The 57671-nt window shown below is 59.3% G+C and carries 52 protein-coding genes, 1 other RNA gene and 1 riboswitch (2 of these 54 running past the window's edge); of the genes, 29 read left to right on the top strand and 24 right to left on the bottom strand.

The window, feature by feature from the left end; all coding sequences use genetic code 11:
- On the bottom strand, nt 1–41 hold the beginning of the coding sequence (locus tag MHY13_RS04985; protein ID WP_204611349.1) for a low molecular weight protein-tyrosine-phosphatase. 451 nt of this gene lie to the left of the window's left edge; 41 of the gene's 492 nt are visible here — the first part of the coding sequence; the start codon lies at nt 39–41; its stop codon lies beyond the left edge, outside the window.
- A gap of 95 nt (nt 42–136) precedes the next feature.
- Between MHY13_RS04985 and MHY13_RS04980 the strand changes: the two genes are divergently transcribed.
- The 5 genes from MHY13_RS04980 (at nt 137) to MHY13_RS04960 (ending at nt 5006) form a co-directional block, all read left to right on the top strand.
- Nucleotides 137–1276 carry a Nif3-like dinuclear metal center hexameric protein gene (locus tag MHY13_RS04980; protein WP_239281644.1) on the top strand — a complete coding sequence of 380 codons (1140 nt, stop codon included), beginning with the start codon at nt 137–139 and terminating at the stop codon, nt 1274–1276.
- Complete coding sequence (locus tag MHY13_RS04975) at nt 1277–1993, top strand: zinc ribbon domain-containing protein (protein ID WP_005324390.1); 717 nt, start codon at nt 1277–1279, stop codon at nt 1991–1993. It abuts the gene before it with no gap.
- Nucleotides 1993–3123: a bifunctional RNase H/acid phosphatase gene (locus tag MHY13_RS04970; protein ID WP_239281617.1), complete on the top strand. Its 1131-nt coding sequence runs from the start codon at nt 1993–1995 to the stop codon at nt 3121–3123. The genes MHY13_RS04975 and MHY13_RS04970 overlap by 1 nt, the downstream gene beginning before the upstream one ends.
- Before the next feature lie 15 nt (nt 3124–3138).
- Nucleotides 3139–3586, top strand: an RNA gene (rnpB, locus tag MHY13_RS04965) — RNase P RNA component class A.
- A gap of 25 nt (nt 3587–3611) precedes the next feature.
- Nucleotides 3612–5006, top strand: coding sequence for an RNB domain-containing ribonuclease (locus MHY13_RS04960; protein ID WP_239281615.1), 1395 nt, complete (start codon nt 3612–3614; stop codon nt 5004–5006).
- Between the two features lie 12 nt (nt 5007–5018).
- On the opposite strand, the gene MHY13_RS04955 is transcribed toward MHY13_RS04960, so the two are convergent.
- The gene (locus MHY13_RS04955; protein ID WP_239281613.1) at nt 5019–6293 is read right to left on the bottom strand and encodes a galactokinase family protein; all 1275 of its coding nucleotides are present in this window, start codon (nt 6291–6293) and stop codon (nt 5019–5021) included.
- Nucleotides 6294–6550: 257 nt separating this feature from the next.
- On the opposite strand from MHY13_RS04955, the gene MHY13_RS04950 reads away from it, so the two are divergent.
- A complete protein-coding gene (locus MHY13_RS04950; protein ID WP_204611356.1) occupies nt 6551–6739 on the top strand; it encodes a hypothetical protein in 189 nt (62 codons plus the stop codon).
- Nucleotides 6740–6798: 59 nt separating this feature from the next.
- Here the strand turns inward: MHY13_RS04950 and MHY13_RS04945 are convergent, their stop codons facing one another.
- Nucleotides 6799–8535 (bottom strand): CYTH and CHAD domain-containing protein, encoded by a 1737-nt coding sequence (locus MHY13_RS04945; protein WP_204611357.1) that lies wholly within the window; start codon nt 8533–8535, stop codon nt 6799–6801.
- Nucleotides 8536–8672: 137 nt separating this feature from the next.
- Nucleotides 8673–9731 (bottom strand): DUF2786 domain-containing protein, encoded by a 1059-nt coding sequence (locus MHY13_RS04940; protein WP_239281602.1) that lies wholly within the window; start codon nt 9729–9731, stop codon nt 8673–8675.
- A gap of 192 nt (nt 9732–9923) precedes the next feature.
- Between MHY13_RS04940 and MHY13_RS04935 the strand changes: the two genes are divergently transcribed.
- The 6 genes from MHY13_RS04935 (at nt 9924) to MHY13_RS04910 (ending at nt 16324) form a co-directional block, all read left to right on the top strand.
- Nucleotides 9924–11261, top strand: a complete 1338-nt coding sequence (locus MHY13_RS04935; protein ID WP_150850861.1) for a glutamine synthetase family protein — start codon at nt 9924–9926, stop codon at nt 11259–11261.
- A 7-nt stretch (nt 11262–11268) separates the two neighbouring features.
- Entirely contained in the window at nt 11269–14340 is a 3072-nt protein-coding gene (locus MHY13_RS04930) for a bifunctional [glutamine synthetase] adenylyltransferase/[glutamine synthetase]-adenylyl-L-tyrosine phosphorylase (protein ID WP_239281600.1), read from the top strand.
- Between the two features lie 97 nt (nt 14341–14437).
- Nucleotides 14438–14782: a hypothetical protein gene (locus tag MHY13_RS04925; protein WP_204611362.1), complete on the top strand. Its 345-nt coding sequence runs from the start codon at nt 14438–14440 to the stop codon at nt 14780–14782.
- Between the two features lie 10 nt (nt 14783–14792).
- Nucleotides 14793–15242: a hypothetical protein gene (locus MHY13_RS04920; RefSeq protein WP_239281598.1), complete on the top strand. Its 450-nt coding sequence runs from the start codon at nt 14793–14795 to the stop codon at nt 15240–15242.
- 145 nt (nt 15243–15387) lie between these two features.
- Nucleotides 15388–15606, top strand: a complete 219-nt coding sequence (locus MHY13_RS04915; RefSeq protein ID WP_239281596.1) for a hypothetical protein — start codon at nt 15388–15390, stop codon at nt 15604–15606.
- 10 nt (nt 15607–15616) lie between these two features.
- Nucleotides 15617–16324 (top strand): AAA family ATPase, encoded by a 708-nt coding sequence (locus tag MHY13_RS04910; protein ID WP_239281594.1) that lies wholly within the window; start codon nt 15617–15619, stop codon nt 16322–16324.
- Between the two features lie 14 nt (nt 16325–16338).
- Here the strand turns inward: MHY13_RS04910 and MHY13_RS04905 are convergent, their stop codons facing one another.
- Nucleotides 16339–17646 (bottom strand): nitrate/nitrite transporter, encoded by a 1308-nt coding sequence (locus MHY13_RS04905; RefSeq protein WP_239281584.1) that lies wholly within the window; start codon nt 17644–17646, stop codon nt 16339–16341.
- 38 nt (nt 17647–17684) lie between these two features.
- Between MHY13_RS04905 and thrC the strand changes: the two genes are divergently transcribed.
- From thrC to MHY13_RS04885, 4 genes are read left to right on the top strand one after another with little or no spacing between them, the layout of a single operon-like run.
- The gene (gene thrC, locus MHY13_RS04900; RefSeq protein ID WP_239281582.1) at nt 17685–19127 is read left to right on the top strand and encodes a threonine synthase; all 1443 of its coding nucleotides are present in this window, start codon (nt 17685–17687) and stop codon (nt 19125–19127) included.
- Nucleotides 19128–19130: 3 nt separating this feature from the next.
- Nucleotides 19131–19277, top strand: coding sequence for a hypothetical protein (locus MHY13_RS04895; protein ID WP_239281580.1), 147 nt, complete (start codon nt 19131–19133; stop codon nt 19275–19277).
- Nucleotides 19255–20088, top strand: coding sequence for a trypsin-like serine protease (locus MHY13_RS04890; protein ID WP_239281578.1), 834 nt, complete (start codon nt 19255–19257; stop codon nt 20086–20088). Before MHY13_RS04895 ends, MHY13_RS04890 begins: the two co-directional genes overlap by 23 nt.
- 29 nt (nt 20089–20117) lie before the next feature.
- Nucleotides 20118–20663: an NUDIX domain-containing protein gene (locus tag MHY13_RS04885; protein ID WP_005324414.1), complete on the top strand. Its 546-nt coding sequence runs from the start codon at nt 20118–20120 to the stop codon at nt 20661–20663.
- 2 nt (nt 20664–20665) lie between these two features.
- Here the strand turns inward: MHY13_RS04885 and MHY13_RS04880 are convergent, their stop codons facing one another.
- The 6 genes from MHY13_RS04880 to glnA form a co-directional block, all read right to left on the bottom strand.
- A complete protein-coding gene (locus MHY13_RS04880; protein WP_239281569.1) occupies nt 20666–21040 on the bottom strand; it encodes a hypothetical protein in 375 nt (124 codons plus the stop codon).
- On the bottom strand, nt 21040–21249 hold the full coding sequence (locus MHY13_RS04875; protein ID WP_204608270.1) for a hypothetical protein: 210 nt from the start codon (nt 21247–21249) through the stop codon (nt 21040–21042). The genes MHY13_RS04880 and MHY13_RS04875 overlap by 1 nt, the downstream gene beginning before the upstream one ends.
- 18 nt (nt 21250–21267) lie before the next feature.
- Nucleotides 21268–22239 (bottom strand): TDT family transporter, encoded by a 972-nt coding sequence (locus MHY13_RS04870; protein WP_367398072.1) that lies wholly within the window; start codon nt 22237–22239, stop codon nt 21268–21270.
- 175 nt (nt 22240–22414) lie between these two features.
- Nucleotides 22415–23764: an IS256 family transposase gene (locus MHY13_RS04865; RefSeq protein WP_239281560.1), complete on the bottom strand. Its 1350-nt coding sequence runs from the start codon at nt 23762–23764 to the stop codon at nt 22415–22417.
- Between the two features lie 96 nt (nt 23765–23860).
- Entirely contained in the window at nt 23861–24766 is a 906-nt protein-coding gene (locus MHY13_RS04860) for an Abi family protein (RefSeq protein ID WP_239281558.1), read from the bottom strand.
- Between the two features lie 337 nt (nt 24767–25103).
- Nucleotides 25104–26537: a type I glutamate--ammonia ligase gene (gene glnA / locus MHY13_RS04855; RefSeq protein WP_239234833.1), complete on the bottom strand. Its 1434-nt coding sequence runs from the start codon at nt 26535–26537 to the stop codon at nt 25104–25106.
- A gap of 118 nt (nt 26538–26655) precedes the next feature.
- Between glnA and MHY13_RS04850 the strand changes: the two genes are divergently transcribed.
- Nucleotides 26656–27129, top strand: coding sequence for an RDD family protein (locus tag MHY13_RS04850; protein WP_049377713.1), 474 nt, complete (start codon nt 26656–26658; stop codon nt 27127–27129).
- A 314-nt stretch (nt 27130–27443) separates the two neighbouring features.
- On the opposite strand, the gene MHY13_RS04845 is transcribed toward MHY13_RS04850, so the two are convergent.
- The 7 genes from MHY13_RS04845 to sucB form a co-directional block, all read right to left on the bottom strand.
- Entirely contained in the window at nt 27444–28229 is a 786-nt protein-coding gene (locus MHY13_RS04845; RefSeq protein ID WP_239281556.1) for a DUF4191 domain-containing protein, read from the bottom strand.
- 81 nt (nt 28230–28310) lie between these two features.
- Nucleotides 28311–29375, bottom strand: coding sequence for a lipoyl synthase (lipA, locus tag MHY13_RS04840; RefSeq protein ID WP_005327094.1), 1065 nt, complete (start codon nt 29373–29375; stop codon nt 28311–28313).
- Between the two features lie 127 nt (nt 29376–29502).
- Nucleotides 29503–30306 (bottom strand): lipoyl(octanoyl) transferase LipB, encoded by an 804-nt coding sequence (lipB, locus tag MHY13_RS04835; protein WP_239281554.1) that lies wholly within the window; start codon nt 30304–30306, stop codon nt 29503–29505.
- An 80-nt stretch (nt 30307–30386) separates the two neighbouring features.
- A complete protein-coding gene (gcvH, locus tag MHY13_RS04830) occupies nt 30387–30779 on the bottom strand; it encodes a glycine cleavage system protein GcvH (RefSeq protein WP_005324433.1) in 393 nt (130 codons plus the stop codon).
- Nucleotides 30780–30815: 36 nt separating this feature from the next.
- On the bottom strand, nt 30816–31928 hold the full coding sequence (gcvT, locus tag MHY13_RS04825; RefSeq protein WP_239281552.1) for a glycine cleavage system aminomethyltransferase GcvT: 1113 nt from the start codon (nt 31926–31928) through the stop codon (nt 30816–30818).
- Between the two features lie 2 nt (nt 31929–31930).
- A complete protein-coding gene (gcvP, locus tag MHY13_RS04820) occupies nt 31931–34774 on the bottom strand; it encodes an aminomethyl-transferring glycine dehydrogenase (protein ID WP_239281541.1) in 2844 nt (947 codons plus the stop codon).
- Nucleotides 34775–35067: 293 nt separating this feature from the next.
- Nucleotides 35068–37113, bottom strand: coding sequence for a 2-oxoglutarate dehydrogenase, E2 component, dihydrolipoamide succinyltransferase (sucB, locus tag MHY13_RS04815; RefSeq protein ID WP_239281532.1), 2046 nt, complete (start codon nt 37111–37113; stop codon nt 35068–35070).
- A gap of 125 nt (nt 37114–37238) precedes the next feature.
- On the opposite strand from sucB, the gene MHY13_RS04810 reads away from it, so the two are divergent.
- On the top strand, nt 37239–37649 hold the full coding sequence (locus MHY13_RS04810; RefSeq protein WP_239193570.1) for an oxidoreductase: 411 nt from the start codon (nt 37239–37241) through the stop codon (nt 37647–37649).
- On the opposite strand, the gene thiC is transcribed toward MHY13_RS04810, so the two are convergent.
- The 3 genes from thiC to MHY13_RS04795 form a co-directional block, all read right to left on the bottom strand.
- Nucleotides 37641–39422, bottom strand: coding sequence for a phosphomethylpyrimidine synthase ThiC (gene thiC / locus MHY13_RS04805; protein ID WP_239193572.1), 1782 nt, complete (start codon nt 39420–39422; stop codon nt 37641–37643). The genes MHY13_RS04810 and thiC overlap by 9 nt on opposite strands.
- Nucleotides 39421–39531: riboswitch (TPP riboswitch) on the bottom strand. It overlaps the preceding gene by 2 nt.
- Nucleotides 39532–39847: 316 nt before the next feature.
- Nucleotides 39848–40384, bottom strand: a complete 537-nt coding sequence (locus MHY13_RS04800; RefSeq protein WP_239281530.1) for an isochorismatase family protein — start codon at nt 40382–40384, stop codon at nt 39848–39850.
- Nucleotides 40385–40422: 38 nt separating this feature from the next.
- Nucleotides 40423–41910, bottom strand: coding sequence for a leucyl aminopeptidase (locus MHY13_RS04795; protein WP_239281528.1), 1488 nt, complete (start codon nt 41908–41910; stop codon nt 40423–40425).
- Nucleotides 41911–42013: 103 nt separating this feature from the next.
- Between MHY13_RS04795 and MHY13_RS04790 the strand changes: the two genes are divergently transcribed.
- Nucleotides 42014–43111, top strand: a complete 1098-nt coding sequence (locus MHY13_RS04790; protein ID WP_239281526.1) for a branched-chain amino acid aminotransferase — start codon at nt 42014–42016, stop codon at nt 43109–43111.
- A 7-nt stretch (nt 43112–43118) separates the two neighbouring features.
- On the opposite strand, the gene MHY13_RS04785 is transcribed toward MHY13_RS04790, so the two are convergent.
- Both MHY13_RS04785 and MHY13_RS04780 read right to left on the bottom strand, forming a co-directional pair.
- On the bottom strand, nt 43119–43913 hold the full coding sequence (locus MHY13_RS04785) for a nicotinate-nucleotide--dimethylbenzimidazole phosphoribosyltransferase (RefSeq protein ID WP_239281524.1): 795 nt from the start codon (nt 43911–43913) through the stop codon (nt 43119–43121).
- An 11-nt stretch (nt 43914–43924) separates the two neighbouring features.
- Nucleotides 43925–44617, bottom strand: a complete 693-nt coding sequence (locus MHY13_RS04780; protein ID WP_204608303.1) for a DUF3043 domain-containing protein — start codon at nt 44615–44617, stop codon at nt 43925–43927.
- Nucleotides 44618–44758: 141 nt separating this feature from the next.
- Here MHY13_RS04780 and MHY13_RS04775 point away from each other — a divergent pair, with 141 nt between their 5' ends.
- Complete coding sequence (locus MHY13_RS04775) at nt 44759–45103, top strand: iron-sulfur cluster assembly accessory protein (protein WP_005324455.1); 345 nt, start codon at nt 44759–44761, stop codon at nt 45101–45103.
- A 65-nt stretch (nt 45104–45168) separates the two neighbouring features.
- Here MHY13_RS04775 and asnB read toward each other — a convergent pair whose 3' ends face one another.
- A complete protein-coding gene (gene asnB, locus MHY13_RS04770) occupies nt 45169–47091 on the bottom strand; it encodes an asparagine synthase (glutamine-hydrolyzing) (protein ID WP_239281515.1) in 1923 nt (640 codons plus the stop codon).
- Nucleotides 47092–47481: 390 nt separating this feature from the next.
- Here asnB and MHY13_RS04765 point away from each other — a divergent pair, with 390 nt between their 5' ends.
- The 9 genes from MHY13_RS04765 to MHY13_RS04725 form a co-directional block, all read left to right on the top strand.
- On the top strand, nt 47482–48555 hold the full coding sequence (locus MHY13_RS04765; protein WP_005324460.1) for a cytochrome c oxidase subunit II: 1074 nt from the start codon (nt 47482–47484) through the stop codon (nt 48553–48555).
- Between the two features lie 19 nt (nt 48556–48574).
- Nucleotides 48575–49006 (top strand): cytochrome c oxidase subunit 4, encoded by a 432-nt coding sequence (locus MHY13_RS04760; protein ID WP_005328946.1) that lies wholly within the window; start codon nt 48575–48577, stop codon nt 49004–49006.
- A gap of 572 nt (nt 49007–49578) precedes the next feature.
- The gene (locus tag MHY13_RS04755) at nt 49579–50163 is read left to right on the top strand and encodes a heme-copper oxidase subunit III (protein WP_179386734.1); all 585 of its coding nucleotides are present in this window, start codon (nt 49579–49581) and stop codon (nt 50161–50163) included.
- 53 nt (nt 50164–50216) lie between these two features.
- Nucleotides 50217–51104, top strand: coding sequence for a c-type cytochrome (locus tag MHY13_RS04750; protein WP_005324465.1), 888 nt, complete (start codon nt 50217–50219; stop codon nt 51102–51104).
- The gene (locus tag MHY13_RS04745; RefSeq protein ID WP_204608309.1) at nt 51101–52321 is read left to right on the top strand and encodes a ubiquinol-cytochrome c reductase iron-sulfur subunit; all 1221 of its coding nucleotides are present in this window, start codon (nt 51101–51103) and stop codon (nt 52319–52321) included. The genes MHY13_RS04750 and MHY13_RS04745 overlap by 4 nt, the downstream gene beginning before the upstream one ends.
- Nucleotides 52321–53943, top strand: coding sequence for a cytochrome bc complex cytochrome b subunit (locus MHY13_RS04740; RefSeq protein ID WP_204608311.1), 1623 nt, complete (start codon nt 52321–52323; stop codon nt 53941–53943). The genes MHY13_RS04745 and MHY13_RS04740 overlap by 1 nt, the downstream gene beginning before the upstream one ends.
- Nucleotides 53944–54899: 956 nt before the next feature.
- A complete protein-coding gene (locus tag MHY13_RS04735) occupies nt 54900–55529 on the top strand; it encodes a C40 family peptidase (RefSeq protein ID WP_204608313.1) in 630 nt (209 codons plus the stop codon).
- Nucleotides 55530–55643: 114 nt separating this feature from the next.
- The gene (locus MHY13_RS04730) at nt 55644–56687 is read left to right on the top strand and encodes a C40 family peptidase (protein WP_239281513.1); all 1044 of its coding nucleotides are present in this window, start codon (nt 55644–55646) and stop codon (nt 56685–56687) included.
- On the top strand, nt 56688–57671 hold the 5' portion of the coding sequence (locus MHY13_RS04725; RefSeq protein ID WP_239281511.1) for a glycosyltransferase family 4 protein. It continues 120 nt past the right edge of the window; 984 of the gene's 1104 nt are visible here — the first part of the coding sequence; the start codon lies at nt 56688–56690; its stop codon lies off the right edge, out of view.

Raw genomic sequence — 57671 nt, 5'->3', positions numbered from 1 at the left:
AAAACGAGGTAAAGGCCGGAGCGGGTATCGGATTCGGTCATGCGGAAAACCCCTTCGCGCGAATAGTACTGTGGTGCGGAAGATAGGATATAGCAGTACTAACTATTCCATGAAACGAGCATAAAGGAGCACCTCTATGTCCGCTGTGAGCGTGGGCGATGTCCGCCGCGTACTCGATGAGGCCTATCCGCCGCACCTGGCGGAAAAGTGGGATGCCGTGGGACTTATCTGCGGCGATCCGGCCGCGGAGGTAAAGCGGGTGGCCTTTGCCTTGGACTGCACCCAGGCGGTGGCCGAGCGCGCGGTGGAGCTCGGCGCGGACATGCTCGTGGTCCACCACCCGTTGCTTTTGCGCGGGGTGGAGTCCGTGGCGGCCGATACGCCCAAGGGCAAGGTAGTGCACACGCTGGTCAGCAATGGCGTCGCCCTCTTTGCGGCCCACACCAACGCGGATAAGGCGCGGCCGGGCGTAAACGACAAGCTCGCGGAGTTGGTAGGCATCAACCCCGGCCGGCCCATCGTGCCGGAGCCGCAGGGCGTGGATAAGTGGGGCGTGCACGTGCCGGTTGCCGCGGCCGAGGAGGTAAAGCAGGCGCTTTTCGACGCCGGCGCGGGCCACATCGGTGCCTACTCCCACTGCTCCTTTGATATCGCCGGCACGGGCCAATTCCAGCCGGAGGAGGGCGCTGACCCCACCGAGGGCGAGATCGGTGCGCTGCACCGCGGCGAGGAAATCCGCGTCGAGTTCGTCGCCCCGGCCGCACTTCGCTCCTCTTTGCTGAAGGCCCTGCACACCGCCCACCCTTATGAGGTGCCGGCCTATGACATCACGGAAACGGCCGGCCACCAGGACCTGGACAACGCGCTCGGCCTGGGCCGTGTGGGAGAGCTGCCGCAGGAGATGACCCTGCGCGAGTTCACCCAGCAGGTGGCTAATGCCTTGCCGGAGACCGCCTGGGGCATCCGCGCCGCCGGCGATCCGGACCAGAAGGTGCGCACGGTGGCCGTGTCTTCCGGTTCGGGAGATTCTTTCCTCTCCGCGGCCGCGAAGCTAGGCGTGGACGTGTACGTCACCTCGGATCTGCGCCACCACCCGGTGGATGAGCACCTGCGCGCCGGCGGCCCCGCCGTTATCGATACCGCCCACTGGGCCAGCGAATTTCCGTGGACCGCCCAGGCGCGCGATATCGTAGAGGATGCTTTAGAACTGGATACGGAAATTATTAGCCTGCGCACCGACCCGTGGACTATCTCTGCGCACCCAAAGGAGTCATAAGTGAAACTATCGCAAGAACTACAGCCGGTACTGCTGGAGCTGGCCAACCTGGAACGCTCGCAGGGCCATGGCGCTGAGAAGGAAATCCCGGAACAAGCCGAGTATGACAAGGCCAAAGAGGAGCACAAGCGCCTGCTCGATGCCTCCGGTTCTGCACAGATGGCCGTCGATGACATGGAGACCGAAATCCTGCGCATCCAGGCCGATGAGCGCAAGCTGCGCCAGCGAGAGCGCGATGACAAGCGCCAGCTTGGCGCCGCAGTGGACCCAGAAACCCGCAAGGATCTAGAGCACGATCTCTACGCGGCCAAGTCCCGCATCGCAGACCTCATGAGCGAGCTGCAGGAGGCGCATAACGAGGTGCACGCGCTGCGTTCCAATCTAGACGTCCACGGCGCGCGCGTTTCTGATTCCGAGCGCAAGCTGGAAAAGCTGCGCCGTGCGGCCGAGGCGGCTAAGGAAGCGGCCGCCAATCAAGAAGACCCGGCCGTGCGCATAGGCGAGCTGCGCGATCAACTGCCCGCTGGAGTGCTCAGCGAGTACGATACCCAGCGCGAGGAAAACGGCGTAGGTGCCGCCCAGTTCAAGGCCAACCGCGCCTGCGGCGGCTGCTTCATCGTCTTGCCGCCGGCCGAGCAAAACGCCGTGCGCAATGCCCCGGCCGATGAGCTGCCGCAGTGCGGCGATTGCGGCTCCTACCTGGTGCGCCTGGTCTAATGAAGGTCATCATCTACGCCGATGGCGGATCCCGCGGCAACCCCGGGGTAGCCGGTTCCGGCACCGTTATCTATGACGGCAGCGGGCAGCGCATCCTGCGCGAAATTGTCTACGTGGTAGGCACCAAGTCCACCAATAACGTCGCTGAGTACAACGGCCTGCTGCGCGGCCTTGAAGCCGCCACCGAGATGGGCGCTACCGAGGTGGAATTCCACATGGATTCCAAGTTGGTGGTGGAACAAATCAACGGCCGCTGGAAGATCAAGCACCCTGACATGCAGAAGCTGGCCCTGCGCGCCCGCGAATACATCAACGGCTTTTCCTCTTTCAGCCTGGACTGGGTGCCGCGCGCCAAAAACAAGGTGGCAGACGCCCTGTCTAATGACGCCATGGATGCCGCGGCCGCCGGGCACCCGGAAGGCATCGTTGCCGGTGAAGAAGGCGCCGAGCCAGCCCCAGCCGCGGAGCAGGACACCACCGCGCCGCACCCCACCGATTGGCTGGGGGACCGCGGACCTACCACCCGCTTTATCTTGCTTCGCCACGGGCAGACGGAGATGTCGGCCGCCAAGCAATACTCCGGCCGCGCCAATCCGGGCCTTACCGAGCTTGGCCAAAAGCAGGCGCTCGCCGCTGCGCAGGCGCTTGCCGACGCCGACTTTGACGCCATCGTCTGCTCGCCCCTGCGCCGCTGCCAAGAGACCGCGGCGGCCGTGGCCAATGGCCGCGATATCGAGGTAGAGACGGTCGACGGCCTCATCGAGGTGGACTTCGGTGCGTGGGAAGGCAAGACCGCGGCCGAGGCCCACCAGCGCGATCCGGAACTCCACGAGGAATGGCTGCACGATGCGAGCGTCGCCTGTCCGGGCGGCGAATCGCTGCAGGCGGTCAACCGCCGCGTGCGCACCACCCGCAAGGAGCTCCAAGAGCGCTTCGCAGGCAAGACCGTGTTGGTGGTCAGTCACGTCAACCCAATTAAGTCTTTCATCCGCCAAGCGCTCGATGCCGGCCCTGCCACCTTTGGGCATCTCTTCCTCGACCTGGCTGCCATTTCGCAGGTGGAGTTCTGGGAAGGCGGCTCTATGGTGCACGGATTTAACGATGTGGGCCACCTGGCAGGCCTGCGCTAGAATAAGGAACGCGAATGAGCCGGCCGGGTGATCGCGTCGCTTCATACGGGCAGCCACGTGCTGCCGCGTGGGCGCCGAGGAAAGTCCGGACTCCACAGAGCACGGTGGTTGCTAACGGCAACCCGGGGAAACCCGCGGGCAAGTGCAACAGAAAGTAGACCGCCTCGTGCCTCCACTTGGTTTCGGCCAAGTTGGAGCCACAAGGTAAGGGTGAAACGGTGCGTTAAGAGCGCACCAGCACCGTCAGCGATGGCGGTGGCTGGGTAAACCCCACCGGGAGCAAGGCATCACGGCCCCGCCACGTTGCGGGGCCCGATCAGGCGTTTTAAGGCTGCTCGCTCGAGCCTGAAGGTAGCTGCTGGAACCAACTGGCAACGGTTGGTCTAGATGGATGTTCACCGCGCGGTGCTTCCCAGGGAGTGCCGCGATGAGACAGAATCCGGCTTATAGGCCGACTCATTCGCCCTACTACGTTTATGGTGGTGGGCATGAAGCTCTACGCCGCCCCGCTCGATTTCCGCGCCATTGCCACAGAATTTTCGGTAGCCACCGATTTTCCGGCCGCGGTCACTGCCCAGGCCGCCCGCGCGCAGGACCGATACGCCGACTCGCGCCGCGACGCCCGCGAAATTCCCTTCGTGACCCTGGATCCCGCCGGCTCCCTGGACTTGGATCAGGCAGTCTACATCGAAGAACGCGAGGGCGGATACCGCGTCTTTTATGCCATCGCGGACGTTGCTGCTTTCATCGAGCCCGGCAGCGAGTTAGAGCGCGAATCCTTCCGCCGCGGCCAGACCATCTATCTTCCCGATGAACCCGCGCGCCTGCACCCGCCAGAGCTTTCCGAGGACCGAGCCTCGCTGTTGCCTGGCACCGATAAGCCGGCCGTGTTGTGGACCTTTGACTTGGATGGCAACGGCGAGGTGGAGTCCTTCCACGTCGAGCGCGCGCTCATTTATTCCCAGGCACGCCTGGATTATGAAGGCGCGCACGCGGACCTCGCGGCCGGCAACCTCCACCCATCCATCGCGCTGCTGCCGGTGGTCGGCCGGCTGCGCCAGGAATCTTCCCTGCGCCGCGAGGCCATTTCCTTGCGCCTGCCCTCCCAGCGCGTGGTGGAAAATGACGACGGTACCTTTGAGCTCATCATCGAGCCGCGCTATGAGGTCATGGACTATAACTCCGAAATTTCCCTGTTGGCCGGCATGTGCGCTGGGCGCCTCATGCAGGAAGCTGGTGTGGGCTTCTTGCGCACCCTGCCCGCGGCCGAGCCGGAGCATGAGCGCCAACTTCGCGCCGAGGCTCAGGCCCTAGGCTTTACGCTTGGCGACGCCCCCATTCCCCAATTCCTCCTCACCGTCGACGCTGATTCCCCGCGCGGCATGGCCGTCATGCGCGAAGCCCAAAGCCTTTTGCGCGGAGCCGACTATGCCTGGCTAGGCGAGCAGGAAGCGCAGGTGCACGCCGGTATTGGTGGCTACTATGCCCACGTCACCGCGCCGCTGCGGCGCCTTTCCGATAGGTTCGCCACGGAAGTATGCCTAGCGCTATGCGGCGATTATGAGGTTCCCGAGTGGGTAACAGGCGGCGCCACGGAGATCATCGGTGCGATGCGTTCGACCTCGCAGCTCGCCTCCCAAGTGGATAAGGCCTGCCTGAACCTGACTGAGGCGACCGTGCTGCGACCTTGGCTCGGGACTAATTTTCCGGCCACCGTGGTCCGCGGGGACCCGAAGCGGGACAAGGCACGGATTTTCGTTCCGGAGCCACCCGTCTTCGCCCAATGCGTGGGCGCACCGGAAACCGGCAGTGAAACCACTGTCTCGCTGGTGACGGCGGATACCGATTCACGCGAGGTTCTTTTTGCCTGGCCGGCCGACTAGCCGGCAGGGCTCCTAGCCTTCGCCGCGGGCGGCCTCGCCTGGCTGCAGCTCGACGACGAGCAGTCCGTCTTCAGCCAAGTCAGCTGCAAAATTGTGCGCGCTTTTCGCCGGAACATAAGCGATGACCGCGTTGGAGGTACCGGCATGCGCCGAGCGACCCGCAACGGCACCGCGAACCGTGACCAATTCGGCAAGTTTTTCTGCCGAATCCAAGCCGTAGATATTGGCCAAGGAAGACTGCGACTGCAACAGGATAGGGAAGAGCTCCGCGCCGCGGTGCGAGCGCAGGCAGCGCGCAAACTTTTCTACGCGCTCAGTTTCTTCCTCATAAAAGGCCATCCACTCCGTGGCGGCGCTGATGCTCGGGCGGCCTTCCTCGCCGTAGACCTTGTGCACGGCCTTGAGCCAGTCGAGGACGCGCTGTTGGGCGTCGGGAAGCAGGCGCAGCGAATCGGTGCCAAAGGAGTGGCAGGCATCATCGATAAAGCGCTGGCGCTGGCGGATATCGGCGATGGCCTTTTCCTCCTGCGCGGAAAAATCTTCGGGCACCGCTACCGCAAAGGCGGACATCTCGCGGCCCACCACATGTGGGGCGTGGGTGACAGAACCATCGGCATAGTCCATGATGCACACGCCCTCACCCGTGCTGCGCAGCGCAGCGCTGTGGCGTGCGCGCAGCGGCGGCCGCGCTGCGAAGGTAGAAACGGCCTGGGTGCAGACATCCGCCACCCGGGCCCTCAACGGTGCATCGAGGTCCGCATCCGCGCCCATGAGCGCTAGCGCCACCGCGACGTCCGCAGCGGCATCCGCGCCCAAACCCGTACTTTCTGGAATATCGGAGGCGATGGTGATATCCGCACCGGCCGTTTCCCGGGAGAGCAACTGACGATTAATCATCGTGTGGACAATGCCACCCACACGGGCCGCCAACCCACCTTGTGGTGCCGGCGGAATAACTGGCTGGCCTTCCGCATCCGTGGCGGGCTGTTGCGCCGTTGCCAGTTCTGCAAGCGCCTGCAGACTAATCGAGTCATGGGCAGTCTCGCCCTGAGCTGGGTGGAAATGTACGGCTACCACGCCGTCGGTGCGCGGGCTTACCGACGCTGCAGCGCGCAACTTTCCCACACACATGGCGACAATGCCGCCGAAGTGATCAATATGTTCACCAATGAGGGACCACGTTGCCGGCGCGCTGGCGGTATGCGTTGGAGCGCTGCCCGTGAGTTCGGTATGCGCTCGGGCGGCGCGCTCGGCTACGGGCTCTGCAGGCGTTGACCACAGTGGCATGGGTGCTAAAGCTCCTTTTCCAGGTTCTGGGACCAGTAGTCTTCGTTGCCCCACACACGCGGCGGTGCGTTTAAAGCAACGAACGCCCGCCACCAATGTGCGCGGTGGCGGGGAATACGACATGGAATCGTATAAAAAATGTGCTGCCCCACATTCTAGCGGGCATCAATGGGACAGCGTGGGTAGTGTGGGCACAAACCATATCAGCGGCAGCACTTAGCCGGTGCCGCTGATGCAACAACTGAGAGGATAGTTTCATGAGCGATGCAGACCAGAAGTGGTTCTTTGATCCCACCACTAAGGAAGTCAGCCAAGGCAAGACCTCTGGCTGGGAAAATCGGATGGGCCCGTATGACACCCGCGAAGAGGCAGAAAACGCCATCGGAATTGCCCAAGCCCGCAATGATGCGGCAGATGCCGCAGACGAAGAAGATGACTGGAAGTAACTAACTCCCAGCCATCTCTTTTAAAGCCGTGTTTCCCGGCGCCGACCCGGGGAGCGCGGCTACTTTAGTTTCTTGCGCAGCGGTTTAAACGCGGCCTTGATGTCTTTGAAAGACTCGGCGTAATCATCGAGAGCCTTCAGGCCAATGGTTCGCTCGCGCTGGTAGAGCAGGCCATAGCCAAAGGTATTCTCCCCACGACGGCGAGCGGACTCTGCCAACTCGAGCAGCTTATCGCGCGAGGTCACGGAATCCTGGAAGTCACCGAGCACCGACTGCATCTGCTTGCAGGCCTTGTAGAGGCGCTTGGTCTTGAGGTTGGTGGCAGAACCAGCTGCTTCAGCTGCATAGCGCAGCTTCTTTGCGGCCTTGCGCATATCGTGGAAATAATCCTCGCGCTCGTGCAGGGACAATTCCTGGTTATCCCAGTTCTCCACGGCCTTCTTATGGCGCTTGACCAGCTTGTTATAGGCCTTTTCAAGGTGCTGCGCCATCACGGTGTCCATGTCAGCGGACTTGTCCTTGGACTTCTTTTTCTCTGGCTTCTTTTCGGCCTTGTCCGCAGCAGGCGCGCTGTCCTCGCTGGAATCGGTAGGGGTAGCGGCGTCCCCTTCCACAGAGGACTGCTCCTCCGTCTCCTCCGCTTCGCTAGCTACCGGGGTGGACTCTTGTTGCTTATCGGCCGTTGGTGGATCAGCGAGAAGACGGTCCAGGGATTCCAGCAATTCGAGGTAACGCTCGGAATCCAGGGCTGCGATAACGCGGCGGTGCGCGCGGCGGTAGGCGTTGCCCATATCGTGCGCAATGTGCTCGCGGGTGGAGTCATCCAAGGTGTCAGAATCTTCGGACTCCAGCAGCTTCTGCCAGCGCTCTTCCACAACTTCCGCATCGCGAGCAACGCCCAAAATACCGGCAAGCTCCTTGAGATCGGCTTCAATCTTGTCGATTTCTGGGCCGACAACAATGCCGTGGAAGGTCTGTAGGTGGCTGCGCAGTTCGCGGGTGGCAACACGCATCTGGTGAACCGAGTCCCACTCATCGCGGCGCACGCGAGGGTCATAATCAACTAGCTTGTTGCGGTTGGCTTGGAGTGCGGTGATGACGGCCGCGGCAGGGGAGTCTGGGTCCACATCCGGCGATACCAGGGCTGGAGGCAGCGGTGCGTTGGCGTAGGAATCACCCAGGGCGGACTTCAGCTTGGATGGGGAGGAAGAAACGCGCGCACCGGCACCGATAAGCAAGGAAGTGGCACGGCGAATGAATTGCGTACCTTCCTCAGTGCCAGGAAGCTCACCGGCGAGCTCTACTTCCCACTCGCGCCACGACTGCTGCTGGCCACCTGGAAGGAAGGAAAAGGCGGTGACGTGGTCATCGCAGAATTCTGCTACCGGCTTATTATCGGCATCCGCTAGGACCATCTCGGTGCGCTTGTTGTCTACCTGCGCAATCGGGGTGAGTTCGTTGTGGCGGATAATGGAGCGAACCTGGTGGAGAAGTTCCTCAGGTACTTCGTAGCGGCCATCTACAGGTTCTCCCAGCTCGGCGTGGATTTCAGTGCGGCCAGCCTCGCTAGGAATCTTGATATGCCAGCCATCATCATTGCCACCGGTGCGGCGGCGGAGGGTGACCTTTGCGTGGGTAAGGCGGAGGTCTTCGGTGTCGTAGTAGATGGCAGAAAGCGCGTGGTGGCGCGTGTCTGCAACGTGGTCAACTCCCTCGAGGCGGGCCAGTTCAGGGAGCTGAGTGGACTCGGCTACGGAGAATTTCGCTTCAACTTCGAGAAAAGACTGTGTAGACATTCACGTACCTTTTACTTTCTAGACCAAATAAATCTCACCGGTGATCCTACCCGTTAAGCACTCGAGGCGGTGCCACTCCTCGCCCCCGTTCGCTAGCAGGGAACGGGAGAGAAGAATGGCCTTGAGCAGGGCAAAAATTACTGCGTAATTTCTGGAACCGAACCAATCCCGGAAGCATCACCGCCAAAGTGAGATTTATCGGCAGCGGCAATACCATCGTTGATGCCGTGCATGCTGGTCATGGAAAGCGACATTTCCGTCAGGTTGGGGAAGAGACGATTGCGGGTTTCGATGGCATGATCGGTGCGCGCCTGCAACGCCGGAAGGGTTTGGGTAGCTACAGTCTCTGCGTGGTGAGAGCAGTACTGGGACTCCCGCAGGTTATCTGCGATGCCATCCTCATTTGCTTGAGTGAGCAATTCACCGATGCGGGCGGCGTAAGAGAGCCGGAAGCTACGGCGATAGGCGGCGGTAGAGCCCGTAGCGCGGGCAATTTCTGCGCCGTCACCGTTGCGCATGAACCAATCGCATTGACGGTTGAGGGAGGCAAAAAGGTCGGCGCAATGGGCGGCGTCGGCAGGAGCGCCAATCACACAGGCCAAGCCCTTGTCATGAATAAGGAGAGTAGTGCATCCATTGGCGTCAGAGATAGTGCTTAATAGGGAAACCTGGTGCTTGATATACGGCGGGTGGATGTGCACGCGGTGGGAAATAAGATCAGGTAGCTCGGAGGTAAGGAGGTCCTCGATGCGATACTTCTGCTGCAGGGACTGCGCCTTAGAGATGAGAACCTCGGCCTCATGCTCAAAGCTGGTAGATTCCGCTTTTCGCAAAAGGCCTAGCACCTTTTCGCGGATCTTGCGTTGCTTATCGCTAAGCCCGTCCTCCCGCAAGGATTCGCCGGAGGCTAAAAGCTCGGTATCGCGCAGCCTCGGTAGGTGAATGAGCTCTTTAATAATGGCACGCAGCTTATCGCGTGGAATGAAATTCTCCTGCGGAGGGGCCATCTGGAGCCATGCTTTGCGCAGCGCAGGGGAGGTAATTCGCGCTGGCACATGGGGGCTTGCACGGTAAATAATGGGGTAGGCGTGCGGACCTAAGACGTGTTCTAGGTCCGCCGGCGCCCAGCCTTGTTGTGCGGCGGTGATGAGGCGTTCGATTACGTGAGCAGAAAGATCATCGCAGTGGGTGGTCATAAAGATTCGTCCTTTAAGAGGTGTACGTATGTTCGCTTGCCCACTTAGCAAAGCATGCGCGGAAGCTGGCTCCTGCCGGAAAAGCCCCCGCTGGCCACCCCCTAGATACTCTTGCGACCTGCGCATTTCGCCCTGGAAAAACTGTCGCATGAACTGCACATCCCTCGGGGGAGAGCCGGTAAGGTTTAAAGCATGAATAGCCAACACGAATTTGTCTTGCGCACCGTTGAGGAACGCGATATCCGCTTTATCCGCCTGTGGTTTACGGATATTTTGGGCGCCCTCAAATCCGTGGTCATGAGCCCGTCCGAGCTGGAATCGGCCTTTGAAGAAGGTGTTGGCTTTGATGGTTCTTCCGTAGAGGGCTTTTCTCGCATCTCTGAGTCTGACACTATCGCCCTGCCAGATCCCTCCACCTTTCAGATTCTGCCCTTTGATATGGATGAGCCGGACCTGCAATCGGCCCGCATGTTTTGCGATATCGCACAGCCAGACGGCCAGCCCTCCATGGTGGACCCGCGCCATATCCTGCGCCGCCAGGTCACCGAGGCCGCTAACGATGGGTTTACCTGCATGGCCTCACCAGAAATCGAGTTCTATCTCTTCGAGCGCGGCCGCGAACTCACCGACTTGGTGCCCACGGATAACGGCGGTTACTTCGACCAAGCAACGCACGATACCGCCCCGCTTTTCCGCAGGAAGGCGATGCTAGCGCTGGAATCGCTGGGAATCGCCACGGAGTTTAGCCACCACGAAACCGCGCCGGGCCAGCAAGAAATTGATCTGCGCCATGCGGACGTGCTCACCATGGCCGATAACATCATGACCTTCCGGCACGTGATCAAGCAGGTGGCCACCAACTCCAACGTGCGCGCCACCTTCATGCCTAAGCCCTTCGAACATTTACCGGGCTCTGGCATGCACACCCACTTGAGCCTTTTTGAAGGCCAATCCAATGCCTTCCACGATCCGGATGATGAATTCTCTTTGTCCCAGACCGGCCGCCAGTTCATCGCCGGCATCCTGGAGCACTCCACGGAGATGTCCGCGATTGTGAATCAGTGGACCAATTCTTATAAGCGCTTGATGTTCGGCAACGAGGCGCCGGGCGCAGCCACCTGGGGAGTATCGAATCGCTCCGCGCTGGTGCGCGTTCCCACCTACCGGCTTACCAAGGAAGAATCGCGCCGGGTAGAAATCCGCTCCATTGATGCCTCGATGAACCCCTACCTGGGCTATGCGGTGCTATTGGCAGCAGGCCTGCGAGGCATCCGCGAAGGCTACGAGCTCGATGATCCGGCCGAGGACGATGTCCACCAGCTCACTCGTCGCGAGCGCCGCGCGATGGGATATAAGGATCTACCCACCAGCCTGGATCAGGCCTTGCGAGAATTTGAAAAATCCGAGTTCATGGCAGAAGTCCTGGGCGAGCACGTCTTTGAGTTCTTCCTGCGCTCCAAGTGGGATGAGTGGCATCACTATCAGAGCCAAATCACCACCTTTGAACTGCGCAATAACCTGAACTTCTAGGAGAAAAATGCGTCCTGCTGCTGTGCCTTCACCGGCCACACTAGGTCTTACCCGCCCGCATGCTGCGCAGGATATTGAGCAGCTGGGATGGAAGAATCCGGAATCTGCGGATCTGTTGTGGACCCTCGCTGCCGTGGGCGACCCTGACCTGGCGCTCAATAACCTGATCCGCATCTATGAACAAGCCCCTGAGCTCGATGATGCCGTGCGTTCCAATGAAACTCTGCGCGTGCGCCTCTTCGCACTACTGGGGGCCTCGACCGCCTTTGGCGATCACCTCGCGGCGCACCCTGAGCTGTGGCGAGAACTAGAAAAACCCCTTCCGCAGTCTGAAGAGATGCTGCAAAGTTTGCTTGGTGCCGTCGATGCTCAGCCTGCGGACTTTGCTCACGACTTGGATCGGCCCGATCCGGCGCGCGAGGACCTGAGCGCGGCGGGCACTTACCGCGCCGGCGAGGGGGAGCATAAGCAGGCGCTGCGCACGACCTACCGCACTTTGATGATGCGCATTGCCGCCTGCGATGTGGCGGGCACCTTTCATTCACGCAAGGGCCAGACCAGGCTGCAGCCGGAGGTAGGGTTCCGCCAGATTACGGCGCTGACCACCGCGCTTGCCGACGCCGCCTTAACCGCCTCCCTTGCCTGCGCTGTGCGCACCATCTACGGTGATGACCCCTTGGATGCACAGCTGGCAGTCATGGCAATGGGCAAGTGTGGCGCAGGAGAGCTCAACTATATCTCCGATGTGGACGTCATCTTCGTTGGCAGCGAGGCAACCCCTAGGGCCACGCGGCTGGCGGCGGAGTTTAATCGCATTGGATCCACCACCTTTTTCGAGGTGGATGCGAACCTGCGACCCGAAGGAAAATCGGGAGCCTTGGTGCGCACCTTGGAATCCCACGTGGCCTACTACAAACGGTGGGCGGAGACGTGGGAATTTCAGGCGCTCCTTAAAGCGCGCGCTATGACGGGCTACCTCCCACTAGGCCAGGACTATTTGGACCAGATTCGCCCGATGGTGTGGACGGCGTCGCAGCGCGAGTCTTTTGTTGAGGACGTACAGGCCATGCGCCGCCGAGTGTTGGCCAATGTTCCCGCAGAGCTCAAGCACCGCGAGCTCAAGTTGGGCGTGGGCGGCCTGCGCGATATCGAATTTGCTGTCCAGCTCTTGCAATTGGTGCACGGACGCTCCGATGAGACGCTGCGAGCGCTTTCCACGGTGGAGGCGCTGGAGGCGCTGATTTCAGCGGGGTACGTCGGCCGCGAGGACGGCACCCAACTCATTGAAGCCTATGAATTTCTGCGCCTGCTCGAGCACCGCCTGCAATTGGAGCGCTTCCGCCGCACGCACACGCTTCCGGAAAAGGACGATGAAGAGGGGATGAAGTGGCTGGCGCGCATCGCCGGCTTTTATCCGCAGGGCACCAAGTCGGCGGCCGAGCGCATGCTGTCGCACCTGCGCCGAATCCGCCTGCGGATCTCCGAGCTGCACTCGCGCCTGTTTTACCGGCCGCTGCTTAATTCCGTGGTCACCATGTCCGCCGATGAGCTCAAGCTTTCGCCGGAGGCCGCCAAGCTGCAGCTGGCCGCGCTGGGTTATAACCACCCCGAGCGTGCATTCGAGCACCTGACTTCCCTGGCGGCGGGAACCTCGCGCAAGGCACGCATCCAAGCGATTTTGCTACCAACCTTGATGGAATGGCTGGCTGATACCGCAGACCCCGACATGGGCCTGTTGAACTATCGCAAACTCTCGGAGGCCGCGAACGATAGGTCGTGGTTCTTGCGCATGCTGCGCGATGAAGGAATTGTGGGCCAGCGGCTCATGCACATTCTGGGTACCTCGCCGTTTACCTCTGATCTGATTATTAGCGCGCCGGATTCGGTCAAGCAGCTTTCCGACGGCGCCACTGGCCCCAAATTGCTAGAAACCAAGCCCGAACAGGTTTCCAAGGCGCTGGTCAATTCCAGCAAGCGCCACGCCGACCCGGATAAAGCAGTGGCGGTGGCGCGCTCGTTGCGCCGAGTGGAGCTGGCCCGCATCGCCAGTGCGGATTTGCTGGGCTTTATGCCGGTCAAGCAGGTATGTCATGAGCTATCCACAATTTGGGATGCCGTCCTTGAGGCTGCACTTCGCGCCGAGGTGCGCGCGTGGCGCCTGGCTAACGAGGGCGCGGAGCCGCCAGCGCGCATCGCCGTCATTGGCATGGGCCGCTTGGGAGGCATGGAGCTGGGATTTGGCTCAGATGCGGACGTGCTTGTGGTGGCAGAACCTAGCGAACCGGCCGATGACTCTGGTGCGGAAGGGGAGGCTGTGAAGTGGGCTATCGGGATCGTCGATAAGCTTCGGCGCCGCCTGTCTAAGCCTTCGGGCGATCCGCCGCTGGACGTCGATTTGGGCCTGCGCCCAGAGGGCCGCTCTGGTGCGGTGGCGCGCACCATCTCCTCCTATGAGCGTTACTACCGCGAGTGGGGCGAGTCTTGGGAGCTGCAGGCTTTGTTGCGCGCGGCCTTCGTGGCTGGCGATAGGGAAGTAGGCGAGCGATTTATATCCATGGTAGATAGCTTCCGCTACCCAGAAGGCGGCGCGAGAGCCTCGACCATTCGCGATATCCGGCGCATGAAGGCGCGCGTGGACAATGAGCGCCTCCCACGCGGCGCGGACCGCAATACTCATACCAAGCTGGGGCGCGGTGCGCTCTCAGATATTGAATGGACTGTGCAGCTCCTGACCATGATGCATGCTCACGAGTATGCCCAGCTGCACGATCCGTCCACGCTGCGTGTGCTCGATGCCTTAGAGGAAAACGCAATCCTGTCTGCCGAGCAGGTCTCGGACCTGCGCGACGCCTGGCTTATGGCTACCGACGCCCGCAATGCACTGGTGCTCGTGCGCGGCAAGCGCGTGGACCAGTTGCCCGGGCCCGGCCCGCAGCTGGCCCAGGTGGCCGGTGCCGCTGGCTGGCCGCCGGAGGAGAACCAAGAGTTTCTAGAGAACTATCTGAAACTTACCCGCCATGCCCGGAAGGTTGTAGATGAGGTCTTTTGGGGCGAGGAGGAATCCTTCGAGCATTCTTAGAGTTAGCCTTGAAAGTCCCCGTTGTGCGCACCACGGCCTTACTTTTTGCACTTTTGGACTCTAAAGTGGGATGGGAATAAGAAAGGACTGGCTAGTTATGTCTTTTAAGCTGCAACTCGATGTGGACAACGCCACGGTAGGCGAATTATCCGCGCTGCTTTCTGCAGCGCGTGCTGCGGGCGTGCGCGACGGTGACGTCCTCCACCTTGACGGCACCACATTGACCATCGAGGTCTCCACGCCTCGGGAGGAAAAGCCAGTGCCGCCGCGCCCAGAATCAGCACCGCACAATTCTCGCCAGGCCCCTCGCTCGTGGGGGCGCGCCGACCGCATAGGGGAGGCCACCATCCGCTCCATCATCGACGCCCTCAATGATCGCGGCGAGAACCCTCGCGGCAATGACTACGGTTCCTTCGGCGATAGCGCTGGTTACCATGGCTAAAATCAGCGGAGTGTATCGACATAAGCTCATCTACCTGTGGGCCTTTGTAGCCGTGGCCGTCATCGTGGCCATCGCTGTCGGGGTGTGGGCAACCAACCGCGATAATCCCCCCAAGGGGACGAAGACGGTGGGCGAGGCCGTGGCCGGTGGCGTAGTTCAAGAAGACATGCCCGCACAGGTCAATGGTGACATCATGGCCGATGATTCCACCGACGCCAACCGCGTGACCTCCCTGGCGAAGGCGCTGGGCATCCCGCTCAATTCCGTCCCGCGGGATATTACCCAGACGGAAAACGGAAAATCCGATGTGCGCGTCTACCTCGAGCGCGAGCTCAACAGTGCGGTGGAGTCTGGTGACATCAGCGAATCTGACGAAAAGGCAGTCCTCGTCGCCTTTGAGCGGGGACTTGTGATGCCGGCTAGCGATGGCATCGTAGCCGAGAGCTACCCGGCAAACTAGCCATTTATTTCCTCGCGAACTGGGCGCGAAAATTCAGGCAACCCGCAGCTAAGCGGCATGGCGTTGGCAGTAACTCTTCCTAAGGTAAAACATCACAAATTGGTAACGGGCAAGGTGCTCGGGGCCAAAGCCTCTGGAGGAGACTATGACTTTCAAGACCACGCTGTCGACCGCGGTGGGAGTACTCGCCGCCATTGCCATCCCCATCACCGGCGGGGTAGGGGTGGCTTATGCCGTCAATACCGTGCCGGCCGATAACATCGCTCAATCAGTTCCGGCCGACGATTTGGGTGGCCACCTGAAAAACTTTGGCGCGGCGGCAGCGCAGGAAGATGCGCTGCGCGTACTCGATGAACTGAATTAACCTAGGGCCCATGCTGGTTGATGCCCTAAGCCTGAAGTTTAATCCTGATGACTACCGCGCCGAGCTGCCCATCTTCGACTATTTAGCTGATTTGGGCAGCTTCAAGCTGCGAAGCCCCGTCACCGTCTTTGTAGGAGAAAACGGCATTGGCAAATCGAGCTTGCTCGCTGGCGTAGCTAGTGATTTGGGCTGTTCACCTGCGGGCGGCCGCATGGATGACCCAGATGAAATCGTTCCTCGCAGCCCCATTCGCTGCGATACGGAGGAAGTGATCCAGCGTGCCTATTTCCTGCGCGCCGAAAAGCACGAGTACTTGATTGGACGTGGGGATTCAGCGGCCGAACGTGGTGGTCGTTCGACTCTTTCTCAGAACGTGGATTTGTCCCGCCGCTCGCACGGGCAATCCGTCTTTGACCTGCTCTATGAGCACATCAATGGCCAAGGTGTGTACATCCTTGATGAGCCAGAATCTGGGCTGTCCGTTATCCGCCAGCTGGCCCTGGTAGCGGAAATTGCCCAAGCGGTTGACCGCGGCGCACAGGTCATTATTGCCACGCACTCGCCGATTCTTCTGGCCTGCCCTGGTGCGGACATTGTGGAGCTCAACGATACTGGCTTTGAACGCATCGCCTTCGACGAAGCGGAAGCCGTGGCGGCTACCCGGGAGCTTTTGGCGGACCCTGAGGGAACCGTTCGCTTTATCCTCAACCCGGAGTAAATACCCGACGGTTTCTAGGAAACCTCCACGATGGTGACAGAAGGCCCGTCTTCGCCCGCGCGACGGCGAAGGAAGTGAGTGATGACCACACCAATCATGCCTACTACCCACACAGCTAGCACCGCAGCCGCGGCGGCAGTGAAATCCGGCATAGAATAATTGGGGGCGTCGGAGGAGTGGTCCAACACCATGCCAAAGAGCTGCGCGCCCAACATGCCGGAGGTAAATCCGCCCATGTTTCCCAAGCCCGTAGCTGTGGCCACCACGGAGCGGTCCATGCGTTCACGCACGATATCGAAGCCATAGTTGGCCGTTGGCGTGCAGAGCGCAGTAATGAAAGACACCACCAAAATGGCGGCCAAACCGCGCTCGGTGCCAAAGGCAAAGAACAGCAACCACGCAAGTACGTGAACCGCGACAAACCCGAGGCTAAGCCACGGGCGGACACGCTGCGCGCGGGAAGAAATTTTGCCGTGCAAGGGGCCGACGAAGACCAAGAATACCGCTAGCAAGGTGAGCACCAGGCTGGACTTGGCCTTGGATATCTCCATGCCCTGGGTCATCATGGGCATGCCCCAGAGCATGACAAAGACGATGAGCGGGAGCATGCCAATGTAGTGGATGAAGTAAGCCTGCCAGGCCACTGGGGAGCGGAATACCGTTTTCAAGCGGGCCGGGATGCTGGTGGCCTGCGAGTTGGGTGGTTCCTTCTCCGTGGGAATAATCCCCAACTTCTCTGGTGAGTCTGCCACCGCCACGATGGCGGCGATGGCTACCAGGATGCCTACCGCGCCAAGGGTGACGAAGGCAGCGGTCCATCCGGCCGCACCCAGCAACCATAGGAAGGGCACCGCGGAAATGAACTGACCCATCTGCCCTAACGACGACGTCACCTGGGTGAACATGGGGGTGCGGTGCAGCGGGAACCAATAGGGCAGGATGCGCATCACGGAGAGAAAGGCCGTGGCATCGCCTGCGCCGATGAGCACGCGCGCGGCAATGGCTACGCCATAGCTGGTGGTAAAGCCCAGGACCACCTGGCCCACACCCATAATGACCGCGCCGACCACGAGGAGGAGACGCGGGCCAAATTTATCAATCAAGATGCCGGTGGGGATTTGGGCTAGGGCATACACGCCCAACTGCACAGAGGTAAAGACCGCGATACGGCCGGCATCGACATCGAAGCGCTCAATGGCATCCAAACCGGCCACACCAAAAGAGGTACGGCCGGTAATCGCTACGAGGTAGACCGCCATGGCGGCTACCCAAATGCCTAAAGCCTGAGTGGTAATGACTTCTCTGGGATTCGGCTGCGACATGGCTGATACCTTACGCCTTAACTACTAAGATTCTTTTTGTGAAGTACATTTCGACCCGCGATACCGCTCGTCAGCCCGCATCTTTTGCAGATATTCTCCTCGGCGGGCTTGCCCCCGATGGCGGTTTATACCTGCCGGAGAGCTACCCACAGCTAGATTCCGCCACTTTAAATTCATGGCGCAGGCTCCTAGCGGATAAAGGCTACGCGGCACTTGCGGCCGAGGTACTTAAGCTTTTCATTGACGATATTCCAGCGCAAGACATCGAGGAAATCGCCGCCCGCGCCTATACCAGCCCCAAGTTTGCGGACCCGGAAATTGTTCCCGTCACCGAATTAGGCGAGGGCCTTTTCATCGGCCATCTATCCGAAGGGCCAACTGCGGCATTTAAGGACATGGCCATGCAGCTTTTGGGTGAGCTCTTTGAGTATGAGCTCGCCCGCCGCGGTGAGACCCTCAATATTTTGGGCGCCACCTCCGGCGATACGGGGTCCTCTGCAGAGTATGCGATGCGCGGGCGCCACGGGATTCGCGTCTTTATGCTCACCCCGGCCGGCCGAATGACGGCCTTCCAGCAGGCGCAGATGTTTGGGCTGGATGACCCGAATATCTTCAACATCGCTCTAGATGGCGTTTTCGATGATTGCCAGGATGTGGTCAAGGCGGTATCGGGAGATGCTGACTTTAAGGCCGCCTACCGCATTGGCGCGGTCAATTCCATTAACTGGGCACGGCTGATGGCCCAGGTGGTCTACTACATCTCCTGCTGGCTCAAGGTCACCGAAACCGCCGATCAGAAAGTTTCCTTTAGCGTTCCCACCGGTAACTTTGGCGATATCTGTGCCGGCCACATCGCTCGCCAGATGGGCCTTCCCATTGATCGTCTTATCGTGGCTACCAATGAAAATGATGTGCTGGATGAGTTCTTCCGCACCGGAAACTACCGGCCGCGTCCAGCCGCAGAGACCATGGCAACCTCTTCGCCGTCCATGGATATCTCGCGCGCCTCGAATTTTGAGCGCTTTGCGTTCGACTTGCTCGGCCGCGATGCAGCCGAAACCGCGGAACTATTCGGCACCAAGGTGAAAGAGGGCGGCTTTAGCCTCGACCACGACAAGATTGCTGCTGCCCGCGAGGACTATGGTTTCCTGTCCGGTTCCTCCAGCCATGCCGATCGCCTAGCCACCATCAAGGACGTACACGAGCGCTTTGATTACCTGGCGGATCCGCACACGGCCGACGGCATCAAGGTGGCTCGTGGCGCACAGCGCGAGGGGGTAAAGACTCCAATCGTGTGTCTGGAGACCGCGCTGCCGGTGAAGTTTGCCGAGACCATCACAGAAGCCATCGGCTCTGCCCCTGAGCCGCCCGAGCGCTTTGCCGGCATCCTCGATACTGAGCGGCACGTCAAGGACTTGCCCAATAATGCCGCGGCGGTCAAGGATTACATCACCACGTCGATTCAGAAAACGGAGGTTTAGACCATGGCCCTAGAAAATTTTGCCGGCCCAGAACACTACACCGAGTTTGATCCGGAAAAGTTCATCCGCGATCTCAAAGCCCAGGCGGAGATGGATGCGGAAGAGCAGAACAAGGACAATGCCGGTGATGCGGGCGCGGAGAGCAACTAGCGTCTTTGTAGCGTGCACGGCCGCGTTCCTTGCGGCCTGCAGCCCGGTGCGGGGTGGGGAAGAACCAAGTTTCTCCGCCCTGTCTTATAAAAACCTCATTCCCAATGAGTCCTATTCCCCGGCCACGGCGCCGCTCGCTCCGGGCACCGCCTTGGATCTCTCCGGCGATGAACCGCGGCCGGGTGCCTACTTCAACTACCAGTCTTGTACCGCGGCATGGTCATTTACGCTTGCCGACGCCCGCACGATCGCCGTTACCGCTTCCCATTGCGGCAAACCCGGCGATAAGGTCTGGGCCGGAACCGCCGACGGCGACTTTAGCTACCCCGCCGAACCTATCGGCGAGGTCATCTACTCTGATTTCTATTCCGACGACAGCCACGACCTCGATGTGGCCTTTATCGAGGTAACCGGCAAGGCTGAGTACTATGTCCCCGGGGCGGTAGACAATAGCGTTGCCACCTCCCTGGCTCACCTGCCACATCAGGTGTGCAAGCTTGGCCGCGTGACCGATGAGACCTGCGGCACGCTTTCCCATGATGCAGTGATGGCGCAGCTGAACTCGGAGGGACTCCAGCGTGATTCGCTCGCCGCTAGGGCGCGCGTATGCAGCACCAATGGCGACTCCGGTGGTCCGGTGTATGGCGAAGTAGAAGGAAAACAAACCATCGTGGGCGTGGTTTCCGGAACGACGCAGCACCTCGAAGAAGGCCACACCTGCCAAACCACGTCAACGGACATGGAGCTGTCTTTCACGCTGGCCACCGATATTCAGCTTCTAGCTAAAGAGGTCTTGGGCCCCATGGGCTAAGTGCGCCGCACTGGTCTACGCTAGGTGGCATGCCGACTCCAGATTTTATTGTTCAGCTGCGCGAAAAGATTGGCCATGATCAGATCTTTGTGCCGGCTTGCAGCGCCATCATCATCCGCGATGTGCCGGCAGACGCCGCGCTGTGGGAAGTCCCTTCCGTGCTCCTAGTAAAGCGTTCCGATAACGGTACGTGGACCCCGGTGGAAGGAATCTGCGAGCCAGGCGAGGAAATTACTACCACCGCGCTGCGAGAAGTCAAAGAGGAAGTCGGCCTCGACGCCAAGGTGGAAGCGCTATTGGGCGTGGGGCAGTCCGGGCCAGTGACCTACCCCAACGGTGATGAGTGCACCTTTATGGGAACCGCGCTGCGCGTATCAGTAGCCGATGGCGCAGAGCCGGTCATTAGCGATGAAGAAAATACCGAGGCAGGGTGGTTCTCCGTGGCAAAGCTCCCCGATAGCGTCTCCCGCCGCCACCGCCTCATGATTGCCGACGCCGTAGCGCAGATGAAGCATCCCCGCGGCTTTGCCCCACGCATGGGCTGGATGAAGCGCAGCGAACGACCGGGACTGTAGGGTTAGTCTTCTGCGGCGTCGGCAAGCAGCCCGCTCAATTGCTGCGGATTCTGGGCGGCGATGAGTTCTTGTGCAATGCCATCGCGCGCATCGGCAATGTCGTCTTTGCTGCCGCAGGAAATCACGGTATCGCTGATAGTAAGCAAGAGCTTGCCGCGCCGGGCTAGGTCATAAAAGAGCGGGTAGTCTTCTTCGTCCCAGCGCCAGGCAGTGGCGTAGAAGTCCCGCGCGCCTGTGCCAAGCCACGACGTCTCCAAGAGCAGGTGGCCGCGGCGCAGGAAGATTCCGTCTCGCTGCAGGCCAGCGAGTACGTCCCTCACCGCAGGCAGGTTCGCGCGATACCAAGCGATGAAGGTGATAGGGGAGCTATTATGCATCAGCGGCGCCGGCGACGATTACCATCTGCGCGGCCGCCGGAATAGGCGCGCACGGAATTCTCGCCGCCCTCGGGACCCAAGTCATCGATGCCCCAGGAATCTTCCGCATAGATTGCGTATTCCCTGCTCCAGTGCTCGCGCCGCGGTCGCTCCTCACGCCTGCGGCGGCGTGTGCGGCGCTTTCCTCGTTCGAAGCTGGCGTCTCGCATAGTGGCTGCGCCTCCTTGCTACCTTTTGGGCCCAGTCTTAATGAGTGGCTCTTCAGGGCCGGTTTCCTTCCTTCCCTCCCACACCCAGCTAAGGAAGCGGGTGGAGCACAGCATCCAGTGGGCGGTGAGGAGGACGGGGATGGTGAGCGCAATGGCGTCGATAAGCTCGGAGCCATTGACCAATGCCAGCTGGTGGCCGCCCATGCTCACAGTTCCTGGCGGGAAGGTGCAGGACCACCACGCCGGGGAGTACGGAACCCACCGTGCCACATTGGGATAGAAGGTAAACATCGCGTAGATGGACAGCGGAATGGCGATAATAAGCGCCGTAACGCCGTAATAGACGGATACCGGGCCAGGGAAGAGAATCTGCATTGCCGTGGTGGACTGGCCCACCACGCCTAACGGGACCCATGCGGTGGCCGATTTCGCGCCCGTGAAATCCACCTTGCCGTGCCATGCCGCCCAGTACACGCGGGCGAAGGTGGGCACCGCCGTCACCAGGGACATGAAGAAAAATACCGTACCCATCACGTGGTAGAGCGGGCCGTAATCATTAGCTAGCCAACCGGAAACGGAAGCCGAAATCATAGGGCCGACCAGCGGCAGGCCCCAGGTGAACTTCGGCTCGCCATCAAAGCGCGTGAGCTGGATAGCCCACGTAATAACCGTAACCGGGCCACCGATCCAAAAGCCCACGAGGCGGAATGTAGGGATATCCGTCAGACCGGAAAGCGCGGCACCGAGCGCCAAGATTCCGATGAAAAACATCGACCACTCCGCCATAGTGGTGCGCTCAAAGCTGGGGTGGCGGTAGCGCAAGAAGCCCGCGGTGAGAACGACAAAGATGACGCACGCGATGGCGGCAAAAATGCCGGCCAGGATCATCATGCCTTCTTCCACGAGCAGGCGCGAGACGATGGAGGTGCCCATGAGGCTGCCTCCCCACGCGGGGCCAGGGGCTGGGAGTTGGCGGAATCTATTAGTCACACCCACATGTTAATTTCTTTCGGTCGGGTTATCAGAATTTTGGTGTCGTTTTTGCTGGTGAGAACTCTCGCTTAGAGCCCTTTTAGGGGCGGGGGTCAATCCCACATAAATGTGTGTCTGGGGTCGCAAGAAAAGGGCTGGAGAGTGTCCGATTCTTTGTGTGCGGAGGCTTGGTTTACAAGTAATCCGCGAATCGGTTGGGGTAAGCCACGGCTAGTTGGTTGATGGCTTGTTTCCACCCGGTGGCTTTCGCTCCTTCAATATAGCCGTTGCACTCAATGTTGCGCTTTGCTTTCTTCGCTCGCTGGGCGGCGCGCTTGTCTTCGATGTTGCAGATCATCAGCCACAGCGTCTTTAGTGCGGCTGTATCGTTCGGGAATTGGCCCCGGTTACGGGTAGCTTTACGCAGTTCGGCGTTGAGCGATTCGATCGAGTTGGTGGTGTAGAGCACCCGGCGTGCCGCCGGTGGGAACTGCAGAAACGGTACGAACCGCTCCCAGGCGTCGCGCCAGACTTTGACCGACTGGGGGTATTTCCGGCCAAGTTCACTGGCCTCGAAAGCATCCAGGCTGGCACGTGCGGTGTCCTCGTTAGCGGCTGTGTAGACCTCACGCAGCGCGCGGGAGACTGCTTTGCGGTCCTGGTAGGACACCCATCGGTTCGCAGCTCGAATCAGGTGCACGATACAGGTCTGCACCATGGAATTCGGCCAGGTTGCCTCCACGGCTTCTGGCAGGCCTTTGAGCCCGTCACAGCACACGATGAACACGTCTTGGACACCGCGGTTGGCCAGATCTGCGCACACCGATGCCCAGAATGCGGCGCCTTCATTTTCAGCGATCCACAATCCCAGGATGTGTTTGATGCCGTCCATGTCGACACCAACCGCCATGTAGCAAGCCTTGTTGACCACGCGGTGGTCGTCACGGATCTTCACGCGTAGGGCGTCGAGGAAGATCACCGGGTAAAACTCGTCGAGCTGGCGGTTTTGCCAGATCATGACCTCTTCCAAGACCGCATCGGTAATGGTGCTGATCGTATCCGGGCTCATATCCACCCCAAGGGTGGTTGCGAGATGGTGCTGAATATCGCGCACTGTCATCCCGCCGGCGTAGAGCGAGATAATCATGTCGTCGAGCTCTGTGAGCCGACGTGCACCCTTGGGCACCATCCGGGGAGTAAACGTGCCGGCCCGTTCCCTGGGCACGGTCACCTCAACTGCGCCGTAGCCAGAATTGACGGTCTTGGTGTACGACCCGTTACGGTGATTATTCTCCTGTGTGGTTTCGACCTGGGATTTCGCTTTGCGGTCGGAATGGCCGTAGCCCAAGTGCGCATCCATCTCCGCCTTAAGACCAGCGTTGATCGATGCTTGCAGCAGGCCTTTGACCAGCTCGCTTGCATCATCAGCGGAGCTCGACAACTCGCTGATCAAGCTGGCGATTTCAGAATTTTCCATCAGCTTCTCGCTGATCTCGTTGACCCTCGCCGGGTCATGGTTTTTCTTCGGTGACACCGTAGTCATTATCGGTGAAACTCCTTCTAGATCAGAGCCTCACACACAAACTTCCTGACACCCTCAAGGGCTGGAATACCGTTGCGTGTTCATACAGCGAGGAGGCTATGAATGATGAGGATTCGCTATACCTTGGTGGAAAGCCGGATTTCGTTCGACCAGCTTCATATACTCATCCAAAAATCCATCCCACGAATTAGTAAGAAAGAGAAAGTTATCAAGGGCTACAATTACTGCCAGTAGTGAGTTCTCGCCATAATTTTGACCTAGAACTTTCACAGCACGCCGCTTCGTAGCATTGGATACTGCAGGTTGGTCCAAAACGAAACTATTCCATAGCCGAGCTGAGTGAGCGCACTTATTTCTCACGAATGTAAAAGAGCGCAATTGGCGCGCTAAATATTGTTTCTTTACGCCAAGAATGGAACAAGTCGTTGCGTAAACTTGGTTGTCGTCGTTTCGGAAGCTTATTGCTTTCGACAACGTACCAAAGGACAGAGCCTCGACGGCCACCCAAATTGGCACATCGTAAACCCACCTTTCAGTATCGGACCCTGAGTCCTTTTGGTATTTGTGGAGATATGGCTCCTTAGACCGCTTGAGCTCACTGATAATTAGATCGCGTGTGGGCCGCATGGCCGGACTTGGTGGGCGCCGGTACGCAGTGGGCTGAAGATACTTCTCATAAGGAGAATGGATTTCACCTTCGCTGAGCGCAAAGGCCGTCCTGGCAGCAAGCTCTGCTTCTTGGAGCCCGCGGAGAAGGAAAGAACGAAGTTCGATGTCCAACCGGTAGATTTTAACTATTTCATCCCACTGGGTGCCAGGAAAGAATTTGGCTTCGTCACCGGCTATGTCTTCTTGGAAGTACCGCATGTAGCCCGAAAAGCGGTAATAATTTTGGCGCTCAAGGAAATCTTTAGCAGATTTTTCGGAAGGAAGGATTAACCCACGGCGTTGAATTAAACTAACTTGTTCTTCAATGCTAAGGAACTTCTTCCTGCGGTTCATTGCCTCAGAATAGCAAAGCCCCCCTCTCATATTGAGCTGTTCCTATGGGAAGCTTGGAGGGGGTATCGATTGACTAAAGTATAGCTCAAAATGCGCAATCTTAGTAATCATTTGCGCAAGGTTTTGCTCAAGTGCCATGCATTTGAAAACGCTGCGATAGTCAAACAACAAGGAGTGGGGCACCGCCAAGAACCGAGGGCGCTTGTCAATGTTGGGTGCAAAATTTCTGAAGCCAAAGTGCACATAGATCTGCAAAGCCCCCAATCGGCACTCAGCAATTTGGGAGCCTAGGAAGGCGGAAAGCCGGTGGCGAGAGGGGGCGTCGGCTAGCGCAGCTCTAGCAGTCGTAGTACATCTCAAATTCCTGCGGGGTCGGGCGCAGGCGAACGGGGTTGATCTCGTTTTCGTACTTGTAGTTGATGTAGGTCTCGATGAGATCCTCGGTGAAGACATCGCCTTCGGTGAGGAAGTCCATGTCCTCCTGCAGGGCCTTGAGGGAAGCCTCGAGGGAGGTTGGTGCCTGTGGGATGGACTCAGCCTCTGCTGGCGGCAGCTCGTAGAGGTCCTTATCAACTGGAGCGTGCGGCTCGATGCGGTTCTTTACGCCGTCGATGCCGGCCATCATCATGGCGGCAAAGCCCAGGTAGGGGTTGCCGGATGGGTCCGGTGCGCGGAACTCGATGCGCTTGGCCTTCGGGTTGGAACCGGTAATCGGGATACGGATAGCGGCCGAGCGGTTGCGCTGGGAGTACACCAGGTTAATCGGGGCCTCGAAGCCCGGCACCAGGCGGTGGTAGGAGTTCAGCGTCGGGTTGGTGAACGCGAGAACGGCACCAGCGTGGTGGAGGATGCCGCCGATGTAGTAGCGGGCGATATCGGAAAGCCCTGCGTAGCCAGCCTCGTCGTGGAAGAGAGGCTTGCCGTCCTTCCACAGGGACATGTGGGCGTGCATACCGGAACCATTATCGCCGGCCAGCGGCTTGGGCATGAAAGTTGCGGTCTTGCCCCACTGTGCCGCAGTCTGCTTAATCACGTATTTGAAAGTCTGGATGTCATCGCCCGCGTGCAACATGGAGTTGAAGCGGTAGTTGATCTCATTCTGGCCGGCGCCGACCTCGTGGTGGAAGCGCTCGATTTGGAAGCCAACCTTTTGCAGGTTCTCTACCATGGCATCGCGCACCTCACCGTGCTTGTCATACGGCGCGGTGGGGAAGTAGCCGCCCTTCATGCGCGTCTTGTAGCCGGTGTTCGGGGTGCCGTCGAAGTTGGTTTCCTTATCGCGGTTCCACCAACCTTCATCGGTATCGACCTCATAGAAACCGTGGTGGGCATCGGTGGCGTAGCGCACGGAGTCAAAGAGGTAGAACTCGGCCTCAGCGCCAAAGTTGCAGGTATCGGCAATGCCGGTGGACTGCAGGTACTCTTCCGCCTTGCGCGCGATGTTGCGCGGGTCGCGGGAGAAAGGTTCAAAGGTAAATGGGTCGTGGACGAAGAATTTGATATTCAGGGTCTTGGTCGTGCGGAACGGATCGATATGCGCGGTGGCCGGATCCGGCAGCAGGGTCATATCGGACTCATCGATGGTGGTGAATCCGCGGATAGAGGAGCCGTCGAAGGCAAGGCCATTTTCGGCATCTTCTACGGTGAACTCATCTGCTGGGATGGAAAAGTGGTGCTCGGTGCCTGGGACGTCCGTAAAGCGGATATCGACGAACTTTACGTCCTCGTCCTTAATGAATTGGACGATGTCCTGCACTGTCTCGAAAGACACGTTTGTCTCCTCGTTGTTGACCGGTGAATTGTCTCTCTATAGCCTACTAGGTTCCCACCGTTGGCATCGCGATTCCCCTCGTTTCACATCTCACTTTGTGCCCGCTAGATTGGTGAGCATGGCAGATAAGCGTACGTGGCTCGACGGGCCGAATATTCCGGGCGAATACGATGACATGGAAGGCCCCGGCCGCTGGCCAGGTGAAAAGCTCGGCCTTCCGGAGTCCGGGCCGGGGTCACTGGCCCCGGTTGGCCGCCGCGCCGGCGCCGTGGCCATTGACTGGATCGTGTGCATGCTCATTGCCAACCTGATCCACATGTTCACCACGGAACTTGGGGGCGTGGCTTTCTTGGGCTACGCCCTGTGGGTCATCATGGGCATCGTGTGTGGTTGGCTCTTTGCCCGCACCCCCGGCATGCTGCTGTTGGGTATGGGCGTGGCGCGACTCGATGTCCCCGGTGCCCGCGTGGGCCTTTGGCGCGCGGCGCTGCGCACAGTGCTCACCGGTGTGCTGTTCCCAGCGGCCATGGTTGATGCGGATGGACGCGGAATGCATGACCGCGCCACCGGCACGATCGTTATTCGCTCTTAAGTTTTTCCGCTGCGCTCCCATAAGGACTGCTCTTTGTTAAGATACAGCTTTTAGATGTGGTCGATTTAGCGGCAGGAGAAGGGGCACGACTATGCGGATAAAGGTCTTAGCCATAATTGGGGTGGTCTTAATAGCAATCTCCGTCGGCGTTGGCTGGCCTTATTGGATTACGCAGGGCTTAGCTATTGTGGTCTTAGCGCTGCTTGTTACGGCCAGAATGGAAAAATAGTCTCGGCTGTTAAACACCACGGGTTTGGGATATAAAAAGTCCCTGCGGCACCATGCACGGTGCAGCAGGGATTAGCTTTAGGCGCTTATTTATTCTTTTTGCGCTGCTGGGCGCGGCGCATGCGGCGGTTCATGCCGGCCATGTTCTGCGCCTGGTGGGGCATTGGGCCCTTGGGCATGCCCGGGGTGGTACCCGGCATGGAGTCCATGGCCTCGATGCGGCGGATGTTGTCGTAGGTTTCGTTCTTATTGAAGTTGCGCGGCAGCTTCATGACCTTATTGCGCAGCTTGGATACGGGAACCTCGTCCTCGCCGTTGCCTACGAAAATCTCGTAGACAGGAACGCCGCCGGCGATCTTGTCCACGCGCTTCTTAAGCTGGTTCAAGGTGGGGCGTACGCGGTTCCTATTGCCCTCGCAAACGAAGATGACGCCGGCGTTGCCGATGACGCGGTGGATAAGATCCTGCTGGCGGGTGGCGGCCACACCGGTCTTTACGGACCACACGATGCCCACGGTATTACGGAGCTGCTGCTCCAGCGCCCAGCCTGCAGCACCTGGCTGGTCTTCCACGCGCTTGTACATATCGCGCTCAAGGCGGCGGGTGAAGAGGAACATAGCGAGCAGCGCGCCGATGCCCAAACCGAGGATGAGCATGAACCACTCGCCGCTAAAAAGCATGCCAATGAGGAAGAAGAGCAAGCCCATGCCCAGGAAGGCACCCAGCATGATGGGGATAAGCGCCTTATCCTGCTTGCGCTGCATGTTGAATGCTTGCCACATTTGGGACCAGGTTTGCTTACGCTGCTGGCGCTTGGCCGCGCGTTCTTGCTTCTTTGCAGCCTTTAGTGCTGCCTTGTCATCTTTCGCCATGGCTCCTACTTTAAAGGTCAACGGGCATAAATGTTAAAACGGCCCACGCGAAAAGCGCAGGCCGTTATGAAAACGTTCGGTTTAGCGGATGGTGGCCGCCGCCGAATTCGCATTAGCCGGGGTCTTGGCCATGCGGGTGGTCACTGGAGTCTCTTCCGAGGGGCCGTACTTCTCCAGCAGGGTGGAGGCCTCTTGGGCGGTGGCACCCTGGGAGGTCTCGGCCAGGTGCTTGAGGTTTTCCGGCAGCTCGAAGCCGCGCTTTTCCATGGCCTGCACGTAGAGGCGGCCGGCGCGGTAGGACGAGCGCACCAGCGGGCCGGACATGACGCCGCCGAAGCCGAGCTCCTTGGCCAGCTTGGAGTGGGCGACGAATTCCTCTGGGCGCACCCAGCGCTCAATCGGGTGGAAGCGCGGGCCGGGGCGCAGGTATTGGGTGATGGTGATGATATCGCAGCCAGCAGAGCGCAGGTCACGCAATGCTTCCTCGACCTCATCCTCGGTCTCGCCCATGCCCAAAATCAGGTTGGACTTGGTAATCAGGCCATAGTCGTGGGCCTGGCGGATAACGTCCAGGGAGCGCTCGTAGCGGAAGGCCGGGCGGATGCGCTTAAAGATGCGCGGCACGGTTTCCAGGTTGTGGGCAAAGACCTCCGGCTTGGCCTCAAAGACCTCTTCCAAAAGGTCCGGCTTGCCGGAGAAATCCGGGGTGAGGTTTTCCACGCCGGTATGGGGGTTAAGCTCGTGAATCTTGCGCACGACCTCCGCGTAGAGCCATGCGCCCTCATCCGGAAGATCGTCGCGGGTAACGCCGGTAATGGTGGTGTAGTTAAGGTCCATTTCCCGGATATTTTCGGCCACGCGGCGCGGCTCGTCGCGGTCGAGTTCTTCCGGCTTGCCGGTGGCAATATCGCAGAAGTCGCAGCGGCGGGTGCACTTATCGCCACCGATAAGGAACGTAGCCTCGCGGGATTCCCAGCACTCGTGGATATTCGGGCAGCCTGCCTCCTGGCACACGGTGTGCAGGGAAGCGCCGGCCACGCGGGACTTCATGTCCTCGTAACCCGGGCCGGTGCGGACCTGGTTGCGAATCCAGCGTGGCTTTTGTTCGATGGGTGACTCCGCATTCTTCTTTTCAATGCGGAGCATCTTGCGTCCTTCAGGCTTTACAGTCACAAAAACTCACTTTATCGGTTGATGGTGGTGATGGCTAATAGCTCTTCTAGGTATATGTCGCCGCAGTCACATCCTATTCCGCGCCAGCCCCGAACGAGGGCTACTGCTGCGCTTGCCGACGCCTCTCCCGTGCCCTTTCATTAGCCAGCTTCGTGGGATCCGGGGCTGAGCCGAAGGTGTGGTCGGCAACGATGAGGCGGCCCGAGAGGGCGTCGTCCAGCGCTTGCAACAGCGGCTGGGTGGCATCCTCGAGGCTGACTGGGTGGCCCAGTTCTAGGGACAGGGTGGTCACGTCGGCGTCATCGATGCCACAGGCCACGATGTGGTCGTAATAGTCCAGCGTATTGCAGCAATTGAGCGCCAAGCCGTGCATGGTCACCCCGCGGGTAATGCGGATGCCGAGCGCGGCAATCTTGCGATCGCGTTTCGGCGCGGATGGATCCTTGGCCTGGGTGGTGGAGGGGACCCATACGCCCGAGCGGCCATCGATGCGCCCAGCGGTGGTCACGCCCATCTGGCGGACCGTCTGGATGGTGGCTTCCTCTAGGCGGCGGACATAGTCGACGACGTCGACAGGCTCAGCCAGCTTGATGATGGGATAGATGACCAGCTGGCCCTCGCCGTGCCAGGTGATGCGCCCGCCGCGGTCCACGGTGATAACGGGCAGGCCATTATCCGGCATATCCTCTGGCTGGGTGCGCTTGCCGGCGGTATAGATATTGGGGTGCTCGACTACAAGCACCACGTCGCCCTGCTCGCCCTTGGCGCGGGCGGCCGCTACCTCGGCCTGGTAATCCCACGCCTCCTGGTAGTCCATCCGGCCCAAGAAACGGACCTCTAGTGGTTTATCGGAGGCGCGGATGGAGCGCTCGGCGGGGAAGAAAGGATCGCGTGGTGCAGTCATAGCCTCAAAGTTTCCTCTGGTACGGCGGGCAAAGCAAAGCGGGAGGATGCGCGTGGCACACCCTCCCGCGTGGGGCCGAATTAGTCCAGGCCGTTGGCGGATGCGTAGGCGGCGGCGTCCATGAGCTCGCCGGCCTCATCTACCTCGACCTCGAAGAGCCAGCCCTCACCAAACGGATCGTTGTTGATGACGGCGTAGTCATCGTGCACGGCCTCGTTGACGGCCTTGACGGTGCCGGTGACAGGGGAGTAGAGGTCAGAGACGGACTTGGTGGATTCCACCTCGCCACAGGACTCGCCGGCGGTGACGGTATCGCCCACCTCCGGTAGCTCAGCAAAGACAACCTCGCCCAAGCGATCGGCAGCGACGGAGGTAATGCCGATGCGCACGGTAGCGCCAGCGACGGCGTCAGCGGTGGCGTTGACCCACTCGTGGTCTTCGGAGTAGGAGAAATCTTGTGGAAGGGTAGCCATGGTGGTGTAGTCCTTTCGGGCTGGTTGAGATGATGTTTACTTATCGCGCTTGTAGAACGGCAACGCGGTTACTTCAAAAGGATAGCGCTTGCCGCGGATCTCTACCTCGACTTCGGCGCCGGGCTCGAGTTCGGCGCTGGTTTCCAGCAGCGCGATGGCCACTGGGTGTCCCAGGGTGGGGGAAGGCTGGCCGGAGGTGACGGTTCCGACCTTCTTGTCTCCCACGAATACTTCGGCTCCGGCGCGCGCGGCGCGGCGCTGCGTGGAGGTGAGACCGGTGATCGCCACCTGTGGGCCTTCGGCGGCGCGCTGGCGGATGACCTCGGCGCCGACGAAATCGGCCTCCTTCTTGGCAAAGGCACGGGCCATGCCCGCCTCTACCGGGGTGATATCGCGAGAGAGCTCGTTGCCGTAGAGCGGCATGCCGGCCTCGAGACGCAGGGAATCGCGGGCGGCAAGGCCGCACGGCTTGATGTCATACTCTTCACCGGCCTTGAGCAATTCCTCCCACAGCTGTGGGGCATCGGAGTTATACACGATGAGCTCGAAGCCATCCTCACCGGTGTAGCCGGTGCGCGCGATAATGGCAAAGGTGCGCGCTACCTTGCCCATGGTGGCAGCGTAGTAGCCGAGGTTATACACCTCGTCCTGCTTATTGTCTTCTACCAGCGGCACGAGGATTTCTGCGGCCTTAGGGCCCTGGACGGCGATCATGGCGACGTCACGGGACTCGTTCTTCAGGGTTACATCGAAGTCCTCGGCGCGCTTATTGAGCTCGTCCCATACGGTATCAGCGTTGCCGGCATTCGGGACGACGAGGAATTTATCCTCTTCAAAGCGGTAGGTAATCAGGTCATCGATGATGCCGCCGTCCTCAGCGGTAATCATGGAGTACTTGGCCTTGCCCACCTTGAGGGGCTCGAAGTTGGAGATGAAGGCATAGGATAAGAACTTGCCGGCGTCGGCGCCGTTGACCCAAATTTCGCCCATGTGGGAGAGGTCAAAGAGGCCGGCGGTGCTGCGCACCGCGCGGTGCTCATCCAGCTCGTTCTGGTACTTCAAGGGCATGTTCCACGGGCCGAAGGCCGTGAAGGTGGCGCCGAGTTTTTCGTGCTCGGTATGAAGCGGGGAGGTGAGTAGTTCGGTCATGGTTACTCCTCAGATTCGTCGATGTCGAAAGCTTCTGGTGGTGGGCAGCTGCAGACCAGGTTGCGGTCGCCGTAGGCCTCGTCGATGCGGCGTACCGGCGGGAAGTACTTGTAGTTGTGACGCAGGGATTTCACGGGCCACGCGGCCTTTTCGCGACTGAAGGCGTACTCCCACGTATCGGAGCCGATGGACTCCGCGGTAAATGGTGCGTGGTGAATAACGGAGCCTTCGTAGGAAACCTCGCCGTCGATGATCTCTTGGATCTCCGCGCGGATGGTGCGCATAGCCTCAATGAAGCGGTCCAGCTCGCCCAGGTCTTCGGACTCGGTGGGCTCGACCATGAGCGTGCCGGCCACCGGGAAGGCGAGGGTCGGGGCATGGAAACCAAAGTCCACGAGGCGCTTGGCTACGTCGGCTGCGGTGACCCCGGAGGCGTCGGTAAGCGCGCGCAGATCCAGGATGCATTCGTGCGCAACCAAGCCAGCGTTGCCGGTGTAGAGCACAGGGAAGGAATCTTCCAAGGACTTGGCCAGGTAGTTCGCGCCCAAAATCGCGTGGGCGGAGGCCTGGGCCAGTCCCTGCGCACCGGTCATAGCAAGGTACGCCCAGGAAATCGGCAGCACACCCGCCGATCCGTACTTGGTATTGGTAATTGGCACGCCCTGACCTACCGGGGTAGCGGTGGTGGCATCCAGCTGCGGATCCGCGGCGTTGGTGGGTAGGAAGGGGATGAGGTGCTCGGCCACTGCGACCGGGCCCACGCCCGGGCCGCCACCGCCATGCGGAATGGTAAAGGTCTTGTGCAGGTTGAGGTGGGAAACATCGCCGCCGAACTGGCCGGGGCGGGCCCAGCCGGTCAGCGCGTTCATATTCGCACCGTCGATGTAGACCTGGCCGCCCACAGCGTGGACCTTATCGCATACGTCGCGGACCTCCGGATCAAAGACACCGTGAGTGGACGGGTAGGTCACCATGATGCCGGCGATGTGGTTGCCGTGCTTGGCAATCTTCTCATCCAAATCCGCCAGGTCAATAGAGCCGTCCTCGGCGGTCTTCACCACAACAACGCGCAGGTTAGCCAGCGTTGCCGAAGCCGCATTGGTACCGTGCGCGGAGGCCGGGATGAGCACTACATCGCGCTCGTTATCGCCATTGGCTACGTGGTAGCGGCGGATGGCCAAAAGACCCGCCAGCTCGCCCTGGGAGCCGGCATTGGGCTGGATGGAGACCTTGGCGTAGCCGGTAACCTTGGCCAGCCAGCCCTCAATCTCTTCTACCAAGGCGCGCCAACCGGCGGTCGTTTCCTCTGGTGCGTAGGGGTGGATGCCTGCAAACTCCGGCCAGGAAATCGGCTCCATGGCGGCGGTGGGGTTGAGCTTCATGGTGCAGGAGCCCAGCGGGATCATGGTGCGGTCAAGCGCCAAGTCCTTATCGGCCAGCTTGCGCAGGTAGCGCAGCATCTGGGTCTCGGAATGGATGCGGTTGAAGATCTCGTGCTGGAGCGGCTCCTCGCCGCGCTGCAGGTTCTCCGGCAGAGCAAAGTCGGCCTCAGCAGCTTTGGCGCCGAAGGCCTGGGCGAGCTTAGCGACGTCCTCCTTGGTTGCCGACTCACCAAAGGACACCGATACCTTGTCCTCGCCGATGGTACGCACGAGGTAGCCCTCCTTCTGGAGGTCAGCCTTGATGGTGGCGGCGTCTACGCCGGCGACGGTAACGGTATCGAAGAAGTCCTCGGACACGAGTTGCTTCCCGGCATCCTTAACGGCCTGCGCAAAGGAGGAAGCGAGCGCGTGGACGCGCTGGGCAATGGCCTTGAGGCCTTGCGGGCCGTGGTAGACGGCGTACATGGAGGCGACATTGGCCAGTAGTGCCTGCGCAGTACAGATATTAGAGGTGGCGCGTTCGCGGCGAATGTGCTGCTCGCGGGTCTGCAGTGCTAGGCGGTAAGCGGGGCGACCATCCGCGTCCTTGGACACGCCTACGATGCGGCCAGGCATCTGGCGCTTCAGCTTTTCCGTGACCGCCATGTAGGCAGCGTGCGGGCCGCCGAAGAAGAGCGGAACGCCAAAGCGCTGGGAAGAACCGAGCACAATATCGGCGCCCAGCGAGCCAGGTGCCTCCAGCAGGAGCAGCGAAAGCGGGTCGGTGGCCACGGTGGCCAGAGCGCCGCGGGTGTGCAGCTCCTCGATGATGGTGGAGGGGTCAAAGATGTCGCCCTCGGTACCGGTGTAGGCGATTACTGCGCCGATGAGGTCCTCGCCCACGAGGCCTTCGCGCAGGTCTACGATTTCTACCTCGAGGTCAATCGCGCGGGCACGCTCTGCGGCGACGGTAAGCACCTGCGGGTGCAGGCGAGAATCCAGCACCACGCGGCGACCCTTCTTGACCGCGCGGGACATAAGGCCCACGGCTTCCGCGGTGGCGGAGGCCTCATCCAGCAAGGATGCATTGGCGATGGGCAGACCGGTCAGGGACTCAATCATCGTCTGGAAGTTCAACAGCGCTTCAAGACGACCCTGGGAGATCTCTGGCTGATATGGGGTATAGGCGGTGTACCATCCCGCGTCTTCCAATAAACCGCGGCGGATGACCGCGGGGGTGAGGGTGTCAGAAAAGCCTTGTCCGTAGAAGGACTTCAGCACGGTGTTCTGGTTGGCGTACTCCCGCAAGGTAGCCTGCGCCTCATCTTCCGAGAGTGCCTCAGGAAGCTGAGGCAGTTCTGCGGCGCGGATCTTTGAGGGAATGGCGGCATCGACCAGCGCGTCCACGCTGTCGTAGCCTACCTTCGCAAGCATGGTGGCCTGCTCCGCAGAATCCGGCCCTAGGTGGCGGGAGATGAATTCCATGTCAGTGAGACTCCTTAATAGGGGGACAGTGGCTGTAACCGCCCCAATTATATGTTTAACAATGGGTGAGCCGATCCCGCTTTGGAAACTTTTATGCAGCGCGTCACTGTATAGAACTGCACCCAGTGCGCTCACCATGGGCTTAGGGGCAAGGCTTCCTCAACACCTCGAATAAAAAGGGATGGATTAGTCCGGCGTTTTCGGATCCGTCACCCCCACTTGGCACCCCAGACATAGCTAAAGCCTCTTAGCCCCGCAGTGGGGCTAAGAGGCTTTAAGCGGCGATAGAACCTTTAGACTTCGAGGTCTGCCTGGAAGTCAGCGGTCTGCAGGCGGTCCTTGATGGTGGTGATGAAGCGGCCTGCGTCCGCACCGTCAACTACCTGGTGATCGTAGGTGAATGGCAGGTAGCACATCTGGCGGATGGCGATGGCGTCCTGGCCATTCTCGTTGACAACGACCGGGCGCTTTTCAATAGCCGCGGTGCCCAGGATGCCGGCCTGTGGCGGAACCAAGATCGGGGTATCGAGCATGGCGCCCTCGGAACCGATGTTGGTCACGGTGAAGGTAGCACCGGTGAGATCGTTCGGCTTCAGCTTGTTATTGCGGGCCTTATCAGCGAGCTCTGCAATCTGCTGAGCGATCTGCGGCAGGGTCAAATCCTGTGCCTTGTGGATGACCGGGGTGAGCAGGCCCTTCGGGGTGTCAACGGCGATAGCGATGTTGACGTCCGAGTGGTAGGTCATCTCCTTGGTCTCTGGGTTATAAGACGCATTGACGTTCGGGTGGGAGACCAGAGCCTCGGCGGTAGCCTTCACGATGAATGGCAGGAAGGACAGGTTGGCACCGTGCTTGTCGATGAACGCCTGCTTGTTCTTCTTGCGCATATCCCAGATGGCAGTCATGTCGACTTCCTGAACGTGGGTAAGCTGCGCGGAAATCTGCAGTGCCTCGACCATCTTGGCGGCGGTGATTTCGCGGATGCGGTTGACCTTCTGGGTGGTGCCGATGAGCTCCTGCTTGGCCGGATCCACGGACTTGGTGGACCAACGCGCGCGAGGGGAGTTATCGGACTGTGCGCCAGACTTGGCAGGTGCATCGCCCTCGCCAGCAGCGGCGAGCACGTCCTGCTTGCGGATACGGCCGCCCACGCCGGTGCCCTCAACGGTGTTGAGGTCTACGCCGTGCTTTTCAGCCAGCTTGCGTACCAGTGGGGTGACATAAGGAACGTTGTCGCCGTTATTGACCTTGGCAGAGGTGTTCAGGGAGGAATCCTGCTTGGACTCCTTCTTCTCCTCAGCCTTCGGTTCTGGCTTCTTCTCTTCCTTTTCTTCGGCCTGTGGCTCTTCCTTCTTGTCTTCCTGTGGCTCTGGCTTGGCCTCGGAGGAGGATGCGGTGGCGTTTTCGTCGCCGATGCGGGCGATGATTTCGCCGACCTCGATGGTGTCGTCCTCGTCGGCGAGGATTTCTACCAGGGTGCCTGCTACTGGGGAAGGAATTTCGGTGTCGACCTTGTCGGTGGAGACCTCGAGCAGTGGCTCGTCTACCTCGACGGTATCGCCAACGGACTTGAGCCACTGGGTGATGGTGCCTTCGGTGACGGATTCGCCGAGTTCTGGCATTTCCACGTCGGCTGCGTCGCCGGAGCCGCCGTTGGAGGAGTCAGCCTTCGCCTCTTCCTTTTCTTCTGCCTTGGGCTCTTCCTTCTTTTCTTCCTGTGGCTCTGGCTTGGCCTCGGAGGAGGATGCGGTGGCGTTTTCGTCGCCGATGCGGGCGATGACTTCGCCGACCTCGATGGTGTCGTCCTCGTCGGCGAGGATTTCTACCAGGGTGCCTGCTACTGGGGAAGGAATTTCGGTGTCGACCTTGTCGGTGGAGACCTCGAGCAGTGGTTCGTCTACCTCGACGGTGTCGCCAACGGACTTGAGCCACTGGGTGATGGTGCCCTCGGTGACGGATTCGCCGAGTTCTGGCATTTCCACGTCGGCTGCGTCGCCGGAGCCGCCGTTGGAGGAGTCAGCCTTCGCCTCTTCCTTCTTTTCTTCTGCTTCTTCCTCGCCCTTATCAGCGGAGGAGTCGTTGGATGCGGAGCCTGCCTCATCCTCGTCACCGATGATGGCGATGACTTCGCCAACCTCGATGGTGTCATCCTCGTCAGCCTTAATTTCAATAATGGTGCCGGCTACGGGGGAGGGGATTTCAGTATCGACCTTATCGGTGGAGACCTCGAGCAATGGTTCGTCGACCTCGACGGTATCGCCGACGGACTTGAGCCACTGCGTGATGGTGCCTTCGGTTACGGATTCGCCCAGCTCGGGCATCTCAACGGAGTTCGCCATGAGTTATAAGACTCCTCGAAAGTTGGAAGTGTTCTATCGCTACCCGACAATCTTACAGCGTGATGCTCACCCTCGTGCAGATGTGGGGTTAGTAACTACCCTCCTTCCGGGTAAGCTAGGCAATTATGTTCAACCCTTTCCGCCGCAATAAGTCCAGATCGTCGCTGCGACCACCCCGCGGACCGGGGGAGACCGTCCGCCCGGAAGACGCGCAGGATCTGCAACAGTGGGCCGCCGGAAAGGCTTTTGTAGAAGCCTTTGTGGAGCCGGAAACGGTAGTCAATGAGATGTCCGTTGTCGTTGTGGATGAAAACGGCGATTTTATCCGGCGCCGTATTGGCGGGCCGAAAGGCATAGATGCGGTGGCCAAACTATTGAGCTGCGATATTTATGATGTAGAAGAAACCGGCTATCCGCAGCGCATGCGCGATCGCATGGAAAGGCAGCGCATCTTGCGCAAAAGGGAAGAGCAAAGGAAGCGCCGCGCCCGATTTGAGCGCGGCGAAAATCCCGATACAGGGCGAGAGCTAAGCTAGGTCAGTATCCTCGCGTAAATAAATTTGAGACCCGTTGCGGCGGAATTCGGCGGATTTTTCCTGCATACCTTCCTCTGGTGCTGAGCCGTGGGCTGCCGCGCGGACCTGGTCGCCCAGCGTCGGCATGCCCAGCTCGGCCATTTGCCCGCCGAACATCTCGCGGATGTCTTGGCTAATGCGCATGGAGCAGAACTTCGGCCCACACATGGAACAAAAGTGTGCGGTCTTTGCTGGCTCAGAAGGCAACGTTTCATCGTGATAGGCCTGCGCGGTCTCTGGGTCGAGGGAGAGCGCAAATTGGTCATTCCAGCGAAATTCAAAGCGGGCCTTGCTCATGGCATCGTCCCAAGCACGGGCGCCTGGATGTCCCTTGGCAACGTCCGCTGAGTGCGCCGCAATCTTATAAGTAATGACACCAGTTTTTACATCATCGCGGTTGGGCAGTCCCAAGTGTTCCTTCGGCGTGACATAGCACAACATGGCTGTACCACCCATTGCGATATGGGCGGCACCAATGGCGGAAGTGATGTGATCATAGCCAGGGGCGATATCGGTAACTAGAGGGCCGAGGGTATAGAAGGGGGCATCTGAAGCCCAGTCCTGTTCGAGGTCGTTGTTTTCTTGAATCATGTTGAGCGGCACGTGTCCGGGGCCTTCCACCATGACTTGGACGTCATACTCCCAGGCGCGGCGTGTAAGCTCGCCGATAGTCTTTAGCTCTGCAAATTGGGCGGCGTCGTTAGCATCGGCAAGGCTGCCGGGGCGCAGGCCGTCGCCAAGCGAAAATGCAACATCGTATTGAGCGAAAATCTCGCATAGCTCATCGAAGTGCTCGTACAGAAATGACTCTTTGTGGTGAGCAAGGCACCATCCCGCCATGATGGAGCCACCGCGGCTGACAATGCCGGTCACGCGATTGCTTGCTAGCGGTACATACGCCAAGAGCACACCGGCGTGAATGGTCATATAGTCCACACCCTGTTCGCATTGCTCGATGACGGTATCGCGGAAGATTTCCCAGGTCAGATCCTCTGCCACGCCATTGACTTTTTCCAATGCTTGGTAAATAGGCACGGTGCCAATGGGAACTGGGGAATTGCGCAGAATCCACTCGCGGGTGGTGTGGATATCGTCACCAGTGGAAAGATCCATTACGGTGTCCGCGCCCCACTGGGTAGCCCAGCGCAGTTTGGACACTTCTTCCTCGATGGAGGAGGTAACCGCGGAGTTACCAATATTGGCGTTGATTTTGGTGAGAAATTTTCGCCCAATGATCATGGGCTCAGACTCGGGGTGGTTGACATTATTAGGGATAATGGCGCGGCCGCGAGCTACCTCAGCGCGAACGAATTCCGGATCGCAGTGCTCACGCAGTGCTACGAATTCCATTTCGCGGGTGATGATTCCTTGGCGAGCGTAGTGCATTTGAGTTACACGGCGCCCGGGCTGAGCCTTAAGCGGCGGGCGCTTAGAGCCTTTCCACTCTTGGGAAGACGCCCCGCGGCGTTGCGCGGCACGTCCATCGTCGGCCAGCTCGCGGCCGCGACCGGCGTACTCTTTGGTATCTCCGCGCTCGCTAATCCATTCGCTGCGCAGGGCGGGTAGCCCCACTTCAGGTGCGCATTCTGGCCCACGCGTGCGGTAGACGCGGAAGGGCTCATTGGGGCCTTGTGGGGAATCATCCAGTTGGATTTCGGTCTCTGGAACTTCTAGACCGTCGTGGTGAATGGGGGAATAGGAATGCTTAGGGTGGTTTTCTGGGGCAGCCGTCATGGCAAGCGCTCCTGTCTTCCTTCGTAGGTATTAACCAAACAGGTTCGAACGGTCTATGCGCAGCTTTAGCGCACTCTCAGCCCGTGCTCGGGCACCCGTGGGGACGCAGATCACCCTATAACAATCGTCTCGCATAGCGCAGAGCTTTCGCCATTTGGGTGGAGACACATTTGTCGAGGTGAGGTAGTAGGAGCCTTGGTGGCATAATTCAACAGGAAACTTTCAGGTTCTATCCACCTATATCCAATATCGGTATTCCATACTTAATTCATGCGTTTGAGAGAGCGCATGCGAGAGAGATAGAGAGAACCCCTCCCGTTTCCGGAGGGCGGCTGCTTTAGCCGATAGATGGAAACACCTTGTAGAGAGACGCCTGCGGCCCTCGGACCAGATTCGGTTCGAGGGCCGTAGGCGTTTTCCTGTGTTTAGCAGATGGTGGCGCCGGCAGCGGCCAACTCTTGCAATGCGGCTTCGCCGCGGGCTTCGTCCACTGGGGAGCAATATTCACGCAGTACGCGGACGGTAAAGCCCTCTTTAAGGGCGTCGGCGGCCGTGGCACGCACGCAGTGATCGGTGGCAATGCCCACGATATCCACGGCGTCTATGTGGCGCTCGCGCAACCAGTCGGCGAGTAAGGTGCCGTTCGCAGCGCCCTCGAATCCGGAATAGGCCGCGGTGTATTCGCCCTTGCGGAAGTAGGCTTGCGCCGGCCCGATGGCCTCATGCATGGCCGCCCCGTGGGACTCGGCTACGCAGTGCACCGGCCAGGAATCCACAAAATCCGGGTCCGTAGAAAAGTGAGAACCCGGATCGATGTGCCAATCCTGCGTGGCTACGACGGTTTCGTAGTCCTGTTGCAGGGAGGCGATTTTTGCAGCGACCTCGTTTCCCCGCTCGGTGCCTAAGGCGCCGCCGGGGCAGAAGTCATGTTGTACGTCAACGATGATTAAAGCAGGCTTCATGCTTCTAGGATTCTAAACGCACTAAGCCTGTTGAGGTGCTACTTTGATTCAGCAATCTCGCGCAGGGCAGCAATTACCGTGCGAGTGGGCACGCCGGTGCCCATCTTCGGGGTGTATCCATAAGCGCCCGTGGTGTTGAAGGAAGGGCCAGCCACATCGATGTGGGCCCATTCGATTCCCTCGCCCACGAAGTGCTGGAGGTAGGTGCCGGCGTATTCCATGCCGCCCTCACGCTTGGCGTTGATATTGCGGATATCGGCGCTGGCAGACTTCACGGATTCCTCGTGTTCTTCTAGCAAAGGCATGGCCCATGCCTTCTCGCCCACCTCGCGGCCAATTGCGGCCATGCGATCGCGGAATTCTTCCGAGCCCATCACGCCGGCGGTGCGCTCACCCAGGGCGACCATCTGGGCGCCGGTCAAGGTCGCGGTTTCGATGAGGTAATCGGGGTTGTCCTCGCTGGCGCGCGCAATGGCGTCGGCAAGCACGAGGCGGCCCTCCGCGTCAGTGTTGAGTACCTCAGAGGTAATGCCGCCGTAGTGGGTGATGACATCGCCTGGGCGGGTAGCATCGCTGCCTGGCATGTTTTCCGCCAGCGGCAGGGTAGCGGTGATGCCCACCTTCAGGTTCAGCTTTGCCGCAGCGATGATGGCAGCGGCCATTGCAGCGGAACCGCCCATGTCAGAAATCATGTCCCACATCTTGGCGCCCGGCTTCAGGGAAATTCCGCCGGTATCAAAGGTAATGCCCTTGCCCACCAAAGCGACGTGGCACTTGGCCTTCTTCGGCTTCCAGCTCAAGCGGACCAAGCGCGGCGGGCGGGCGGATCCGCGGCCGACGGCCATGATGCCACCAAAGCCTTGCTTTTCCAGCGCCTTTTCATCCAAGACCTCCACCTCAAGGCCGGCCTCTGCTGCTTGGGCAGAGAGGAATTCGGCATAGGTTTCTGGGTAGAGCAGGTTGGAAGGGGTATTGACCAGGTCGCGGGCGATGAGAACGGACTCGGCGGTAATCTTGGCGCTGTCGAATTCCTTTTGTGCGGACTTCTCCGCCACCACGGTGTAAGTGGTGGTCTCCGCGGCCGACTCGGAGCGCAGGCCAGAATACTTATAGCCGCCGAGGATGAGGCCTTCCACCACTGGGGTGATACCGAAATCGCCCAGGGAGGTGGCTACGGCCCCCACCTTGGTGATGGAACGCGCGGCCTGGCCGGCAGCGCGGCGCAGCGTCTCATCGTCTACTTCTTCCGCATCGCCCAAGCCAACGGCGATAATGGATGCCACGCCGGCCTTAGCTGGAGCCGGCACGCGCGTGACTTCACCGGTCTTGCCAGAGGCCCCGACGGCCACCAGTGCCTCATAAGTGGAGCGCAGCGCTGCGCCCCCAAGTAATTCGGTGCCTGGCAGTTCTAGGCCGCCTTCGCCCTCGAAAGCGGCGATAAGTAGAGCTTCCGCCTTCTTAGGAACCTTCTTTCCCAGCTTTACCTGGGGAAAGTGGCCGCGTGCTGGTAGATCGGACTGTGCCATTGTCTCCTCCTTTATGGAAAGGCTTATCAATCTTTCCACCACTGTACCGCGCGGTGATGAACTTATTCCTGCCTCGCTATAGATAAAGGGGTAGATTGTGGGCATGCTTGATTACACGATTACTCGTACCGATAACCCTACGTCCGCGGAAGAATTGAGCGATATCCTCGCCAATCCCGGCTTTGGCAAGCACTTTACAGACCACATGGTCACCATTGACTGGACCGAAGAAAAGGGATGGCACGATGCTAAGGTGCGCCCGTACGGTCCGATGACCATGGAACCTGCCAGCAACGTATTCCATTATGGGCAGGCAATCTTTGAAGGCATCAAGGCCTACCGTCAGCCGGATGGTTCTATCGCTACCTTTCGTCCGGACCACAATGCGCAGCGCTTTATCAACTCCGCTGAGCGCCTGGCTATGCCCGAGCTTCCGCAGGAGGAGTTTATCGAGTCCCTGCGCCAATTGGTGGAAGCGGATCAGGACTGGGTACCAGAAGCCGGCGGGGAAGCAGCGCTGTACCTGCGCCCGTTTATGATCTCCACCGAGGTCTCCTTGGGTGTTCACCCCGCCAATTCCTACCGCTATGTGCTCATTGCCTCCCCAGCGGGTTCCTACTTCAGCGGCGGGATTAAACCAGTTTCGGTGTGGCTATCTACTGACTATGTGCGCGCAGCCCCCGGTGGCACCGGCGCGGCCAAGTTTGCGGGCAACTATGCAGGCTCGCTCTTGGCGCAGGCCCAGGCAGATGAAAAGGGGTGTGACCAGGTGGTCTGGTTGGATGCCATCGAGCGCCGTTACATCGAGGAGATGGGCGGAATGAACCTGATGTTTGTGTATGGCTCTGGTGATAGCGCGGAGATTGTTACACCAGAACTATCGGGCTCCTTGCTGCCCGGCATTACCCGCGAATCCCTATTGCAGGTAGCGCAGGATTTGGGCTACAAGGTCACCGAGCGCCGCATTACTACCGAAGAGTGGCAGCGCGATGCCGAATCCGGCGCGATGTCAGAGGCCTTTGCTTGTGGCACTGCCGCGGTTATTACGCCGGTGGGCCACGTAATGGGAGAATCTGCGGATTTCCAGGTCAATGGCAATGAAGCGGGTGAGATCACCATGGCCCTGCGCGAGCGCCTCACCGGAATCCAGCGCGGCGCAGTGGAGGATACCCACGGTTGGCTCCATACCCTAGTGAAGTAACCCCCTCTTAGGCGTCCGCGGCGATCTCCACTCCGGTGAGCAGCAGTGGCAGCGCCGCGAGCGCGCCGAGCGCAGGTTGTGGCTCCATTCCCAGTTCCAGCAGGGGATGGAGCCCTAGCTTTTCCAGTGCCAACTTATGCGCAGGGGCAGTGGACAGCGTGGTGGCGAAGAGCCAGTCTTTCACACCGGGATTATCGCGCTCAGCAAGAAGCGCGGCGGTGGCGGTCAAGGGGGCGTCGACAAGCAGGGGCGTACGGCGCTCCGCGGCTCGGGCAATGAACCCCACCGTGGCTGCTAGCACGGTGGACTGGCACGATTCAACCAGCTCCATGCCCTCGAGGTTGCGCGCGCGGAACATGGCGTCCCGGATTGCGGTGATCTCGCGCTTCCAGGTTTCTACGCTGCGCTGCTTGCCGACGATCACTACCGGCTCCGTTTGCGTAATCGTCGCCATTACCACGGCCGGTACTCGGGCGTGCTCCTCGCCGCCGGGAATCAGTAGGTCAGCCCCGGCATCAATTTCCGCATCCGCTGTTGCGGCTCCAAGGCTGTAGGCCTGGGAATAATCCGTCACGGTGACTACATTCAGCCCGGCCTCGGCGCGACGCGCAGCGGTCTCAGCGGCCGAAAGCGAGGTCTCTTGATCCGCGAAAATCACGGCCCGCACGCGCCGCGGCTCATGGGCAGGGGCCGTGCCTTGGCAAGCAGCCAGCCATTGAGCGGCGTCGGTCAGGCGTCCCCAAGGAGCGAGCTGTGCGTCCTGTGCGGTATGTGCCTGCTTATCGGGCTGCGGAATGGCCATGAGTAGTCCCCCTAAACGTCAGCGCCGAGCTCCACGCGGGGGCGCGGGATGCGCCACTTGCGCGGCTGGCTGGCGCGAGAATACGCATAAAAACCAAGGCTAAAGCCGGCTTCGGTCGTGCCGGGGAACTTGGCGCGCACGGCATTATTGCAGCGGCGGGCCAAAATGACGCCCTCGATGGCGAAGATAACGAGGATAACCATCGCTACCGCATTGATGATCGTCGCAATGCTGGGTACCGCGTAGGTCAAGAACATGACCACGATGAGCACCAGGGCCATCGGCATGACCCAGTTGCTCAGGCTGCGGCGGGCATCCACCCAATCGCGCACATAGGCGCGCACTTCACCCTGGTCGCGGGCGGGCAGGAAGCGCGGATCGCCCTCTGCCATGCGGGCCTGCTGCTCGCGGTTGGCCTGCTGGCGCTCTTGGCGCTCCTTCTTCTTATATTCCTTCCACTCGTCCTTGCTCATGGACTTCTTCATGTCCTTGCGATGCTGGTACCGCTGCGCATCGGACATGCCATTGGGATCGCGCTTTACGCCGCGTGCAATCTCTTGCTCTGCGCGCTTTGGCGTAGGACGACCCTTCGGTGGGGTGTAGCCCTTGCGCTGGGGCACTTCCTGAACTTCTGCCTGAGCTTTGTCCTGTACAGGAGCAGGCTCAGTGGAGGTCTTATCATCTTTTTGCCACGGGAGTTTCACGTTCCTCACACTACAAGGTTTAGGTGTGAATAGGGGAATAGGCCCGGCCCAGATGGTGTTGTAGGTATGGGCTACCTTTTCCCACCTGAACTAACCGGGTAGGGTAGTGGCAACGAATCCAATACTTATTGAGGAGAAGTGATGACCGCTCCAGCTTCCGCAACCGGCGTCATTCTGACTGAAGCAGCAGCCGCAAAGGCAAAGGCGCTGCTTGATCAGGAAGGCCGCGACGATCTCTCCCTGCGCATTGCCGTCCAGCCTGGTGGCTGCGCTGGCCTGCGCTACCAGCTCTACTTTGATGACCGCACTTTGGACGGTGACAAGGTTGACCAGGTAGGCGGCGTAAACCTCGTTGTGGACAAGATGTCCGTTCCCTACCTGACCGGTGCCAAGATTGACTTCGCTGACACCATCGAGTCCCAGGGTTTCACCATTGATAACCCGAATGCCACCGGCTCTTGCGCTTGTGGCGATTCCTTCAACTAAAGAGAAGGAAATACAAAGAGGGTGGGTGCCACTGGCACCCACCCTCTTTTTTGTGTGGAAGGCTCTTAGAGCTTGACCGGGTAGTCGCGCTGCTCGATCTGCGGATCGATGCGCTTTTCCACAAAGATGCCGTGCCAAATCATAAAGGACAGCACGGTCCACAAGCGGCGGGAGTGATCGGAAACGCCATCTCGGTGCTCCTTGAGCATCTCGAGAACTTCCTTCTTGTTGAAGATGTCCTCGGTCTGGGATTCATTGATGGTGTCCTGGGCCCAGCCGTATAGCTCATCGCCGGCCAGCCAGTGGCGCATCGGCACTGGGAAGCCCAGCTTCTTGCGGTGCAGTACATGCGCCGGGACGATCTGCTCCATGGCCTTGCGCAGGGCGTACTTGGTGGTGCCGTGCGAAATCTTCAGGTCATATGGGATGGACTCGGCAACCTTGAAGACTTCCTTGTCTAGGAATGGCACGCGCAGCTCCAGGGAGTTGGCCATATTGATCTTATCGGCCTTGACCAGGATGTCACCGCGCATCCAAGTGAATAGATCCAAATGCTGCATGCGGGCAACCGGATCAAAGTCCTTGGACTGGGCGTAGATGGGGGCGGTAACCTCGCGGTGGTCCCATTCGCGCTTTGCCCACGGGATAACGCGCTGCATCTGGTCAAAGTTGAAGGAACGAGCGTTGCCGTAGTAGCGCTCTTCCATCGTCATCGAGCCGCGATTAAGCAGGGACTTGCCCTTCATGCCCTCTGGCAGAACCTGGGAGAGCTTGCCCAGACCGCGGCGCAGTGGGGACGGGACCTTTTCAAATGGAGCGAGAGACAGTGGTTCCTTGTAGATGGTGTAGCCGCCAAAGAGCTCGTCCGCGCCCTCGCCGGAAAGAACTACCTTGACATGTTTGCGGGCCTCCTGCGCCACAAAGTACAGCGGCACCAGCGATGGGTCAGCCACCGGATTGTCCAAGTACCACATGATCTTTGGAATGGACTCGGCATATTCTTCGGGGGAGACAATCTTGACGATGTGCTCCACGCCAATAGCTTCCGCGGACTCTGCCGCGACATCGACCTCAGAATAGCCCTCGCGCTCGAAGCCGGTGGTAAAAGTCAGAAGATCTGGGTTGTGGCGCTTGGCCAGGGTGGCAATGGCGGTGGAGTCAATGCCGCCAGATAGGAAGGAACCCACGGTGACGTCGGCACGCATGTGCTTAGCGACGGAATCTTCCAGCGCCTCCGCAATGCGGTTAAATAGCTGCTGCTCTTCGCCTTGCTTAACCTGCTGCACAGGGAAGCGAGGCTTGAAGTAGCGCTCGGCGACAACGTCTTCGCCTGGACGAAGGGTAACAGTGCAGCCGGATTCTACGCGGCGAATATTCGCGTGGAGGGATTCTGGCTCCGGGACGTATTGCAGGTCCACGTAGTGTTCAATGGCGCGACGGTCAAGGTTGAGATCTAGACCGAGCTGATCCGCCATCTCCAAGATGCACTTCATCTCCGAAGCGAAAACGGTACCCGCCTCGGTAGTGGCGTAATACAGCGGCTTGATGCCAAATTGGTCGCGAGCGGCAAACATCGTCTTGGTGTGGGTGTCCCAGATGACAATGCCGAACATGCCGCGCAGATGGTTGACTACGTCCTTGCCCCAGTGGTGGTAGCCCACCACGATGGGCTCGCCATCGCCCTCGGTGTGGAAGGTGTAGCCGAGGCCCTTGAGCTCCTCGCGCAGCTCCACGTAGTTGTAGATTTCGCCATTAAAGGTCATGGCGTAGCGGTCGGGCTCGTCCTCTGGGCCCCAGCGGAGGGGCTGATGGGAGTGCTCCAAGTCAATAATGGACAGGCGGTTGAAGCCGAAGGCGGCATCGCCGTCATGCCACGTGCCGGCCGCATCTGGGCCGCGGTGGCGCATGCAGGGCAGGGAACGTTCCAGCGCGTCAACGTACTTATCTACGTTGCCCGTGGCGGCGAGCATGCCAAGAAGTCCGCACATGAAAAGATTGCTCCTTATATATAAGCGTCTATTGCTAGTCACCCACTTTACGGCCAGAGGGCGTGAAACCAGAACACGCCACGGCTTAAGGAAACCTGCCGACCGCCTTGGAATTAGCTTCCCCGATAGGGGTGCGAACTTTCGGATGATGGTTCCGCCGGATCCCTGTGAATTGGCGCACACGGATTCTGTGGCTGCTGGGGGTGCGGTTGGAACATTGTGCAGGTGGGGCGGTAACCTACCTGAAGGAGAATATGAAATGAGTGCACTAGGTGCCCTTTTATGCCTTTAAACAGGCTGGGAATCTGGCAATTATCCTCTATTCTGATTGGGTAAGAGTGCTCTGTGAGTATTCGAGAAGTTTTGTGTGGACAGAAAGGCAGAACACACGTGGGACAGCGTAATAAGCGCACCTTTGCCCGTAAGGCGGGCGTAGCTGGCGCACTTGCCCTGGGTGGACTCGCTCTGGCAGGTTGTGACGTTCAGGCGCCAACTGCTGTAGAGAACCTCCTGGGATTCGGTTGGCCGAAGGGCATTACCCCTGAGGCGGAGGCCATGTACAACTTCTGGATTTGGGTCTGGGTTGCCGCATGGATCGTTGGTTTTATTATGTGGGGCCTGTTCCTCACTGCAATCTTCCGCTGGAGCGCGAAGAAGGCAAAGAAGGATGGCAAGGGCGAGTTCCCGCGCCAGATCCAGTACAACGTTCCACTGGAGATGGTTCTGACCATCGTCCCTATCCTCATCATCATGGGCCTGTTCTTCTTTACCGTTCAGACTCAGCAGAAGGTCACCGCCTTGGATAAGGATCCAAAGGTTGTCGTCGACGTCACCGCGTTCCAGTGGAACTGGAAGTTTGGTTACGCCGAGAACCATGTCAATGGTGAGAACTACGACGGCGCCGACAAGGAGCGTCAGGCTGAGGCAGAGAAGACTGCTCACGACCCTGAGGGTGTGGACAACCCGAACCCAATCCACGGCAAGTCCATGGGCGACCTTTCCTACCTGAACTACAACAAGATTGAGACCGTCGGTACCACCGAAGAGGTTCCGGTTCTGGTTCTTCCTTCCGATACTGCGATTGAGTTCCGCCTCGCTTCCGGCGACGTGTCCCACGCATTCTGGGTACCGGAGTTCTTGTTCAAGCGCGACGTCTACGCACACCCAGAGGCAAACGCTCAGGAGCGTAGCTTCCAGGTGGAAAAGATTGAGAAGCAGGGCGCATTCGTTGGCCGTTGTGCCGAGATGTGCGGTACCTACCACTCGATGATGAACTTTGAAATCCGCGTTGTCTCTCCGGAGGACTTCAATACCTACCTGAAGTTCCGAGAGGACAACCCAGAGGCCACCAACGCGGAAGCCCTGGAAGAAATCGGCCAGGACCCATATGCGGTAACCACCCACCCGTTCTCCGGCGAGCGTGACACCGCTAAGGGCGACAACTACGTAAACACCGCGGCATAAGAGATAAGGACACAACACAATGCGTGCAACATCGAAAGTCTTTTACTCAATCGCGACGTACCTTCTTGTCTCGCTGATTGTCTACATCTTCGGCGTCACCTTCGTTAAGGACGATGGCTACCTCTACGGTGCCGAGTGGGTTGGCATCGTGGGCATGTTCCTTGCCTTCCTGCTGTGCATGATGCTGGGTGCTTACCTTCACTTCACTGATGACCGCAGTGACGTCCTGCCAGAGGATTGGGAAGAGGCAGAAACTGAAGATGCCGCTGGCATCCTTGGCTTCTTCTCCCCAGGCTCCATCTGGCCGCTGGCTATGACTGGCGCCATTGGCCTTCTTGGCTTGGGAATCATCTTCCTCTACTTCTGGCTGATTGCCCTCGGCGCTGTCTGCCTCATCGCGGCCTGCACCGGCCTGTCCCTCCAGTACGGCCTGCCGAAGGAAAAGCACTAATTCCTCGATGTAAAGGAATCCCTGCCTAAAACTTCTCCGCCCTCCTAGTCACTATGGCTAGGAGGGCTTTGGCGATCCAGCGTCGTTCGCGACGCAAGAAAGTTCCCGAGAGTTTCAAAAGTTTTACCGGTGGGGGAGGAGTGGCTGATCTTGCTGCATGTTCGCGATGGCACTTCTTCTGCATTCTGGCACGTAGGAGCCGATTTTTGCGGGGGTCGTTCGAAAGTTGTAAAGCGGGGCGTTTAGGGAGCTCGTGGAGTGTGATTTATCTCTCCAGGCAACGGGGGCGGGTACACGGACTGGTGCATCGATAAGTGGAGGCGTCGGGTGGCCGGGGTGCTTCGGAATTTCAGGGTAGGGCCCGACGTGTGGTGTCACCTGCATCAATGGGACGTCGGAAAGCGGGGCGAAAAGTTCCCGTTTGGAAAAATAAAGTTTTTGACTCTGACTTGCTGGCCTTTTGCTGGACGAAGCATCAAAAAAGAATGGAGAAAGCGGGGGGAATCGAGGTGACTTCAGCGCCCGGAACGGCCATAATAGCCACTGTGACGAGCGTAGTTTCTAACCAAGGTATGACAGCACCACGTGCTGCCTCACTGAACCGACCCAATATGGTCAGTGTCGGCACTATCGTGTTCCTGTCTCAGGAATTGATGTTCTTTGCCGGACTGTTCGCGATGTGGTTTACCTCGCGAGCAAACGGTCAGGAAGGCGATTGGGCGGAGCACACCGCCCATATCAACCTGCCCATGGGTTTCCTCATTACGGCAGTGCTGATTTCTTCTTCTGTGACCTCGCAGTTCGGCGTGTTTGCCGCAGAAAGGGGTGACGTTTACAAGCTTCGACTCTGGTACACCGTAACGCTGGTACTGGGCGTTGTGTTCCTGGGCATCATGGCGTTTGAGTGGACCGAGTTGATTCACGCAGGTGTGACTGTGCAGTCCAGCGTCTTCGGTTCGGTGTTCTACATCATCACCGGCTTCCACGCTGCGCACGTGACCGCGGGTCTGATTTCTTTTGCAATCATTCTCGCGCGCGTTGCTAAGTCCAAGTTCACGCCGGCACAGGCGACCGCAGCAATGGCAGTGTCCTACTACTGGCACTTCGTTGACGTTGTGTGGATCGGCGTTTTCACCGTTATTTACTTGGTCCAGTAGCACTGGCCACAATCCCCAAACAGTCCTCCCGTGTTCGAGTTATCTAAAGGAAAATGATGGATAACAATTCGCAGTCCGTGGCAGTGGAGCAGACCACTGCGGCGGCTAAGAAGACCCGCCGTCGCCGCAAGGCGAAGCGCACCCTTGCCGGTGGCTTCGCTTTGGCGATTGGCCTGTCCGGTGCGGGCGTCTTGGCTTCTGCCTTGACCCCGGACGCACAGGTCGCCACGGCGGAAAAAGATGACCAAGCCCTCGTCCAAGAGGGTAAGGACATCTATGACACCGCTTGTATCACCTGCCACGGTGCCAATCTGCAGGGCATCGAAGGTCGCGGTCCGTCCCTCGTCGGTATCGGTGCTGGTTCCGTGTACTTCCAGGTGCACTCCGGCCGTATGCCGATGATGTCTAACGACGCCCAAGCAGAGCGCAAGGCTCCTCGCTACACCGAGCAGCAGACTCTGGCTCTTGCTGCATATGTTGCAGCCAACGGTGGCGGCGCAGACATTGTCTACAACGACGACGGAAGCGTTGCTCAGGAATCGCTGCGTGGTGCTAACTACAATGGCGAAATCCAGGCAGAAGACGTAGCGAAGGGCTCCGAGCTCTTCCGCATGAACTGCGCTTCCTGCCACAACTTCACCGGCCAGGGCGGCGCTCTGTCCTCCGGTAAGTTCGCTCCGGAGCTGGCTCCGGCAAGCGAGCAGGAGATCTACCAGGCAATGCTGACAGGTCCGCAGAACATGCCTAAGTTCTCCGACCGCCAGCTGACCGCAGATGAGAAGAAGGACATCATTGCCTACCTCAAGTCTGCAAAGGAAACTCCTTCCCCAGCAGGTTGGGACCTTGGTGGTCTCGGCCCAGTAGCGGAAGGCCTGGCAATGTGGATTATCGGTATTAGCGCCCTGTGCGCTGCCGCTATGTGGATTGGATCGCGCTCATGAGCAATGTGAAGAAGAATTACACTAACGCTGAGCTCGACAGGATGAGCAACGATGAACTCGCTGCTCTTGGTACCGAGCTCGATGACGTCACCGTTGCGTTCCGTAAGGAACGTTTCCCAGTCGAAGGTGACCCAGCTGAAAAGCGCGCTGGACGTAACGTTGCTATCTGGTTGTTCCTGTCCGTCATTGGCGGTCTCGGGTTCCTCGGCGTTTATCTGTTCTGGCCGTGGCAGTACAAGCAGCTAGGGGAGGAGGGCCATATTTGGCACACTCTCTACACCCCTCTGCTGGGTATTACTGCTGCCCTCGCAATTTGCGGCTTGGGCATCGCCATCGTTCAGTACGTTAAGAAGATTCTCCCAGAAGAGATTTCCGTGCAGCGTCGTCACGACGGTCCTTCCGAAGAGGTTGATCGCCGTACCCTGACCGCCCTTCTGAACGATTCTTGGAAGACCTCGACTCTGGGTCGCCGCAAGACCGTCCAAGGTCTGCTGGGCGGCGCCGGCGTTCTGTTCGGTCTAACCGTGATTGCTCCGCTTGGCGGCGCAATCAAGAACCCCTGGAAGGTTCGCCACAATATGAACTATGCCGGCGACGGCACCCTGTGGACTTCCGGTTGGACCCTGCACAATGAAGGCGTCAAGCTCTACCTGGCGCGCGACACCGGCACTATCGCCGAGAAGCATTCTGGCGAAACCGGTGAGCACTACAGCACCAAGGGTGTTACCCGCTTGGTTCGTGTGCGCCCGGAGGATCTGGCAGCAGGCGGCATGGAGACCGTCTTCCCGCTGGCAGAAGAAGACGTCAACGATGGCGACAAGTACGATGCCGAGCGCGATGTCTACGAGCACCACATGCACTCGATTCACGGCAACCGCAATGCGGTCATGCTGATTCGCCTGCGTCACCACGACGCCCAGAAGGCAATCGAGCGCGAAGGTCAGGAAGACTTCCACCACGGCGATTACTACGCCTACTCCAAGATCTGTACCCACATCGGTTGCCCGACCTCTCTGTATGAGGCGCAGACCAACCGAATCCTGTGCCCGTGCCACCAGTCGCAGTTCGACGCTTTGCACTACGGAAAGCCGGTCTTCGGCCCGGCTGCCCGTGCACTGCCACAGCTGCCTATCACGGTGGATGACGAGGGCTACCTCGTTGCACAGGGCAACTTCATTGAGCCTGTCGGCCCGGCATTCTGGGAGCGTAAGTCATAATGAGCAATAAACTCGCCCAAATGGGCAACAATATGGATGAGCGCTATAGCGCCGCCGGCGTGCTGAGGACTCAGCTGAACAAGGTCTTTCCGACCCACTGGTCCTTCATGCTTGGTGAGATGGCGCTATACAGCTTCATCATTCTTGTACTGACCGGTATCTATCTGGCGCTGTTCTTCGACCCGTCCATCACCAAGGTCATTTACGACGGCACCTACGCACCGCTTAATGGTGTAGAAATGTCCCGCGCATACGCCACTGCGCTGGATATCTCCTTTGAAGTTCGTGGTGGCCTGTTCGTGCGCCAGATGCACCACTGGGCAGCTTTGCTGTTCATGATGTCCATGGTTGCGCACATGCTGCGCATCTTCTTCACCGGCGCATTCCGTCGTCCGCGTGAGGCAAACTGGATCATCGGTTGCGCACTTATCCTGCTGGGCATGATCGAGGGCTTCCTTGGTTACTCCCTGCCGGACGACCTGCTTTCCGGTGTTGGTCTGCGAATCATGTCCGCCATCATCCTGGGCCTGCCGATTATCGGTACCTGGCTGCACTGGGCAATCTTTAGCGGTGACTTCCCGTCTGACCTGATGTTGGATCGTTTCTACATCCTGCACGTTCTGGTTATTCCGGGCATCATCCTTGGCTTGATTGCAGCCCACCTGATTATGGTTTGGTTCCAGAAGCACACCCAGTTCCCTGGACCGGGTCGTGCAGAGAACAACGTGGTTGGTGTGCGCATTATGCCGGTCTTTGCCACTAAGGCTATCGGCATGGGCATGATGGTTGCTGGCGTACTGGCGCTGATGTCTGGTCTGCTGACCATCAACGCAATCTGGACGCTCGGACCTTATAACCCATCCCAGGTTTCTGCTGGTTCCCAGCCAGATATCTACATGCTGTGGACTGACGGTGTTGCTCGTGTCATGCCGGCATGGGAGCTCTACATCGGCAACTACACCATTCCTTCCGCGTTCTGGGTAGCCCTGCTGTGTGGCCTCATGGTCGTCCTGCTGATGGCGTACCCGTTCTTGGAGAAGAAGTTCACCGGCGACGATGCACACCACAACCTGCTGCAGCGTCCGCGCGATGTTCCTACCCGCTCCGCTATCGGCGCGGCTGCGATCGTGTTCTTCCTGCTGGTTACCCTTTCCGGTGGTAACGACCACGTGGCACACTTCTTCCAGATTTCGCTGAACGCTATGACCTGGGTTGGTCGTATCGGCCTCATCGTGCTGCCTCCGATTGCGTACTTCATGACCTACCGCATTTGTGTTGGTCTGCAGCGCTCTGACCGCGAGGTGCTGGAGCACGGTATTGAAACCGGCGTTATCAAGCAGATGCCGAATGGTGCCTTCATCGAGGTTCACCAGCCGCTCGGCCCGGTTGATGCCGATGGACACCCGGTTCCGCTCGAGTACGCAGGTGCTCAGGTGCCGAAGCAGCTGAACCACCTCGGCCTCGCTGATTCCGAGACCCAGGGCACCTTCAGCCCTGATGACTCGGCCCTCATGCGCCGAGTACACGAAATCCACTCCGATAATCACGACGAGGAAGCGGAGATGTTCCGCCGCCTTAACGAGGCTAACCGTCGTGAGGACGAGGAAAACGGCCGCATCTAACCGCTTTTCCTGAGGACTACTCGAAACGCGCTCACAGACCTGCCCTTGCTCTTGTTGAAGGAGCAAGGGCGGGTCTTGCGTATATACAGATCGATTCCGAACGCAGTCCTCATTTTTCTGGCTGCTACGAGAGTTGTCGAAGGGGGCGTCGCGTGCCTGAGAATCTTTATGAATCTTGGAGCATCTGAAGAAGTGCTGCTGAAAGTTGTTGTGCAGTCGGTTTAGTACACGTTCTGGTGCTCGTATTGTCGGAGTTTAGTGGTTCTCTCGTGATTTACAGCCTTAGGAGCCTAGTGCGTGGGCTCAGGTAGGTGTGAATGCCGAAAGGCTATTGGCTTGAGGCACGCTGCGCTCGTCGATTGAGCGCCTTAAGGGGCGTCGGAAAGCGGTTTAGCTAGAACCACCGCAAGGAAAGGCGGCAAAGCAGGGCGCAGTTGCGATGAAAACAAGGCTCTAGGCGTGCGGTAAAGGAGTAAATTGGTGGGGGAGATGGGGCTGCCAATATGCCTTAGTGCTGAAAGTCACAATTTAGAATCCTCTTAATTGTTAATCGTTTTCTTAGTAAGGGTATTTCTTGGTCAGGTGTCTGCCATCCTCTGTCGTTTGTGCAGCTTGTGAACTTAAAGCATCAAGTTCTGGTGGGAACTAGCGTCGATGTGGAGGTTAAATCTCGACAAGGTCAACAGAAGGTAACGAAGCGATAACAAACGTTATTTTGGTGTCGCGAATGGACATTGCTTGTGATGATTTCGTAACCTATTCGAGACATTGAGTTACCGCCCGAAAAGGTGCTCAATCTAAACAGAAGAATTACAGCGCCGCATCTGGCCCCTCCTACTGAGGGGCCGAGTGGAGGAAATCCTAAAGGAACGGATTCCCAACGAACGCTAGTCCCCCAGGGTCAGAGCTTCCTTTACAAAGGGAGTAGGCGCGCAGGAAGATTTGGAGTTTTACTCATGGCACAGCACCGTCGTCAGGGCATGAAGAACACCCGTCGCATCGCATCTACTGCAGCACTGGCTGCAACCGCCGCCGTCGTCGCACCGGGCGTCGCACAGGCAGCAGAGGTCGTCGTACCTAATACTGACTACCGCTTTGAGGTGGCAGGTCTGGAAAACGTCCCGAACATTGACCAGGTTCCGAACATCGACCGCTACGTTCCGTCCCTGGGTAAGGTTTCTAACCAGCAGAACACCAACTACGCAGCAGCTGGCCACAAGCAGGCCGCTCCGGCACAGCAGACCGTTGGCCAGAAGGCACTGGCTGCAGCGCGCTCCGTCATCGGCTCCCCGTACGTATACGGCGCCGCTGGCCCGAACGCCTTTGACTGCTCCGGTCTGACCAGCTGGGCATACGCTCAGGCTGGCAAGCAGATCCCGCGTACCTCTCAGGCACAGGCTGCCGCCGGTACCCCGGTATCCCTGGATCAGCTGCAGCCGGGTGACATCATCGCTTACTACGGTGGTGCTTCCCACGTTGGTATCTACACCGGCCACGGCACCATCATCGACGCCCTTAACTCCGGCGTCCCGGTTCAGGAGCGCGACCTGAACTACATGCCGATTCACTCCGCAGTTCGCTTCTAAGAAGCAGCGGATCTTGCCCTCCCCTTCGCGGGGAGGGCTTTGTCGTGCATTAGGGGGTAAAACCCGCTATAGTTAGTACGATTTTTAAAATTTTCTTAGTCTAAGGGTCCTTACGTGTCTAAACGAGTACTTCCTGCAGCTGCACTTGCAGCGGCTCTTGCTGTTACGTCGGTTTCTGGGATTTCGCAGGTTCTTGCGCAGGAGGCGGCTCCACAACAGGAGAGCGCCACCGAAGATGTGGACGCCTTGGTAGAGCGCGTTGGCGAAGTTGCGCGCAAAGTTTCTGCCAAGAATGAAGAAGTAAAAGAGCTTGAGGTCAAGCTCGAGGAAAAGCAGGCTGAGGTCGCTAAATCTGAGGAGGTCGCCGCTGAGGCACAAACGCGTGCGGACGAGGCGAAGGGCGATGTTTCCACCCAGCAGGACCGTGTCAATGGCATCGCACAGTCGCGCTACCGCGGTGATTCCCGTTCGGCAGTGTCTGGTGCCTTGGCTGCAGAAGATCCCTCCGATGCCGTAGAGCGCATGGGCTACCTCGGCGCGCTTTCCCGCAAGGCCCAGCGCATTCTTGATGCAAAGGCTAATGCCGCTTCCATGGCGGAGGAGGAAAAGCATAAGGCTGCCGACGCCGCCGCGAAGGTGCGCGAGGAAAAGAAGGCGCTGGAAGAGCAGCGTGAAGAGCTCCTCAAGGAGAAAGAGGAGCTGGAAAAGCAGCAAAAGGACATCGAGAAGCAGGTGGACGCTCTCGATGAGCAGCAGCGCGAGGCCTGGGAAGGCCAGTTCGGCGGATCTGATAAGCCGGATATGGATTTGGGCGAGGTCACAGACGGCGCTGCTTCCGCAGCGTTGTCGAAGCTGGGCGCTCCATATGGCTGGGGTGCGGCTGGCCCCGATCAGTTCGACTGCTCTGGATTGATGTTCTGGGTGTATCAGCAGATTGGCAAGTCCATTCCGCGTACGTCCCAAGCTCAGATTGCCGGTGGCACATCGGTACCGCTGGAAGACCTACAGCCGGGCGATATCGTGGGCTATTACCCGGGAGTAACTCACGTGGGCATGTACATCGGTAATGGTCAGGTGGTCCATGCCTCTACCTATGGCGTGCCTGTTCAGGTAGTACCGCTGAAGTCCATGCCGATTACCGGAACGGCGCGGTACTAAGTGGCCCGCGTTCTGCTGGTAACCAATGACTTCCCGCCCAAGATTGGCGGGATTCAGTCTTACCTGCGCGATTTCGTAGCGACCTTAGATCCGCGCGATGTCGTGGTCTTCGCCTCAACCCAGGAATCGCCGGCGGAATTCGATGCTGGGGTGGACTACAAGGTCATCCGCTGGCCTCGCCGCGTGATGTTGCCGACGCCCGCCACGGTGCGTCGGATGCAGGAGATCATCCGCGCAGAAAATATTGACATCGTATGGTTTGGTGCAGCCGCGCCCCTTGCTTTGATGGGCAAGGCCGCAAAGGAGGCGGGGGCGACCTGTGTGGTAGCTACGACGCACGGGCACGAAGTGGGGTGGTCAATGGTGCCCGTTGCTCGGCAGTGCCTGCGCCGCATTGGTGACAATGCTGACGTGATTACCTATATTTCTGACTACACCCTGCGTCGGTTGCGTCGACCATTTGGACCGAATCCGCGCTGGGAGCACCTGCCTTCCGGAGTGAGCGTGGAAGGCCTTTCTCCAGCCACGCCAGAGAACCGCGCAGCGGCGAAGGCAGAGTTCGGGGTTGCAGGGCCGACCATCGTCTGCATTTCACGGTTTGTCCCGCGCAAGGGTCAAGACCAGCTGCTCCGCGCTATGCCTTTAGTGCGCGAGGACTTCCCAGATGCACAGCTACTGCTCATAGGCCGCGGACGCTATCGCGCGGCCCTAGAGCAACTGGCGGAAATGTACTGCCCGGACGCAGTGATCCAAGAAGCAGAAAGCATTGAGACTGCATTGCATGCAGCGGATGTTTTTGCCATGCCGGCCCGCACTCGCGGCGGAGGGCTTGACGTCGAGGGCTTGGGAATCGTCTATTTGGAGGCGCAAGCGTGCGGCCTGCCGGTTGTCGCTGGAGACTCCGGTGGTGCACCGGAGACGGTGACGGGGGAAACGGGGGTCGTCGTCAAGGGCGGATCTGTGCCGGAACTAGCTGGAGCGTTG

The organism is Corynebacterium sp. ACRPE (assembly GCF_022347435.1).
Taxonomy (GTDB): Bacteria; Actinomycetota; Actinomycetes; order Mycobacteriales; family Mycobacteriaceae; genus Corynebacterium; species Corynebacterium tuberculostearicum_D.
The sequence above is the reverse complement of the archived record's forward strand: the minus strand, read 5'-3'. Positions and strand labels throughout refer to the sequence as shown.

Coding starts and splice junctions, on each gene's coding strand:
- thiC (WP_239193572.1), bottom strand. CDS start 39,422: ATGACGGCTGCCCCAGAAAACCACCCTAAGCATTCCTATTCCCCCATT.
- MHY13_RS04945 (WP_204611357.1), bottom strand. CDS start 8,535: ATGTCTACACAGTCTTTTCTCGAAGTTGAAGCGAAATTCTCCGTAGCC.
- MHY13_RS04845 (WP_239281556.1), bottom strand. CDS start 28,229: ATGGCGAAAGATGACAAGGCAGCACTAAAGGCTGCAAAGAAGCAAGAA.
- MHY13_RS04910 (WP_239281594.1), top strand. CDS start 15,617: ATGCTGGTTGATGCCCTAAGCCTGAAGTTTAATCCTGATGACTACCGC.
- MHY13_RS04865 (WP_239281560.1), bottom strand. CDS start 23,764: ATGACTACGGTGTCACCGAAGAAAAACCATGACCCGGCGAGGGTCAAC.
- MHY13_RS04775 (WP_005324455.1), top strand. CDS start 44,759: ATGACCGCTCCAGCTTCCGCAACCGGCGTCATTCTGACTGAAGCAGCA.
- gcvP (WP_239281541.1), bottom strand. CDS start 34,774: ATGGAATTCATCTCCCGCCACCTAGGGCCGGATTCTGCGGAGCAGGCC.
- asnB (WP_239281515.1), bottom strand. CDS start 47,091: ATGTGCGGACTTCTTGGCATGCTCGCCGCCACGGGCAACGTAGATAAG.
- MHY13_RS04760 (WP_005328946.1), top strand. CDS start 48,575: ATGCGTGCAACATCGAAAGTCTTTTACTCAATCGCGACGTACCTTCTT.
- MHY13_RS04980 (WP_239281644.1), top strand. CDS start 137: ATGTCCGCTGTGAGCGTGGGCGATGTCCGCCGCGTACTCGATGAGGCC.
- MHY13_RS04740 (WP_204608311.1), top strand. CDS start 52,321: ATGAGCAATAAACTCGCCCAAATGGGCAACAATATGGATGAGCGCTAT.
- MHY13_RS04925 (WP_204611362.1), top strand. CDS start 14,438: ATGTCTTTTAAGCTGCAACTCGATGTGGACAACGCCACGGTAGGCGAA.
- MHY13_RS04970 (WP_239281617.1), top strand. CDS start 1,993: ATGAAGGTCATCATCTACGCCGATGGCGGATCCCGCGGCAACCCCGGG.
- MHY13_RS04890 (WP_239281578.1), top strand. CDS start 19,255: ATGCGGGCGCGGAGAGCAACTAGCGTCTTTGTAGCGTGCACGGCCGCG.
- MHY13_RS04915 (WP_239281596.1), top strand. CDS start 15,388: ATGACTTTCAAGACCACGCTGTCGACCGCGGTGGGAGTACTCGCCGCC.
- MHY13_RS04735 (WP_204608313.1), top strand. CDS start 54,900: ATGGCACAGCACCGTCGTCAGGGCATGAAGAACACCCGTCGCATCGCA.
- MHY13_RS04880 (WP_239281569.1), bottom strand. CDS start 21,040: ATGCATAATAGCTCCCCTATCACCTTCATCGCTTGGTATCGCGCGAAC.
- MHY13_RS04950 (WP_204611356.1), top strand. CDS start 6,551: ATGAGCGATGCAGACCAGAAGTGGTTCTTTGATCCCACCACTAAGGAA.
- MHY13_RS04800 (WP_239281530.1), bottom strand. CDS start 40,384: ATGAAGCCTGCTTTAATCATCGTTGACGTACAACATGACTTCTGCCCC.
- MHY13_RS04850 (WP_049377713.1), top strand. CDS start 26,656: ATGGCAGATAAGCGTACGTGGCTCGACGGGCCGAATATTCCGGGCGAA.
- MHY13_RS04755 (WP_179386734.1), top strand. CDS start 49,579: ATGACAGCACCACGTGCTGCCTCACTGAACCGACCCAATATGGTCAGT.
- gcvT (WP_239281552.1), bottom strand. CDS start 31,928: ATGACCGAACTACTCACCTCCCCGCTTCATACCGAGCACGAAAAACTC.
- MHY13_RS04955 (WP_239281613.1), bottom strand. CDS start 6,293: ATGCCACTGTGGTCAACGCCTGCAGAGCCCGTAGCCGAGCGCGCCGCC.
- MHY13_RS04930 (WP_239281600.1), top strand. CDS start 11,269: ATGCGTCCTGCTGCTGTGCCTTCACCGGCCACACTAGGTCTTACCCGC.
- MHY13_RS04885 (WP_005324414.1), top strand. CDS start 20,118: ATGCCGACTCCAGATTTTATTGTTCAGCTGCGCGAAAAGATTGGCCAT.
- MHY13_RS04860 (WP_239281558.1), bottom strand. CDS start 24,766: ATGAACCGCAGGAAGAAGTTCCTTAGCATTGAAGAACAAGTTAGTTTA.
- MHY13_RS04790 (WP_239281526.1), top strand. CDS start 42,014: ATGCTTGATTACACGATTACTCGTACCGATAACCCTACGTCCGCGGAA.
- MHY13_RS04785 (WP_239281524.1), bottom strand. CDS start 43,913: ATGGCCATTCCGCAGCCCGATAAGCAGGCACATACCGCACAGGACGCA.
- lipB (WP_239281554.1), bottom strand. CDS start 30,306: ATGACTGCACCACGCGATCCTTTCTTCCCCGCCGAGCGCTCCATCCGC.
- MHY13_RS04935 (WP_150850861.1), top strand. CDS start 9,924: ATGAATAGCCAACACGAATTTGTCTTGCGCACCGTTGAGGAACGCGAT.
- MHY13_RS04875 (WP_204608270.1), bottom strand. CDS start 21,249: ATGCGAGACGCCAGCTTCGAACGAGGAAAGCGCCGCACACGCCGCCGC.
- MHY13_RS04905 (WP_239281584.1), bottom strand. CDS start 17,646: ATGTCGCAGCCGAATCCCAGAGAAGTCATTACCACTCAGGCTTTAGGC.
- MHY13_RS04745 (WP_204608309.1), top strand. CDS start 51,101: ATGAGCAATGTGAAGAAGAATTACACTAACGCTGAGCTCGACAGGATG.
- MHY13_RS04940 (WP_239281602.1), bottom strand. CDS start 9,731: ATGACCACCCACTGCGATGATCTTTCTGCTCACGTAATCGAACGCCTC.
- MHY13_RS04795 (WP_239281528.1), bottom strand. CDS start 41,910: ATGGCACAGTCCGATCTACCAGCACGCGGCCACTTTCCCCAGGTAAAG.
- sucB (WP_239281532.1), bottom strand. CDS start 37,113: ATGGCGAACTCCGTTGAGATGCCCGAGCTGGGCGAATCCGTAACCGAA.
- lipA (WP_005327094.1), bottom strand. CDS start 29,375: ATGCTCCGCATTGAAAAGAAGAATGCGGAGTCACCCATCGAACAAAAG.
- MHY13_RS04895 (WP_239281580.1), top strand. CDS start 19,131: ATGGCCCTAGAAAATTTTGCCGGCCCAGAACACTACACCGAGTTTGAT.
- MHY13_RS04960 (WP_239281615.1), top strand. CDS start 3,612: ATGAAGCTCTACGCCGCCCCGCTCGATTTCCGCGCCATTGCCACAGAA.
- MHY13_RS04810 (WP_239193570.1), top strand. CDS start 37,239: ATGTTCAACCCTTTCCGCCGCAATAAGTCCAGATCGTCGCTGCGACCA.
- MHY13_RS04750 (WP_005324465.1), top strand. CDS start 50,217: ATGATGGATAACAATTCGCAGTCCGTGGCAGTGGAGCAGACCACTGCG.
- gcvH (WP_005324433.1), bottom strand. CDS start 30,779: ATGGCTACCCTTCCACAAGATTTCTCCTACTCCGAAGACCACGAGTGG.